Genomic DNA, 57,671 nt, shown 5'->3' with positions numbered 1-57,671 from the left:
ATTGAGCACAGTTCTTAAATTAGTCCTTTAATCGCACCATCTTGGAATTGAAATTTCGTCACCTGCTATAAGCGGTTGACATTCGGCTACCTTTAATCGCACCATCTTGGAATTGAAATATGGTAAGACAAATTTACTTTTCAGTTTGAATTCAGCCTTTAATCGCACCATCTTGGAATTGAAATAGGTATCCCGTAATGGCTTGAATATTGATCTATACCTTTAATCGCACCATCTTGGAATTGAAATAAAGAATCATACGAGAAAATCAAAGAATTAATTAAACCCTTTAATCGCACCATCTTGGAATTGAAATTTCTAAATATGACAATCCTTTATATCTCTTCAACCCCCCTTTAATCGCACCATCTTGGAATTGAAATATAACTTTTTTAGTGTAATCATTGTAACCAACTGCACCTTTAATCGCACCATCTTGGAATTGAAATTCGAAATAGGAATTTCATTGACAGCCCCTTGATATCCCTTTAATCGCACCATCTTGGAATTGAAATATGGTACCGTGGTCAATGGCACTGCCTGACTTGGGCCTTTAATCGCACCATCTTGGAATTGAAATAAAGTTGCTAATATCGAAGTATATAATGAATCTGTAGCCTTTAATCGCACCATCTTGGAATTGAAATTGAAAAAATAAATGGTAAATCTCATTTAGGGTATTGCCTTTAATCGCACCATCTTGGAATTGAAATCTGACTTCTTAAAAGACGCATTGGGTGAGGTAGGACCTTTAATCGCACCATCTTGGAATTGAAATCTCTTCTGTTAGTGGGATTGGTTCTTTAATTATTTCCCTTTAATCGCACCATCTTGGAATTGAAATTTAAAATGAATATAACTATATTCGCGATCACCCTTCTCCTTTAATCGCACCATCTTGGAATTGAAATATGCTGACTGACACATGTAAATAGCATAATCGATACCTTTAATCGCACCATCTTGGAATTGAAATCCGCATATATAAATCTCGCATACTTCAAAGTTTTTTCCTTTAATCGCACCATCTTGGAATTGAAATTGAGCTTCTATTTTCCTTTGCCCTTCCAAATAACATCCTTTAATCGCACCATCTTGGAATTGAAATGATTTTCTTATGAGACATTTTATAAGAGGTTATTTTGCCTTTAATCGCACCATCTTGGAATTGAAATGAAGGTAAGGTTAGATTCTGGAGGGCTGAGTAATGCCTTTAATCGCACCATCTTGGAATTGAAATTGAAATACAGATGGAATTTGAGCGTCAACTATGGAACCTTTAATCGCACCATCTTGGAATTGAAATTGAAAAATCTATACAAGATAAAAAGCAAGCTGTAGAACCTTTAATCGCACCATCTTGGAATTGAAATTGCTTCTTGTAAAACTCCTGCGTTAACTCAGCTGCCTTTAATCGCACCATCTTGGAATTGAAATATAGATTTGGTAGTATTGCTTAGAAAAACGACATCACCTTTAATCGCACCATCTTGGAATTGAAATTTGATTGAAAAAGCGTGCCTTCATCAAGCTTGCTTTCCTTTAATCGCACCATCTTGGAATTGAAATCGTATCCATCAACGCGGCTTATTAGGTTCTCTTTGACCTTTAATCGCACCATCTTGGAATTGAAATCGATATATTTGCATGTTAATATTATTGTTTGCACCTTCCTTTAATCGCACCATCTTGGAATTGAAATTTAGTAAATCAATTTCTTCCTCAGTGTTGATAGCACCCTTTAATCGCACCATCTTGGAATTGAAATAGTGTACTTGAATTGCTTCGTAGGGACTATAAGGACCTTTAATCGCACCATCTTGGAATTGAAATATCGGAAGGTATTTCGATTGTTTTATTGGCGTCTGCCTTTAATCGCACCATCTTGGAATTGAAATTGATTTATACCAATTCATGATTTCATTGTCTTCAATACCTTTAATCGCACCATCTTGGAATTGAAATAGTTTATAAGGGGTGCGGGGATGTGTTGTAATACGACCTTTAATCGCACCATCTTGGAATTGAAATACGGCCTTCGGAAGCTCGAACACGCCTGTAAGGTTCCTTTAATCGCACCATCTTGGAATTGAAATGAAATGGCTACCGTTACAAAAAAGAAAACAAAAAACCTTTAATCGCACCATCTTGGAATTGAAATTTACAAGCTGATGAAGCAATGATTTAGCGATATCCTTCCTTTAATCGCACCATCTTGGAATTGAAATATAGGCGCTACAATAGCAGCACTATCTGCTGTATTACCTTTAATCGCACCATCTTGGAATTGAAATTCTGAAAGTACGATCTTTATCACCTCCAAATTGAACCCTTTAATCGCACCATCTTGGAATTGAAAATAGAAGCGCAGCGGCTACCGGATGTTTTCGGACCTTGCCTTTAATCGCACCATCTTGGAATTGAAATAGCTTTTCAGCAAATACAATTATAAATAAGCTAATACCTTTAATCGCACCATCTTGGAATTGAAATATATTTAAACGATTCACGATAACTAAAGCGGCTGATTCCTTTAATCGCACCATCTTGGAATTGAAATGGCGAAGACATAAAATTCAATAGCCCGCCTACGGTACCTTTAATCGCACCATCTTGGAATTGAAATCGCATATTCGCGTTATTGAACATCTGATTCGATTCTACCTTTAATCGCACCATCTTGGAATTGAAATTCCGCTTCCCGTAATTTTTGTCGCGTTCTCAGGAATCCTTTAATCGCACCATCTTGGAATTGAAATCGCATATTCGCGTTATTGAACATCTGATTCGATTCTACCTTTAATCGCACCATCTTGGAATTGAAATTACGTGCTTTGATCTCCAGACCGTCAACGTCAAAACCTTTAATCGCACCATCTTGGAATTGAAATTATTAACACTTGGTGTTGTTATATCGAACAACGGATCCTTTAATCGCACCATCTTGGAATTGAAATTTCGGTTAGCATCATTAAAGGTCGAAGGCATGAACCTTTAATCGCACCATCTTGGAATTGAAATTTTGAAAAACACCCGTAACGAACGCGCTTCCGGTTTCCTTTAATCGCACCATCTTGGAATTGAAATAATATATAACGCAGGGTGCAAGTTCGACGAGATGCTGCCTTTAATCGCACCATCTTGGAATTGAAATCTAGCTTAGTAGTATGGTACACGCGCAAAAAGTACCTTTAATCGCACCATCTTGGAATTGAAATATGAATACAGTTAAAAAACTAGTTAACGCAAATTTCCTTTAATCGCACCATCTTGGAATTGAAATTTTTAAGGCGTTAGAATTAAGTATTTAACATATTGACCTTTAATCGCACCATCTTGGAATTGAAATGTGTGTAGCCTATAAATAGGAATCCGACTACGAATCCTTTAATCGCACCATCTTGGAATTGAAATACTACAATCTACAAAGTTACGCTGTGTGATTGGTGCTTCCTTTAATCGCACCATCTTGGAATTGAAATGAAAATGACATCGTTCTTTAACATACTCAATTATAACCCTTTAATCGCACCATCTTGGAATTGAAATTTACAATAATGCTTACTAGCATGAATAATTCTAACACCTTTAATCGCACCATCTTGGAATTGAAATATCACAAAGAGGTCGAATTGTTTCGCCAGTCCCATACCTTTAATCGCACCATCTTGGAATTGAAATCTATAGGCAAGACCTTCCAACAATACATGGACGGGACCTTTAATCGCACCATCTTGGAATTGAAATGTGTCTTTATTTTCAAAGACTTTTTCTACACCCAGTCCTTTAATCGCACCATCTTGGAATTGAAATTGCAAAACCGACCGTCAATACGTCACCAACTAACTCCTTTAATCGCACCATCTTGGAATTGAAATGTTGTCAAAATCACAGGCATTTTTGCCGTATTGGAACCTTTAATCGCACCATCTTGGAATTGAAATTAACAATGGGCACGGATTACAATCTTTTTGAACTTCCCTTTAATCGCACCATCTTGGAATTGAAATATTTGGAATACCGCATTAGAGATGTCTTCAGCAGCCCTTTAATCGCACCATCTTGGAATTGAAATCGTGCTGTCGGTGGAGGATTCTATCCTGCCTTTAATGCCTTTAATCGCACCATCTTGGAATTGAAATAACTTTTGCATATAATTTTTCTCCTGGTGTAATGCCTTTAATCGCACCATCTTGGAATTGAAATGGGGGAACAGGCTTTATTTCTGTAGTTGCATCATACCTTTAATCGCACCATCTTGGAATTGAAATCTGTGTGCGATTGTAAGGAGAGTAATAGAAATCTCCTCCTTTAATCGCACCATCTTGGAATTGAAATGAAGGTTCTTTAGTAGGTCGAGATCCTGCGACTGGCCTTTAATCGCACCATCTTGGAATTGAAATTAGAATTCAATTGCGTACCTAACCTGCTGTTGCAAACCTTTAATCGCACCATCTTGGAATTGAAATTGATCGACCTGAAAAGAATCGCTTAAAGGTAATGACTCCTTTAATCGCACCATCTTGGAATTGAAATGAATATAAGATCGCTATAGAACAAGATGGTGGTACCTTTAATCGCACCATCTTGGAATTGAAATTCATTGCGGGTTCTTCGCGTGTTAAAGCCATCGCCGCCCTTTAATCGCACCATCTTGGAATTGAAATCCAAGGCGGCTTGGGCTTTTATATCCACACCTCTAGGCCTTTAATCGCACCATCTTGGAATTGAAATTTATCTTTTACTAAAGAGGGTCGAGATGAGCTAAAAACCTTTAATCGCACCATCTTGGAATTGAAATAAAGTTTTAACTTGGTAACATATGGCTGTAACTACCTTTAATCGCACCATCTTGGAATTGAAATTGATAAAGGCGGCGTATTTAGGGCTGCCGCTAAAGCCCTTTAATCGCACCATCTTGGAATTGAAATTAAGATAATCCCGTAGGTGTCATGATCGGGCCGCCAACCTTTAATCGCACCATCTTGGAATTGAAATAACAGAATATAATTCTGCGACTGACCGCTGAGGTCTCCTTTAATCGCACCATCTTGGAATTGAAATATGCCGTAAGTATTCCTGATCTTCGCTAATTGTTCCTTTAATCGCACCATCTTGGAATTGAAATAATTAGGCTTGTTAACACTTGTTATTGTACCTTGCTCCCTTTAATCGCACCATCTTGGAATTGAAATCTATTGGCTAGCAGGGTTTACCTTCTTTCCTTAAGCCTCCCTTTAATCGCACCATCTTGGAATTGAAATAGAGGTGTCAAAATTATTTTCTATAAATGATTTAATCCTTTAATCGCACCATCTTGGAATTGAAATACCTCTAAGTATTCAACCTTAGTTTTCAGTTTTACTACCTTTAATCGCACCATCTTGGAATTGAAATTTGGTTAGCTTATAATCAACTTCGGCTTGAAGATTCCCTTTAATCGCACCATCTTGGAATTGAAATTCCACTTGTTGAAAGATAGGAGCGTAATTACCTAACCTTTAATCGCACCATCTTGGAATTGAAATATGTTATTACGACAAACAAAATGAATAAAAGAGCGGACCTTTAATCGCACCATCTTGGAATTGAAATAGTCGAGTTGCAGGTGACTTTAAAGGATCCCTTGCTTCCTTTAATCGCACCATCTTGGAATTGAAATATCTATAACCGATCATATTGGTGGATGGTGGCTTACCTTTAATCGCACCATCTTGGAATTGAAATAGTATCTCTGCAGTCTTGTACTTAGGTATTCCTAAGCCTTTAATCGCACCATCTTGGAATTGAAATTACTGCGGACATGAGCAAGATATCTGTCATGACGATCCTTTAATCGCACCATCTTGGAATTGAAATCTTTAATCTTTAAAAATGTGGCTAAATGGCGCAAAACCTTTAATCGCACCATCTTGGAATTGAAATCCTCTAGGGCTGCCGCACACGCGCCAACTGCGCGGCCTTTAATCGCACCATCTTGGAATTGAAATAAACAGACTGAAACCTTGTTGCTTCGGGCTGTTGCCCTTTAATCGCACCATACTGGAATTGAAATTAAGAACATGAAGCGACCACACCTCGGTCGCCGTTAACTTTAATCGCACCATCTTGGAATTGAAATCTTACAACTGGCTCATTTTCATTTTCGTTACCACCACCTCTAATCGCACCATACTGGAAGTAAAATATTGGTTTTGTCTCTCTATATAAATAGGTTAACATAAAAAAATCCTTACAGTACGATGTAAGGATTTTTGTTAAAAATTAAAATTTCAATTCGACTATTTAATATTTTTAATAACCGAATGATAATCCTTGCTAGCCATTTTTATGGAAGCCTTATTCTTTGAAGTATTAGGCATATAAAGAGCGACTAATCCTAAGTTAGCATCTACAGTAACTCCTACCATGATTTTCGCATCTTTACTTGTGAAAAAGCCAATTTTATCCTCATAACCGTCAAATTTATATCTTTCACCATAAAATTTTACCACATTTTCAGCACTTGATGAGACAAACATTAATGCTGAGCTTTTCAGAACACCACCTTCTAAACTATAAAGAGAGTTTGTAACATATTTATTTGCATCACTATAATAAATAAATGTTGATGTTTCCGATATGAGTTTTCTTTTCTCATACGATTTTACGCTAGAAGCTCCTTTTGTAAAATCAAAAAATGGCTCCACAACGCCTGTAATGTATGGCTCAACGACAACTTTGGCTGAAACTGAGCTACCACCTACTTTTCCCGTAATAGTCACTTCTCCGATATGTTTCGCCTCAAATTTACCATCTGAACCAATTGTACCCACAAATTCATCAGATGATGTCCAAGAAACATTGGAAGCATTCTCCACCTTAAAGTTGAAACTACCATCATAATTTAGTTTAACTTCTTTTTGGTTAATTTTAAATTCAGGATTGGAGTCTTCACTTTTACTGCAACTCACTAATGTACCTACCGCTAAAAACAATAGTAATAATTTTTTCATATTCATTCTATAAGTTAAAAATTTCGTTAAGATACAGTTAAATATTATAACAAATTATACGGAAAACCAGAATATAAATAAATATCTGCTATGAGGAATTTGATTTTATCTTCTTAACAAAGCCCTAATGCTACTGTGTAGTCAAGTAACACCCAAGTTCAGTCGATATTTAAACCCTATAACTTACTGGTTATTTGACCGAATAAACTTAAATTTGATTTTAAAGCCATCAATCCGATAACGGAGAAAAAATGTTGCGAAGATGGTGAGTTGAAATAGGCATTCTTACAGAAAATTGAAATGATTGTAAACAACAAAATAGGAATTACACTATCTGGTGGTGGTTTCAGAGGAATCGCGCATTTGGGCATACTGCAATACCTGAAGGAATTGGATATACAACTTCATGCGATATCGGGCGCAAGCGCTGGCGCTTTGGTTGGTGCTTTTATAGCCGAAGGATACGCTCCGCTAGAGATATTGGAACTGGTAAAAGTAGAAAAATTCTTCACCTATTCTGACTTTTCTATTAGAACGGATGGACTGTTTAGTGCAGATATTTTTGAAAAAATCATTAAAAAGTATATTCCTCACGACAGTTTCGAAGGCTTAAAAATGCCGCTTTATGTTGCCGTTACGGATTTAACCAATGCGGAGTCACTGATATTCAATCAAGGTTCACTATCTTTTGCGGTTAAATCTTCTTGCTGTTTTCCTTTGGTATTTCAACCTGTAGCTTATAAAAACAACCGTTTTCTGTGTGATGGAGGAATAGTGAATAACTTTCCGGTGGAGCAGATCAAAGCGACCTGCAACAAAAGTATCGGCATCAATGTCAATCCGGTCAACCGTTCCGAAGGTAGACTCAACTACAAACAGATTGTGGAGCGCATCATCCGGATCACGACTTCCAATATTAGGGCTGAAGCTCCTGGTGATTGCGATATATTCTTACAGCCGGAGGAGATCAATCAGTTTAAAACATTTGACACCAGTAAAGTGGATCAGATATATCAGTTTGGATATAACTATGCTAAAGAATTTGAAAAGGAATTTATCACCTTGAAGAATGAGGTTGGTTAATACCTCCGCTCGCTCATTCCGACGGGAAAGATTTCTTCACTTTTAACCTGCTGGTGCAGGATAGAAAACGGTTTATTTCAATTCCTTTATAAGAGCGTGGTCTATTAATTCTCTTTTCTCCTGATCTATTTCACATCTCGTGGCATAATCTTTCCAATTACGTACAATTTGCAGACAGTCATTGATTGCATTTTCCGGATATCGAATGGAATTTTGCTCGGCTATCGTCAATAGATCTGCTCTCAAAAAATCCTTGCGCTTGCCGTTGACACTTAAATTATGCTGGCTCACCCAAACACTGTCAGGACGGTATGCGAAACAGATGTCGTATGCAGGTGCTAATGTCCACTTTCCTCTGCGATCCATTAAAAAGGCAAAGTTCTTGGTATGATCGTCACAATTTCGTGCGATGATATTAAAGACCATGCGCTTGTACATTTGCTCTGCTTCTGCATAGCTCAACCGCAACTGACGCATGGTTTGAAAGACTTGCTCATAGCTATAGGAGGAAATATTTGCAAAATCATAATGCTGCAAGGCACACAATGTCTGGCTGTGAATTTTTTGATTGCCGGCTATACGATCAAAACGTTTGGTCATGAAGTGCACCCGATTATTTTCTTCAATCAATCGCGATTCCATCATGTCAATACCAAAGTCTATGGCCATCTGATAATAAGCCATCTCGACTCTTCCGTATCCTTTTGACACACCAAATTGCACGTCGCTCACCTCGTCAAACTTGATTAACCAATGCTCAAAACCTTCGTCAACTAACGTTTGTCCAGATCTCACCTGTCCTGTCTGTTCATTATAGGCGATGATGGCTTTGGGACGTGCACCTCCTGCCGAAGTTCCCATCTTCAACACATCCAACATCACATCTTCCATGCTTTTATTGGTTTTTAGGTTGATGGTCTCCTTGTTCTCCAATAAAGCTTTTGTGGTTTCGATCAAATCACTTAATTCTACCTCATAAGAAGCTGACTCCTTGCTCAACACGGGTTCGAATTCTAAGGCTCCCATTCCACGTTTACCAATAAAGCAGAGCAACTCTACGGGATTCAGACTATTATCAGGACGCCCCTGTCGGGCAAGCCAGGCATTTATTAAATCTCTCCCGTAACGATCTGGTAAAGCATCTGCTAAAAGCCCGGGCAAACCTTTGAAAGTTTCACTATCCCTGAATTCCGGAAAATTATATACTCTATTTTTTGCCGGCATTTTAATGGGGGCAATAGGAAAGCGGTCTATTGGAAATTTGGGGTCGTACTCAAAACTAGCAAGACCTCGGTCTGCATCCCAGGCGACTGCGCCTACGCGCCGCCCGTAGATATTGATAAATGCTGTCGTTACCATCCCAAATCGTTTATATCTGGATGCTCAGATTGTGATCTAGAGGCTCGTTTACGTTGCTGCTTTTCGCCCTTTGCCAGTTGTAAAGGGCTTAATTCTTCTCTTACTTCAAAATCATTTAACACATACAGCGCATTTAAGGTGCGTAATATTTTAATCAGATTGATGAGCGATATATTGTCTCCGCGCTCGACCAAACTTAAGGTAGAGCGGCTAATAGCGGCTTGTGCTGCCAACTCGCTTTGGGTTAGGTTTTGCTTGATCCGGGTCTGTTGAATAAACCAACCAACTTTTTGAAGAATGGCTTTATCCGACAGCAAGCTAATGTCCACTATATCATTCATAAGCATAATTTTTCAGTATTAATGCGTATTATTTCATTCATTAAAGTAATATAAAATAATCACAATCTAATGTACGAAATAAAATGCATAAAGAGCAAAATAACTACTGTATGCCTCAAATATCACTCATTAAGTAAAATGAAAAATTACCTTAGTTCTTATCCATGCTTCTGAGCGGCTGCCTCTCGAAAGGAAATAAAATCTGCTAATGTATATTCTGGACAAGCGCCTTCCTGAGCAGTAACAAATGCGCCTAAGGAAACGGCTTGATGCATCATTGCGGTTGCGGAAGTTCCCTGCTCCAATCTTTTGGATAAAAAACCGGCCAAAAAGGAGTCACCACTACCAACAGTATCTTTTACTTGAATAGGAATGGTCGGTATGGAATAAAAATCATGATGATCGGCATATAGCGCTCCTTTACTCCCCTTGGATACGATCACCTCTCCAATACCAAAGGTATCTCGCAGAAAATTCACACTATCCTCTTCTGTGGTATACGACTTACCCATAAAATCAATCAGCATACGCAGTTCGGCTTTATTAAATTTGGCCAAGTGCGTTTTATACAACAGATCTTTTATAACATGTACATCATAATGTGGCGCACGCAGATTGATATCGAAAACAGGGTATGAACTCGCTTCTAACAATTGGAATAGGGTGTTTCTTGTTCGTTCGTTGCGGGTAGCCAATGATCCAAAAACCAGTGCATCGGATGTGGCTACCATAGCCTGGTTGACAGGATTGAACTCCATATAATCCCACGCTACGTCGCTAACAATATCATAGTGCGCATCATGATGTTCATCGATCGTAGCGACAACGGTGCTTGTTGGATAGGTATTGTTGATCTGTATTCCTGCTGTCGAGATTTTCCAGTCCTGTATTTTTTGCAATAGTTCACGGCCTAATTCATCATTTCCAACACTGCTGATCATATTGACTTCAACGCCCATTTTAGAGAGATGGTAAGCGACATTGAAAGGTGCTCCTCCAGCTCTTCGATCTCCTCCCGGGAATATATCCCATAGTACTTCGCCAAAACAGGCTATTTTAATATCAGGTGTTGCCATATGAGTTTTTAATAAAAATATATTGAACAGAAAAATGACAGGAGCGCTCTTTAATACGCAATCCTACTCTTTCTATGTGCTAATTTACTCATAATTGAAGAAATGATTGGCGATTAATCTGATCCTGTTGTAAAATTATTAAAAATAGGCCTGTATCATCCTCTATTTTAAAGTATATTTTGAAAGTTGCACTTAACTTCTTAATTTAAAGACAATATTATAACCCTATTTTTAATAAAATAATAAGTCTTGAATAAAAATAAAGATCAAATTATTGCGAATGCCTTTTCCGAGATCAGAGATTTTTATGATCAACATGGTCGGATTCCGATAAGGCGTGAACGTGAAGCTATCAATACGATCGCGCGTCGGTACTTTGGAACCTGGAATAATTTTATAGCTGCTGCAGGCTATCAACCTAACGTAAAAAAAACAACAGCACAGATTACCGAGGAATTGTTTAAAATGGTACATGATTTTTATCAATTACATGGACGCATCCCGATGCGTCGAGAATTTACCAGGAAAAATGGTACTATATCTAAATATTTTGGATCGTGGAATAAATTTATAGCTGCTGCCGGCTATGAACCTAATTCGCGAAGGGTACCGTCCAAGATGAAACTTAAAAACTCCTTACTGCAATACTATCTGAAACATCAAAAGGTCCCAACTATTGGAGATTGCCGAGCCAAGAATGGTCTTTACAATCATTTGTCGTATTTTACACATTTTGGACTTAATTCATGGCCAGATGTGCTCGAATACGTCGGTCTCCGTCCCTATTTTAGAATCACAACGATGACTGATGCCGAAGCGAAAGAAGAGGTCATCAACCTCATCAAAAAACATAAAATTAAATACGGCAAAACATATGAAAAACTGAAACCTGAAAATTTTCCTTCGCTATGGTACCTGAAAGAAAAGTTTGGGTGGAATAATCTGTGCTATATGGCAGGAACAAAGATACCGGTGACTAAATTTAGCGTTAAAGACCACTACTTGAATCTGAAGAAAAATACAAGTAAGCCAACCGCAAAAGAACTGGCTAAAAAGATGAAAATATCACCTAGTGGTATCGTTTGGAATCTCAACCAACCTTTGAATGATTTTATTCTATCGATAGGACATGAACCTGCACATAAAACACCGACTAGATGTAAGCTCACGAAAAAACAACTTGCCGAACTTTATAAAGCAAAAAGCTTAGCACATGGATATCCAAATGGTATGCCCCGGGATAAATTACAGGAACTGACCGGATATTCAAGAGATATTTACGAAAAGAGGTTTTTTTCTATGAATGATCTTCGGCTCGTGTGTCATTTTAAGTTAGCATTTAGGGGAGGTAAAAAATATTCGGAAGAAGAGCTGCGCGATATCTTAAATAAACCTCCCTATCGAAACCACAGATAACATCAATATAAAACCCTCAATGTACTCATTGAGGGTTTTATTACGCTATATTTCCATAGGGTTTACGCTTTTTCTTTACGATAAGCGAGATAGAAAACAACGGGTAAAATGGTGAACGAAAGCACCAAACAGATCAACAGTCCACCTACAATCATGATGGCCAGTGGTTTCTGGATTTCAGAACCCATCCCTGTTGAGAGGGCTGCAGGCAGTAGACCCATCGATCCCATTAAGGCGATCATGACTACAGGTCTGATCCGGCTTCGGACTCCTTGTATAATGGAATCTTTCAATTTCATTTTATGCTTGAGGTTGTCGCGGATAACGCCAATGAGTACGATCCCATCAATCGTGGCGACGCCAAATAGGATAATGAAACCAATACCTGCCGATATCCCAAAGATGGTACCTGTGGCCCAAAGTGAAATAAATCCTCCGATAAAGGCAAAAGGCAACGTGAGCGAGGCAATAGCGGTATCTTTTACATTGCCAAAATTGGCATATAGCAACAATAAAATCAGAACTAAAGAAATCGGAACTACTAAAGCCAGTTGCTTGGCAGCACGTTCTTTACTCTCAAACTCTCCTGCCCACTCCATATGATTTTCTTTTGGCAGACTGACTTCTGCGGCTACTACTTCTTTGGCTTCTGCGATGGTACTGCCCAAATCACGGCCGTCGATGCTAAATCCAACACCGATATAACGGCTATTGCCTTCACGATAGATAAATGCAGGTCCTGTCTGGTAATTGATACTTGCTATTTCCTGTAAAGGGATATTCTGCCCATTACTGGTGGGGATCAAAATATTGCCAATTTTAGTGGGCGTATCGCGATAGGCTTCTTGAAAACGAAGGATGACATCAAACTGTCGATCGCCCTCATAAAAGGTCGTCGCTGCCTGTCCGCCGATCGTCATTTCAATAACAGCCTGTACATCGCGTGTCTGAATCCCATATTTTGCCATCTTTGAATCGTGCAACTGAATCTTCAATTCCGGTAATCCAATATTCTTATACACATTGAGGTCGGTAATACCCTGAACCTTTGAAATGGATTTGGCCACTTGATTTGCATATTTCTCCAGATCGTAGAGATCGTCGCCAAAGATTTTGATGACTAATGAACTCTTGACACCGGCGACGTATTCTTCCACATTGTCTTGGATGGGCTGACTGAATCCAAATGTAATACCGGGATAGTGATCTAATTTGGCTCGCATTTCTTGAATAATATCTTCTTTGGATACGTTTCTCTTCCAGTCGCTCGCATCTTTCAACTGAACATTGAACTCGATATTAAAAAATCCGGTAGGATCTGTTCCATCATTTGGTCGACCAGTTTGTGTTAAAATAAAATCAATCTCTTCACAATCTTTCTGCATCAGTTTTTTCATTTCTGTCGTCAAACGGGTCGATTCTTTCAAATTGACGCTATTGGGCAAAGTCGCACGGATGTAAATGGCTCCCTCGTTGAGCTTGGGTAAAAATTCAGATCCATAGTGCATAAATTTGAAAAGACATAAGGCTAAAATGCCTAAAAATAGACCAATAGTAGCTTTTTTATATCGGAATGCGGTGGCATACATACCAAAAATTGTTTTCTGGAAAAATCGTGTGATCATATTTTCCTTCTCCTCCATATTTTTGGTAAACAACAATTTACACATCGCCGGAACATAGGTCAAACTTAAGATCAGCGATCCTAATAACGCGTAACCCAATGTAAATGCCAATGGTGTAAACATCTTTCCCTCTACTTTTTGAAAGGAGAAGATAGGCAATAGTGCAACGATCAAAATCAGCAATGCAAAGAAGATGTAGGAGGCTACACTACCTGCACTTTTCTTGATCACCCCCAGCTTGCTCATTTTGGCAAAACGCTCGGGTCCTACCCGATGCGATAAGGTAGCCATGGCAACGAAAACAGTTTCGACAATAACAAGGGTTCCCTCCAGCAACAGTCCAAAATCTAAAGATCCCATAGAGATCAGGTTGGCCGGCAATCCTTGTATTTTGAGCATAATAATCGCAAATAGGAATGCGAGCGGTATGACCGAGGCGACGATAAAGGTGGACTTCCAGTTGTAAAGAAAAATAAAAACAATCAGTGATACCAACAGGATCCCTTCGACCAAGTTTTTAGATACCGTCTTGACGGTATTGTCTACCAATTTGGTTCTGTCGATAACAGTTTCGATCTTCACATTGTCGGGCAATGTGCGTTCGTTCAGTTCGGTAATTTTTGCTTTCAGATTTTCAATTACAGCTGATGGATTTTCTCCACGCAGCATGACCACAATCCCTTCGACCATATCGTTGTGTTCATTGTAGCCGACCTGCCCTAAACGGGGCTTATGGGAGATGACCACTTCGGCCACATTCTTAATTAAAATGGGGGTAGAACCATTTAATTTAATCGTAATATTGCCAATATCCTCGATCTTATCTAACAGACCTACTCCACGCACGACATACGCTTGACTTCCCTGTTCGATGACATCTCCACCCACATTGACATTGGACTTGGATACGGCTTCATAAACATCTAATGGAGAAAGGTCAAAATTTTTCAATTCTGTTGGATTGATTTTGATTTCATAGGTTTTCTCTTCTCCACCAAAGCTTACCACATCGGCAACTCCAGAGACAGAAAGCAATTCGCGCTCAATCACCCAGTCCTGTATGGCTGTAATTTCCTTCAATGGAAGATCACTTTTGATCACATAGCGAAAGATTTCTCCTGTCGCTCCCGAGGGAGGTTCAATTTCAGCACTGGCACCTTCGGGCAGCTGGACGCCGCTCAGTTTATTGGAGATATACTGCTGTGCATAAAAATCATCGACTCCATCTTCAAACTGTACGGTCACCACGGAGAGACCAAATAAGGATATGGACCGAATATTGGACTTGTGCGGTATACTATTCATCACCTTTGATATCGGTAAGGTGACCAGTTTTTCCATCTCCTCTGCACTTCTACCGGGCCACTGCGTGATGATACGGCCGCGCGTACTGGTTACATCGGGAAATGCTTCGATAGCGGTATGGCGTAGGGCATATATACCCCCAAATAGCAATGCTATCGTTGCAAAAAGAATAACGGTGGTATTTCGCAACGAAAAGGTCACGATATTTTGTACTAACTTCTGCATGCCTTAGGGATTTAGCTGTTCAAATAATAACAAGGCATTTTTACTGATGACCTGCTCACCTTGTTCGAATTTTTCCTGAACAAATGTATATTGCTCATTGGATGCGAGCGTCGTAATGCGTTTGGTCGAAATAGCACAGTCATTTTTATAAATAACGACATATTCTTTATTGTTGTGAAAGACAATGGCGGCATTGGGCACTGCATAGGCTTCAGCTCCTGCATTGGACTTGTCGATAATGATATCGGCTGCTAAACCGGGCATCAACTGTAAATTTTGATTTTCCAAAACCACACGCGCTTTTAATACGTGTTCATTGTCATCAAATACATGGTATATTTTATCAATTTTACCGGCATAAAAAATATCAGGCTGTGCGATCGTTTTTACCTTTACCGCATCGCCTTCCTTGATGTATTTCAAATTATTGGCGTAGATATTGACCATCACCCACACTTGCTTGAGATTGGATATCGAAAAAAGCGGATCTTGATCTGCCGAAATACTCTGACCGACACTGACTGCTTTTTGAATGATGTAGCCGTTTTTGGGTGCTACAATTTCAAAGGATCCCTGCCCTTTGGCGCGATACATTTTTAAGACTTGTTGTACGCGGTCTAATTCTATTTTTAAGCTTGCTAACTCATGTTCTGTGGTCAATACTTCGGTACCTGCAACCATCCCGTCCTGTAGCAATTCTTTTTTGGTCTGCAATTGTTTGGTCGCCATCGCGATTTGATTCTGGAAATTGCGCTGTTCTTGAAATAGCTCTTGTACATGTGTTGATTTGATGGTGGCCAATATTTGTCCTGCCTTGACATAATCACCCAGTTCAAATCCGACACGTTCTACTGTACCTTCCAATAAACTTCTAAAAGCCACCAGATCATTCTCATTGTAATCGATCTTTCCGGATAAAGACAGTTGTTCGGTGATCGGTAAACGATCAATTGGACTGATAACAGTCGTTTTTTTCATCTGCTCACTCAGGCAAAATTTGGTAGTATCAGCAACATGCCCGGTTGTAGTTGTGGTGCTATCAGCTGCACATCCTGATAGCAATTTTATCAAAACAACCATCGATACATATGTTAATTTGGTTTTCATTATGATCTTATTAAAATTTTTGTCCTGTTAAATATTGCAGCTGAGCAAACGCCAATTGATAAGATAGGGTCATATCGACAATACCCGTTTCGGTTTCTTGATAGGCTTCGATAAAGTCTATAAACTCCAATAAGGTGATTTGCTTCTTTTGTAGATGTTTTTGGTAGTTGGCAATCATGGCTTTTCGTTCTTCGGATGCGATCTGTTGTGATTTCAACAGGGTAGCTTCATAAAGTTGCACTTGATATTTCAGATCTTGGAGCTGCCCTTTAAGTTGATGGAGCAAGACCTGTTGTTCGGATTCGGCATGCTTGGTCCTACTTTCTGCCGCTTTGATATTTCCCTTATTGCGATTCCATATGGGTAGATCCATGCTCAGCCCTACTCCTACAAAATCACGCATGATATTTCCTCCACGATCATAGCTCAACTGAAAGGTTAGATTTGGGGTCTTTTCAGCTTTTTCAATCCGTAATTGTTGCTGTGCTTTATCCCGTTCGTTGATCTGCTTTTGATAGCCAATATTTTGATCCCATAACTGATCTTCGATATCAAGCGGGATTTTTTGAGTTAAATCCAAGCGTATATCGGCTTGTTCAATTTGTAGATTTTCAATCGCTTCTTGTTGGGTCAAAATTTTAATTTTGGTCAACCAATTATTCTTGTCGGCATAGAGTTCTACCCGATCTTTCTCAAAATTCATCAAGGCCGATTGAATACGCAGATAGTCAGATTTAGGAATATTATTAAGATCCGACTGACGTTTATATTGCTGTTCTAAATTTTGATATAGATTGACTATGGTATCTAAAAGCGCTTCTTTTCGCGAAACTCCCGTATAGTTCCAATAGGCTTCATCGAGCTCAAACTGCAATTGGCGTAGCAGTTCTTCGTATTCGAGCAAGGCGTCCTTCTTTTTCTAACGATTGGAGATGGACTCTTTTTTGACGTTTTCCAGCCGTTTCAATCAGTTGCTCCAGTTCTACCGCAACTTGTTGCTGTTGTCCATATTTTCCGAACAGATAAGGCAATGTCTCCGATGTACCATTCTTCCAGAGATTGACTTCACTGATACTTAAGGTGGGATTGGACCATAATTTTTCTTGCACAATCAGTGCATCGGAGGCTGCTATCTGATATTTTTGAGCGATCAATTGCCCATTATGCTGCAAGAGCATATCTTTCAATTCCTGTAACGTGTACGTTTGTGCTCGCGATTGACCAACTGTCAACAGCAAAACACCGATAAACCAATATATCTTCACTCTTTACTATTTTTAGCAAAGCTAGTGTTGGTAGATTAACAGGAATTTCGAAGTAGATTAGAATTTGATTAGAAATACAAGGAAACTGTTGTTCCCTGTTTATTGGAGCTGATGTCCATACGGATATGGTGCAATTTAAAAATTACATTGGCTAAGGATAGACCGATTCCTTTTCCATTGAAATCTTGGGCATTCTCTCCTCGGTAAAAGTTTTCGGTGACCCGAATAAGTTCTTCTGGCGCGATACCAATACCTTGATCTATAATTTCAACTAATAATCTACCTGTATGCGATTTGAGATGCACCACGATGGGTTGATTATTGGAATATTTCACCCCATTCAAAATGATATTTTGAATGGCAAGTTGCAAGAGCTTATCATTGGCATCGACTTTTAGGATGTCCGTGTCCACCACTTGGATATCAACATTGATTTGAGCGCCATGCACCAAAGTCAATTGTTCTATAATCTCCCATAGCACCTCATCAATACGGATGATCTTGGTTTCGAAATTGGTCTTTGCTCCCGAAAGGATCATCATATGATCGATCGTATCGCGAAGGTCTTCGGTGTACCGTTTGAGCTGCAAATTGACCTGCTCATGTTCCTCGACGGTACGAGGTTTCTGTTTACTGACTTCCAGCGTACCTAAGAGGGCTGCAAGTGGAGTCCGCAGTTCATGGGACACATAGTCAATGAAATTTTTCTGAATGGAAAAGGTTTCGCTTAGTTTTTCAACAAAATGATTGTAAGTATCCACCAGCTCCTGGACTTCTTGATAGGATTTGTTTAAAACGATCGGTTCATTAAAATTTTGATCGTCTCTCTTTTTAATCTGGTTGATCATCTTCAGGATAGGATCATAAGCAATATTGCCTAAAAATTGGGAAAAGATGAGGATCAAGATGAGCCCGATAAAAGAAACTGCCAATAAGATATGGAGCAGTAATTGCATTTGATCTTGAAATTCAGCGGTTGAAGCTCGCGTGACGATTACAAAATCGCCTTCATTATCATGATAATAAAGTCCATTATAAAAAAATGCATCTGTTTTGAGTTGTGCAACGTCTTGTTTACGCACTAAATCAAAAAATTCAGCCGAAATGGGGATATCTTCTTCCATCTGTCCGTCATAACGTCGATTGAGCGAATCGACGACCAGGATATTACGTTTGGAAATATTCTTTTGAAGCTGATTTTTAATGGTTTCATGTTCAATAAAGGACACCTCATCTTTCTCCAGATAAAAAAGTGCCGACAGCAGGGTTTTACTTTCCAGATTTCGAAACTCCTGCCCTTCCATTCTGGTGTAGAAGGAAACATAGATGATCGTCGAAGCGATCAAAATAATCACTCCAAAAATAAAAGCAGCATATACAGAAAGACGATTCTTTAAATTCATTGCTCCAATTTAAATAGATACCCGACCCCCTTTACTGTAAATATATACTTTTGTTTCTTTTCGATCTTATTGCGAACATAGGAGATATACACATCAACCACGTTGGTCTGATTATCAAAATTAATTCCCCAAACAGCATTGAGGATCTGAATTCTACTGACTGCTTTATTTTGATTTTCAACGAGGTACATCAGCAGTTTAAATTCTCGGGGAGACAGTTCCAATTCCTGATCGCCGTCAAAGACTTTGTACTGATCCTTATCAATGGTTAGTGCACCGACTTGAATACATTGGCTTTTTTTAATTTCGAAACCAATCTGACTGCGGCGGGTCAATGCTTTGATCCTGGATAATAATTCATCAAAATGAAAGGGTTTGGTGAGGTAGTCATCCGCTCCTAGGTCTAAGGAATCGACCTTGTCTTGTACCGTATTCAATGCGCTCAGCATCAACACTGGCGCATGACAGTTCTTGTAACGCAGCGTACTCACCAATTGCCTGCCATCCATACCCGGAAGCATGATATCAACAATCAATAAGTCCCATGCGATATTCAGAAAATCTGCGATCACTTCTTCAGCAGATCGGCATAAGGTAACCATATAACCATTTTCTTCTAATCCTTTAATTAGAAAATCACTGATCCGTTTATCGTCTTCTACAACTAAAATCTGCATGGTATTGTACTTTAATTCACAAATTTAAAGAAAGCTAGGGGTAAAATGGGTAAAAATATAGCTATCTAATGAAATTCTAATCTAGCTTAGCTCTGCTGACGCGCATAAAGTGTGAGGGGATGTAAAAAGAAAAGGATCTGAAGAATTAACTTCAGATCCTTTTTCGGTACCCGGAGCCGGGATCGAACCGGCACGGTTTCCCACTAGTGTTTGAGACTAGCGCGTCTACCAATTCCGCCATCCGGGCGGTCCGTTCAAACAAGTATTTCGTTGTTTGGAGTGATGCAAAGGTAGATATTCTTTTGATATATGCAAAATAAAAATACACCTTAGCAAGGAAATATCTGATTATGAATGATTTTATTTTTACATCAAATAAAATCATTCCTCAGAAAATATGCATCTGGTCTTCCAAGATCGCGCAGTGCGTACGATAACGTGAATCAAAATATCCCCAATGCTCATAAAAAGAAAGCTGATGCTTCCTTTTTATGTACGATTTTATAGACTCGCGATTTTCATCTCGGGATGTTTCTGTCCGTTATGGCAAGTTTTGCAGGAGATGGCTTTGATCTCCCCTTCTTTATCGTTTTTATGAAAGTATTTCTTATTGATTTTAGCAGTCATTTTCATCATATCGCGCGCGACATTTTTATGTTTATTTTCATCGCTGGCGAAATCCATTTTCTTAGGATCATCTTTTGAAGGGGCATGGCAAAATCCGCACTTTACGCCTAGGGATGCATTGAATTCATGCATAACTGCTTTCAATTGATCTGGAGTCGTATTTTTGGGCAATACTTTGAGGTTGGAAAACTTTTCTTCCTTTGGTTTTTCTTGATTTGGAATAAATGCACTCAAAGAAAGCGTCGCAGCAATGACTGCCGTGACCAAGCATAATTTCCGGTATTTAAAATTAATTTTCTTCATTTTTTTCTTCTTCTTTTAATAACTAAATGTAAGAAATGATGCGATCATAACCTACAATAAAATGAAATTAATATGACAATACAGGAGATTGTTACAAAATGTTCAAAAACAAGAAAAGCGACTCCAGACGGAATCGCTTTTCTTTGTTTATTTAATAGTGAGATTAGCTAATGAATAATAATTCGCGCAATTTTGGTAATGGCCATTTTTGGTCATCAACAATTTTCTCCAATTTGTTGACATGGTAACGGATATCATCAAAATAAGGCTTCACGATCTCATCATAAGCGATTGATTTCTCACGCATATCTTCGATCTGATTTGCTTTTTTACGCTCTTTACGCATCGCTTCCGCTTTTTCAAGAACCGTGTTTACATGTAAAGAGATACGCTCTAAGAAATTCCATTGTGAGCTATATGCTTCTTTACCTAGACCTAGGTCTTTCAAGCCTTGAACATTTTTGATCAATTCATTTTGGTAAATCAAACATGCAGGTGCGATTTGATTGTTAACGATTTCTTCAATAACACGTGCTTCGATCTGCAGTTTTTTATAGAAGTTTTCCAACAAAATTTCGTGACGTGCTTCACTCTCGCGTTTGGTATAGATACCTAGTCTTTCAAATAATTGAATCGTCTCTTCTTTAACGTAAACGTCTAATGCTTTAGGAGTAGATTTGATATTAGACAGACCTCTTGCTTCTGCTTCTTTCTCCCACTCTTCGCTATAGCCATTACCTTCGAAACGGATTGATTTTGAATCTTTGATGTATTTGCGAACAACATTAAGTAAAGCTAAATCTTTCTTGATTCCTTTTTTAATTTGTTTGTCAACTTCGGTTTTGAATTCAATCAATTGATTGGCTACAATAACATTTAAAACGGTCATTGGCAATGCTGAGTTTGCTGAAGAACCTACTGCTCTAAACTCAAATTTGTTACCTGTGAATGCGAATGGTGATGTACGGTTACGATCTGTATTGTCCAATCTCAATTCAGGAACTTTAGGAATACCGTGCCATAAGTTAGCTTCAGATTTTACTTTCTTAGCCACACGAGCTGATTCTACCTCTTCTAAAAGATCATCCAACTGTGATCCTAAGAAGATCGAGATAATAGCTGGAGGAGCCTCATTGGCACCTAAACGGTGATCATTACTTGCACTTGCAATAGAAGCACGTAGTAAGTCAGCATGCTCATATACGGCTTTGATGATATTGACAAAGAAGGTCAAAAACATCAAGTTGGTCTTAGGAGTTTTACCTGGGGATAATAAATTAACACCTGTGTTGGTAATTAATGACCAGTTGTTGTGTTTACCTGATCCATTGACACCGCTATAAGGCTTCTCATGCAATAATACTTTAAAGTGATGACGCAATGCAACTTGGTCCATCAGATTTTGTAATAATTGGTTATGATCGATGGCAAGATTCATCTCTTCGTACATCGGTGCACACTCAAACTGAGATGGCGCTACCTCATTGTGACGCGTTTTTAATGGAATCCCTAATTTTAAGGCTTCATTTTCCAAATCTACCATAAACGCTAAGACACGTTCTGGAATCGCTCCGAAATAATGATCATCTAATTGTTGTCCTTTGGCAGACATGTGACCAAATAAGGTACGGCCTGTCAATTGTAAATCTGGACGTGCATTATATAAAGAAAGATCTACTAAAAAATACTCTTGCTCAATACCTAAAGAAGCATTTACTTTCGTAATTTGTTTATCAAAGTATTGTGCAACATCTGTAGAAGCTTTGTCAATAGCACTTACAGCTTTTAACAATGGTGCTTTGTAATCCAGTGCTTCTCCTGTATAGGATACAAAAACTGTGGGAATACATAATGTCTTACCTGAACCTGTCTCATAAAGAAAAGCGGGTGATGAACTGTCCCAAGCCGTGTAACCGCGTGCTTCGAATGTGTTACGGATACCTCCATTTGGAAAACTTGACGCATCAGGCTCTTGTTGTACCAGAGCATCGGCCGTGAATTTCTCAATAGCCTCACCATTATCATCCGGCTCGAAGAAAGCATCGTGCTTCTCAGCTGTAGATCCTGTCAACGGTTGGAACCAGTGGGTATAATGTGTAGCACCATTAGATAGTGACCAGCTTTTCATGGCTTGTGAAATATGCTCTGCCAAATCACGAGAAATTGCAGATCCTTCCTCTATAGCTTGTGCTAACTCTTTGTAGGAGTTTTTAGGAAGATATTCTTTCATCTTCGCTATTGAAAAAACATTCTTGCCGTAAATTTCGGTTGCTTTTTTTGTTTCTACTTTTAGAGAAGCGTTTTTGCGTGATGCAGCTGCTTCAACAGATTGAAATCTTAAGTTAGACATTATATGATTCAGATTTTAAGTTTTTAATACCCTTGTTTTGATTTTTCATCAAATTACTTTGTAAAAATATGTTGTTTTCAATAAAAATTGAAATTTTTTTTGATTTTTTTATTAAAAACCTTCAACAAATAAAATAAGCGATAAAAAAAAGAGCTTATTTGTAACAAATAAGCTCTTTTTTAATATTAATCTACGGAAAATCCCCAATCTATTCCTTTTTCTTTGGCAGGAATTCCTGACTTCAACCATTTTGGTGCAGGAGCACCTTTCAAATAATGATCAAAAAACTGTTGCTCTCGTATTTGGATATCTTTTCGATTCTGTCTTAACAACAAATTATGTTCATCACCGTTGTAATTTAACATCCAAACCGGTTTCTGTAAACGACGCAAAGCCGTAAACATTTCTATACCTTGGTACCATGGCACTGCTCCATCATTATCATTTGCCATAATAACGACTGGCGTTTTGACTTTATCTAGATGGAAAAGCGGTGAATTGGCCAAGTAAGCATCTTGGGCTTCCCACAACGTTTTACCTATTCTACTTTGCGTATTTTCATACTGAAATTGTCTTGACATACCGGTTTGCCAACGGATACCGCCATAAGCTGAGGTCATATTTACAACTGGTGCACCTGCCCATGCTGCAGCATACATATCTGTTGCCGTGATGAGATGCGCCACCTGATAGCCTCCCCAACTTTGTCCTTGAATACCCAATTTGGAAGAATCAACCCAGCTATTCTGTGCCAGATGCTTCATACCCGAATTGATATATTCTTCAGCTGATTTCCCCGGTTGTCCTGTTACATAAGAAATATCTGGTGCAAAAACCAAATACCCATTGCTCACGAAATATGGGATATTCAAACGAGATGGTGTCGGTGCAGGGGCTTGATAATTGTACAAGCCGTCTGTTAACTTTTCGTAGAAATAAGCAATAACAGGGTATTTCTTGTTGGGATCAAAATCTTCGGGTTTATACAGAATTCCTTCTGCTTGATGACCTGCTGGTGTCGACCATTGTACCAACTCTGCTGTTCCCCAATTGTAATTGGCCTGTTGCGGATTTAACGCTGTCAATTGCTCTTCCTTTTTAAAGGTATTGTTATTCACATATAAATCAGGACTATGAACATAATCTTCTTTTGTATAGATGAATTGCTTTTGGTCGTCAGATGCTTGAAGGTTTCTAAAAACGTGAGGTGCCATCATGATCACTTTCGGATCTTTACGTTTTCCACGCATTTCATAAAATCCGTTTTCCTTCGTTTTTTCGTTAAAAGCAGTCAGAATCACACGTTGACGCTCATCGAGTGTGTTTGATTTCCATTTACTAGTTTGCGTATGGTCCAAATTCTTATAACGCAATACTGTACTTGATGCACGACCGTATCCGTTTGTCGCCAGATATTTATCAGATCCATCTAAGGCAAAATACCAGATATCAAATTTATCGTAGAGATATACCCCTTTGCCGTTAGCTCCCCACGCAGCCATACCATAACCGCTAGGTTTGGCCGGCATATCGTTATCTTCATCGACAAAAGATACTGGAAGACCATCATTTAATACGATGACTTTCTTTGAAGCAATCTGATAGGAGTACCAATTGCCATTGTCTTGGTTGAAGTAAAGTACATACTGTGCATCAGGAGATAAAACCGCCTGTCCAGATAAGTTTTCAGCGACCAATTGACGAGCTCCTGAAACAGTTGACACGACATATACATCTTGCTTGCTGCGATAATCCCACTGTGTTTGGACTCTTCTACCAAAATCCGTGGTTGCCAACACATACTCTTGATCTGCTTCAACGGTTGTCCGTACTGGATTGAATTTGTCATCTACTAAAGGGATAACTCGGTTTCCCTGCTGCGGATAAAATACACTTAAATAACTTTGTGCAAGATCTTTTTTTAAGTTTACCAATTGCTGCGGCTGCAGGTAGTCGTCCTGCCAATGCCAGACATCTACTTTCGCATGCTCAAAATCAACTAATGTGGTGTCTCTGACACGTGGTATAGGAGCCAAACCTAAAAATAGCTTTTGACCATTTTTACTGAATTTTAAATCTCCGTCGCCACTTACAGCCCAATTCGCAGGTACTCCTGTGGTATTTTTTTGAACAGCAATACGTGCTGTATCCAATTGGGCGGTATAATAATAGAGATTAAAATCCTTGACCAACGATTTTTCTGCACTTCTATCGCCTAAATAGGCCAATTGATTTCCGAAGTCATCAAAAGTAAAGTTCTTATACGTACCACGACCATTTGTGATCTTTTTAAGGGTTTTATTCGTCAGATCATATAAATAAACGCCCGCGATATTGGAAGTTGAGTCTTTTGCTTCTGCTTTTTTGGTAAAAACAAGTTTATCTCCTGCCTTATTAAAATCGTACTGATCGACCTGCTGAAAATTAAGGGTATCACCCGTCGCTAAATCAAAAAGATGTAAAGTACTGATCTTAGTTGTTTTTTTAGTCTTTGACGCGGTTGTATCTGCAGGTGCAGTTGTTTTTCCGTCAGTCAAAAAACTGAAATATCCACTAGCCTCTTCTGCCAGTTTGTATGATTTAACATCCGCGTACTTGGTCAGTTTTCCTGTTGCTATCGCATACACAGCAAGAGAATCTTTCGGCATATCTTCTGCCTTCTTTTTCTTGATCTTTGCCTGGCGTGTATCGACAAACTTAGGCTTTATTAATGAAATGATATGTTTTTCATCGCGCGTTAGACGGGCATTATAGCCTCGCGGTAAGGAAAATACGGCTTTATTTAAATTATCTTTTACATAGAAATTGCCATCCCCTTCTTGAGGGATAACCTGAAATGATATGTATTGACCACTTACACTTATTTCACTGGCACTCAAACTTTGCCAACTATCATAGACGGTATGATCCAGTGGTTTCTTTTGGGCTAATAATGCTGTCCCATGCATTGCAAACAATCCTATAAGAATGATTTTTTTATTCATTATTTATCACTTATATTAATACTCTAATTCAAAAACTGCAAATTATCTATTTAAATTCAAATTTAGCAGTTTTTTTGGTATCATGATTGCTACATATGTAATCTGTATAAGTACAAATAACCTTATTAGAATAGCTGATTATGAAATACAATCCAATCATCATTGCCCTCATTGCAGGTATTGTCATTATTGTTGCGGCATGTCTTTTTAGCAACGCCTATCGCTATAAATTTAAGTCATCGCAAACGATCACCGTAAACGGAAACGCAAAGAAAGATTTTGAGTCTGATTTAGTAAAATGGAACGCAAGTTATAGTCGCAAAAATTTTGATCTAAAAATCGCCTCTGATCAGCTTGCTGAAGATCGGGAATTAGTACGTAAATTTTTGATCGCTCAAGGACTGAAATCCGAAGAGATTAGATTTGAAGCGGTTAATATCATTAAGGACTTTGAATACCATACGGATGGTAAGGGAACGAGTTATAATACGTTTTCAGGTTATACCTTGTCGCAGACCGTTGGTGTTGAGTCACGTGATCTTAATAAGGTTGACAATGCATCTCGTGAAATCTCTACCTTGATCTCGCAGGGATTGGAATTAAGCTCCAGCACTCCCAATTACTATTATTCTAAGTTAGAAGATTTAAAACTGGAACTTATTTCTCAAGCTTCTAAAAATGCCCATCAGCGTGCTGCAAATATTGCAGCAGAATCGGCTTCTTCTTTGGGACAATTAGTGAAGGCTGATCTTGGCGTATTTCAGATCACCGGTCAAAACGATAATGAGGAATTTTCATATGGAGGAGCCTTCAATACCACCTCTAGAAAGAAGACAGCAAATATTACGGTCAAAGCGAGCTATCTGCCCCAGTAACCATTGTCAAATCAAAAGGTACACCTGACGGTGTGCACTGATCTAAAAAAAATTATTTCATCATAAAAACCAAGCAACAACTTATTTACCAAGCGAATAACGTTACAATCAAGAGATAAATAGTCTTTCAAGATAAAAATAAGCGGGTATTGATTAAACCTATAGCTTAATTATCATTCCAATCCTCTATAATAAACAGGATAAAAAACGAGAGATATGAAAAAGTTAATGTTAAAAACAGGAATGGTCGTTGCTACTTTATTGATATCTATATCTGCTATGGCGCAAACATTACTTAAACAGGACACTCATGTGTTTCCTGCTCCAGAAAAAGGCATGGTCAAATATGTTATCGAAGTGCCTCATGCTGGAATAGCTGCTGATAACAATAAAAAAATTGAGTTTTTTGCGGGTAAATATGTGGAGACGGATGCGTGCAATAGTTATTTTCTCGCAGGAGAATTTGAGAAGAAAGATTTGGAGGGTTGGGGATATCATTACTATGTATTCAAAACAGATGGGAATGTTGGGATGACTAAAATGCTATGTCAAGGTGAAAAAAAGAATACTTTTGTGCAAGCTCCATCGGTGATGACGGAATATAATGGTAGAATGCCAATCGTCATTTATGCTCCGGAAGGTTATGAAGTAAAGTTTAAAATTTATAAGGCAGAACCTGAAACCTATCAAGCGGCGGAGGTTACTGTTAAAAGTACAAAATAGTTTGATGGGATATAAGAATCGCTCTTCAATTTAAATTGAAGAGCGATTCTAGTTTAATAAGAGCCTTGTTTAAATGGTTATTTTAAAAATTTGCGCAAGGTAGAAAGTGTAAAATCTGTTTTCGTTTCATCTGAAAGTTTTCCGGTTAAAGCCCCAATTTGATAATCACTGAAACCAATCGTATTGGTCCCAAAAGTCTCTAAATTCATATTTTTCAAATACCTTCCCTCATTTTCACCAGTAAAATAAACCTGTGAATCTTTAGCTTTAATTTGGACACTTTCATAATTTTGTTTTGCAAAATTAACATTGGAACTATCTAAATCAACATATAAGTGTTTTAAACTTGATGAAACTTGTTGATTTTGCTGTCCATTATTGATTGCAAATTCGGAATGTTTTAGTATAAAATTAAAATTATTGATTTCTGTTCCATCATTGATGATAAATCCTGAAACATGGTTTCCTACGATCGTTAATTCATCCTGCTTGGTCGAAAACTCATTAACCATCAAATCTTTTATATCTATCTCTTGTAGATTTGGTGTGAAAATATAGATGGGAACATTAATTAAATTATCAGAATTATGAAATTTTATATTTAACTCGGCATGATCATTAGATGATATTGTTAACCGTTCGGCATCGGATTTTGCAATTTTAACAGCATACTTATCACTTTTAACAATAAATAATTTTATAGATATAACATAGTTTAAACTATCATTTCCCGTAATGCTGATCTTTTTAAAATCATTTCCTTTAACTGTTTTGAGATACGTATCTTTTGTATTGGGATCGGTTCCCTCTTGACGAAGAATATCCTCGTACACTTTTGTGTCCACTCGATTATGGCCAACAATATAAGAAGTGGTGACTATAGGAATAATAAATAATGCTATCCCCAAGCCTATCAATATTTTACTACTCAGTTTCATAATTCGTTATTTTTAAAATTTTGTTCGATAAAAGATTGATACCGTTGCTTGAGTTCATCTAAACTAATTTCCAATAAATAGATATTTCTAAAAAACGGATTGAGATCTTCTTCTAAAAAAACGGCTTTGCGATATGCCTTTACATTTTCTACCGATGTACCGGTCACAAAAAATCCAACTCCTCGTTTATTGACAACAATTTCTTTTTGTTGCAGCAGATCATAAGTGCGCATCACGGTATTTGGATTTACTTCCAATTGTACGGCAAGTTCACGTACCGAAGGCAGCTTATCCTCCACTTTCCAAGTCCCCAGCAGAATATGATCACATACATACGCTGCTATCTGGAGATAAATGGCTTTATTAGCATTAAAATCCATCTTAAACCTCCTTTTCCTTTAATTTCAAAAATGCTAAACTTAAAAATATCAATGATAAAATAATTCCTATTCCGAAGAAGAGCTGAAATACATGAACTTCATCTTGAAAATAATTACCGTTCTCGAGTCCAATTGTATTATTCGTGGTTAGTTTCATCACATAAACAAATGTGATCATCCAAATGGCGACATACACGATCATAGTAATGGCTGTTTTAATGTATTGATAATTTTGATAAGCGATAGATCCCAGTAAGAATATTCCGTTTAACAAAATAGGTAAAAAGTAAAAATAATGCAGGAAGTCCCATTTTTTCAATTCAAAGAAATAGGTTAGGTTTTCACGTGTCACTTTCTCCCCCGATAGTAAAGTTTCAGTTATGGTATAGGTTCCAAAACTTTTCAAATAAGATACAAATGCTAGATCGACTAAAAAGAAGAGTAAGATATAAGCCGAAATACTGACAACAATAGTATAAAATAATGCGGAAAGAAATTTTTCTACCTGCGAAGCCGGAATCATCAATTCAAAAATAGCCTTAGTCTTCTGTCCCAAATCAGAAAAATAACTGCTCGATATGATCGTAACAAAAAACAATCCTAAAAGATAAAATAAAGGTTGTCTAAAAGTCAAAACGCTAGCCATCAGCTGTGGATTAGTTTTCAAATCTTCATAACTCATACTGATACTAAATCCATAAAAAGCAATAAAGATTCCAGCAATGATCACTATCGACATCATATAGATTTTACCCACAGCAATCCATTGCCGGCGGATCAATGCACATAAGCGATTAAAATTAAATACGTTCGACATCTTCTGTAACGTTTAAAAGGTTTGTAATCAATTCTTTTTTCTGTAAAACGGCATTAAACAAGAGTTCGAGATCTAATTTAGAATCGTCGCCCAATGTATTCAGCTCTATCGTATTATAGCCCCCTATTGCGGGTTCTGAATAGAGCACATCGTCACTTAACTCCCGCACTTTTTTGAAACTGATCCGATCTGTAATGATATTCACATCTGCATTCAAGACCACACGATGTTCATCCAGTAGGATAACCGCATCGATCAGGTTGTCAAGATCACGTACCTGGTGGGTTGAAATAATAACACAGCGTTCGTCCGATATCGCTGAAGCCATAATCTTACGAAATTGTACTTTTGAAGGAATATCCAGTCCATTGGTCGGTTCATCCATAATCATGATTTTGGTATTGGAAGCCAAACCAAATGATATAATGTATTTTTTCTTCTGCCCATAGCTCATGTTGGCCAACTTTTGTTCGATCGGAATCTCAAACTCGTGGATCAGCTGCTGAAAATACTGATGATCAAATTTGGGGTAAAAGACGGCATTCGCCTTTACAAAAGTGGCGGATTTCACTGCAGGTAAATGAAATTCCTCAGGAATAAAACTGATTTCCTGAAGCAGAGCAGGTTCGCGATGGCAGGGATTATAATGTAACACTTCAATCGTACCACTGACAGGATAGACCAAACCGGCCATATTCTTAAGTAAGGTTGACTTGCCTGCTCCATTTTTCCCCAACAAACCATAAATATGTCCTTCTTTCAATGTTAAGTCCATATTTTTAAATAATGGTCGCGTTTTGCTGTAGCTGAAATTTAGGTTTTTAATAGTTATCATACTACTGTATTATTTAATTAATACACTAATATAGAAAGGAAAATTTAAAAAGCAATTTTTTTATTATTTTATTTTTTCATCACCCATGAATTGCACGCCATTAAAGTTCATTTTTGATCCATAAACCATATCAAACAAAAAGACCGATTATCCATTATACATAGATAATCGGTCATTAAAAACCCACTTCCGCAAGACTACTCACATGTTTTAAGAATCATGGCAGATGCTCCTCCGCCACCATTACATATCGCTGCTAATCCATATTGTCCACCTTCTTGTTGCAGCACACTTGTTAAGGTTACTAGAATTCGTGCACCTGAACAGCCTAAGGGATGTCCTAATGAAACTGCTCCACCGTAAACGTTTATTTTTTCCAAGGAAATATCCAGTATCCGTGCATTTGCCAATGCCACAACGGAGAATGCTTCATTGAATTCAAAGAAATCGATATCGTCCAAAGTCAGATTGGCTTTCTGTAGTACTTTTTTCACTGCCAGACTTGGTGTTGTGGTAAACCATTCGGGTTCTTGCTCTGCATCCGCATAGGCTATAATTTCAGCTAAAGGCTTTAAACCGAGTTCTTCCATTTTTTCGCCTGACATCAACAATAATGCTGCGGCACCATCACTTAATGTGGAGGCATTGGCAGCCGTGATGGTTCCTTCTTTCTGAAAAGCTGGTTTTAAGGTATATATTTTATCAAAATTAACTTGTGTGAATTCTTCATCCTGTTTTACAATCTGCTCACCTTTGCGCGTGGATATAGTAACGGGGGTCACTTCTTTATCAAACTTTCCTTGCTGCCATGCATCACGGCTTCGGATATAAGAAGAGACGGCATATGCATCTTGTTCTTCTCGATTAACGCCATATTTAGCGGCACACAATTCGCCAAAAACACCCATGGCATCTTGAGAATAAGCATCACTGAGTCCATCTCGCTGTACACCATCGACCAAAGTTTGATTTCCATACTTCGCTCCCCAACGTGCAGCAGGTACATAATAAGGAACCCGGCTCATGCTTTCCATACCTCCTGCCAATACCGTTTCGGCATCGCCTAATAAAATAGCTTGCGCACCCAATGCCACCGCCTTCATGCCACTTGCACAAACCTTATTAATGGTAGTTGCGGGAATATGATCAGGTAGACTGGCATATTTCGCCACCTGCCGTGCTGGGGCCTGTCCCAGATCAGCCTGCAAAACACAGCCCATTAACACTTCATCGACTTCTGTTCCATCAACAGTGGCCTGTTGCAAAACAGCAGTCACAGCATAAGCGCCCAGCTCTGTTGAGCTCAAGGTGGATAGTCCTCCCCCAAAGCTTCCGATTGCTGTACGCTGTGCAGCGACAATAAATACTTTTTTAGTCATCGTTTATTATTTTGGTTATCTATGCTACTACCTTGTCCTGTGTAAGCCTGAAATCTGCATCGCGTGAATACAGATCGGTGTACACTTAAACATAAACTTTTAGGAGTAGCTCTATCATAAAGTTATGTTTAAAGGTACAAAAATAGTAAACAGTAAATCAACAGCTTAAGGAGATATTTTAATTTTACCTGAAAAATTGCTAAAAAAAGGCTAAAAACAAGCTAAAAACAGGGAACTACCTGTTTTAAAAACAGTTTCACAAAATTTTAACCTTCAAATAAATGAAAAGATCATCTTTTTAATTTAATTTAGCTTCAAACTTATTTGGAACACTAAGTCCAAATTAAAGTATAACCAATATAACTTAATAGCATATGCAAGCAACACAATTAACCGTTGAGCATCACGTATTCCGCGAAAGTTTAAAAGCATTCATCCGCAAAGAAATCCTGCCCCATATCGATCAATGGGAAGAGGAAGGAAAAATCGATCGTTCTATTTGGAAAAAAATGGGCGATATGGGCTTCACAGGACTCAATTATCCGGAAGCTTATGGCGGACTTGATTTGGATTTCTATTATTCGATGATTTTGTGCGAGGAGCTTTCTCATTGTTTTTCTGGAGGATTTACCATTACGGCATTGGTGATCCAGTATATGTCGGCTCCTTACTTATTGAAGTACGCGTCTGAAGAATTAAAAGAAAAATATTTAAAAGGGGTTATTGCTGGAGATCTGATCAGCGCTGTAGCCATCACTGAACCAGGGGCGGGATCCGATGTGCAAAAAATAAAAACAACTGCGATCCGTGAGGGAGATCATTACATTATCAATGGTTCTAAGACTTTTATTACGAACGGTTTTTATGGTGATTTTTTTATCACCGCGGTAAAGACTGATCCGAGCAAGGGAAGTAAGGGTATCAGTTTAATTTTGATCGATCGCCATGCAGCTGGTGTGAGCGCTACCAAAATCAACAAAATGGGATGGCACGCTTCGGATACTGCTGAATTGGGTTTTGATCAAGTCAAAGTGCCGGTATCGCACTTGATTGGGGAAGAAGGTGCTGGTTTTAGTTACTTAATGGATGGATTGCAACTGGAACGTCTTACGGCTGCAATTCATAGTATCTCCACTGCTGACTCGGCTCTTGCCTACACGATGGAGTATATCAATAAAAGAGAAGCTTTCAAACAAAAGATTCAGGATTTTCAAGTGGTCAGACATCGTGTAGCACAAATGGTCGCCGATATAGCGGTCACAAAAGCTTTTATCTATTCATGCTGTGACTTACAACAGTCGGGAATGTATGCGGTTAAAGAATGTTCAATCGCTAAACTACAAGCTAGTGAACTCGCGGTTCGTGTCGTGAACCAATGTTTTCAATTTTTTGGCGGATATGCTTTTACAGAAGATTATAAAATAGCTCGCTTGTACCGTGATGTTCGCGTAGGTACGATTATCGGTGGTACTTCTGAGATCATGCTGGAAATCATTGCTAAAATGACCATTGATAAGGTCAACTATCAACAACAAGCTAGCACGCCTATTGCTTCAAATTAATTTCGAGATCGATCGTTTAGATCGATTTTTTACATAAATGATTATTATGGACATTGTGAAAAATATCAGCTTCATGCATTTCCAGAGCGAAAAAGATGACAAAGGAATGGTATTCATCAGCCCGATTCATACGGCCGATACCAATCAAGGGGAATGCCTTGATCTTTTGGAAGAATTTGTTGCTGTTATGACAAAAAATATCGAAGATGCAGAGGTGACAGGAATAGTCTTCAACAACCCCCTTGGTCAACAAGCCATCGACTACGAAGCATTGCTGAACCAAGCAAAAGAAGGATCTCTCGTCAAAAAGCGCTTGACCAAGCTGGTTATGAGCTGGAACCAGCTACAAGAACAGGGTAAGCCTATCGTGGGGATCATCTTGGATGATAGTCAAAGCTTTCAACTTTCGGCGATGCTCTGGGCACATTATCGCATTGCTTTAGGACAGGTAAAATTGGGGTTTCCAGAAATTAAACTGGGGCTATTTCCAGGATTGGGAGCTACCGTACTGGCTACGCATCTACTCCCGTTAGATGCTGCATTGTCTTTATTGACACAAGGGAATAACATAACAGCTGAACAAGCAAAATCGATAGGACTTATTGACGAAATCGCACCCGATAAAGACGCTGCACTACAGCTTGCGCGAGCATGGATCCTCGATCCTGTAAACCGTGCGAAGTCAAGTACAAAAAGTATCTGGGACGAAGAGCTTTGGCATCAACTAGCTGACCCTATTAGAAAACGGTATGCTCTCAGCCCAAACATCGCATGTTGTCTACAAGTAATGGATAAGAGTACAGCAATTTCAAAAAGGGAGGCGCTAGAACTTGAAATTGAAAACTATATCAAGGTCCTCCAAGATCCAATAACATGGAGTATCATCCGCACACAACATGTTGCTGTTCAAGAAGCGATCAGTTCCTCCGGACCTGTAGACAACAGTGCCTACACCATAAAAAAAATAGCGGTGCTGGGTGCCGGGATGATGGGATCTGGAATTGCTTTTGAAGCCGCTCGGGCAGGTATTGATGTCATCTTGAAAGACGTGACCATTCATCAGGCGGAACAAGGAAAAGCATATGCTGAGAAAGTATCGTCTAAATGGGTAGAATTGGGAAGAATGGATGAGGAAAAAAGACAGGTACTCCTTTCCCGTATCCATCCTACAGATCAGCTCGACAATTTTGGTGAAGTGGATCTCATTGTCGAAGCTGTATTTGAAGATAAGAAACTCAAAGCTGCAGTGAGCATTGAAACACTTCCTTTCCTGAGCAAGGAAGGATTTTTTGCATCCAACACGACCTCTCTACCCATCAGTGAATTGGCATTGGTCAGTCCTAAGCCAGAAAACTTTATTGGTCTGCATTTCTTTTCACCGGTAGATCGTATGGCTTTAGTGGAGGTCATTAAAGGAAAAAAAACGAGTGAAGAGACCTTGGCTAAAGCGTTAAAAGTCGTGCGCAAACTGGATAAGATTCCGATTATTGTCCATGATGGTCCCGCATTTTTTACTTCCCGTATTTTTTTTAATTATTTATTGGAAGCTGTCACAATGTTGCTAGAGGGTATTCCAGCGGCATTGATTGATGAACAAGCAAAACATGCAGGATTTGCGGTAGGGCCGCTTGCAGTACTTGATGAAATTTCCTTAGCGCTGATGCTACATGTGTATGATCAGTTGCCACAACTGCACCCTAGCCAAAAACGGTGTTACCATTATTTGGAGACACTGGTAGAGGCTGGACGAAATGGTCGAAAATCGGGTAAGGGTTTTTACGATTACGATATGGGATCTGGAAAAAAAACAATCTGGCAGGATGCTACCCTACCCAAATTGGACACCTTACCAAAACTGGAAACTATACAAAATAGGTTGTTGCACGTGATGTCACTCGATAGTTACCGATGCTTAATAGAGGGTGTACTGGATCGTCCCATAGATGCCGATGTTGGTGCGACCCTGGGTATAGGATATCCTGTACAGACGGGTGGTGTATTTGGTCATATGGATCAGGTAGGCCTTCAGCAATTTGTGAAGGACTGTCAAACTTTTGCACATTTAGGTGAGCAATGGATCATTCCAGAATCTCTGGAGGAGCTAGCAAAAGAAAATTATAAATTTTACTCAGGACTACAGTCAAATTGGCCTGTTGAAAACAAAAACTGATGTATTCAAAAAAAGCCTGCTTGTTCATTTGATAAGCAGGCCTTTTTTATGGACGATAGTGATCTAATAACGCAGTGACTAGTGACGCAGTAACAAAGTGATTAGTAACGCAGTGACTATAGTGACCAGTAACGCAGTAACAAAGCGAATTCCTAACTTTCTAACACTATAACCTCCTAACCTGTTAACCTTCTCACCTTATTTCATCATCAAATCAACGACATGATTGACATCCATATCAATAAAGGTATCGTAGTCCAATGTTGCCTTTAAGATCTGTTTTTGTTGCTTATCTGCAAAGATACGGGCTAAATTAATTTTATATTTTTCAATTAGTTTAGGAATTCCTTCATCGCGACGACGGGGATGGCCTATTGGATATTCAACCAGAACCTCCGCGAGCACGGTACCATCGTTGAGCGTGACCGTAAGTCCATTGGCAATGGCTCTCTTTTCAGGATTATGGTAATCTTCCGTAAATTGAATATCTTCTACACAGCTCATTTTATCGCGCAATATATCGATACGCTGATCTGCTGCTACCTGATTTTCATAATCTTCAGCAGTCAGTCGGCCAAATAACAAAGGTACTGCGACCATATATTGTATGCAATGATCCCGATCTGCAGGATTGTGCAGCGGTCCCTTCTTATCAATAATACGTATGGCTGCCTCATGGGTACGAATTTGAATATGGGCAATATCTGCTGCTGTTTTTCCGATAGCTTTTAACTGATCGTATAATTGCATCGCTGCTTCAACTGCTGTCTGTGAGTGAAATTCGGCTGGAAAAGAAATCTTAAATAGGATATTTTCCATGACATAAGAGCCATAAGGCCGCTGAAATTTGAAAGCTTGTCCTTTGAAGGACACATCGTAAAATCCCCATACAGGTGCTGAAAGTACCGAAGGGTATCCCATCTCTCCCGTTTGAGCCATTAATGCCAACTTCACTGCACGAGATGTCGCATCACCGGCAGCCCATGATTTTCGGCTCCCTGTATTAGGAGCATGACGATAGGTACGCAATGCCTGCCCATCGACAAAGGCCAAAGAAATGGCATTGATCAACTCCTCGCGACTCAAACCCAACAATTTACCAACAACAGCGGTAGATGCCACTTTCACTAATATAACATGGTCTAAACCGACTTTATTAAAAGAATTTTCCAAAGCCAGCACACCTTGGATCTCATGTGCCATGATCATCGCTTCCAGCACCGCCTTTGTTTTCAATGGTTTTTCCCCATTAGCGATCCGTGTTCGGCTCAACCAATCTGCCGTAGCCAAGATCCCGCCCAAGTTATCCGAAGGGTGTCCCCACTCGGCAGCTAACCAGGTATCATTAAAGTCTAACCAGCGAATAATAGCACCGATATTAAAGGCCGCTTGAATCGGATCCAATTGATAGGAAGTGCCTGGTACTTTAGCCCCATGAGGGACTATGGTGCCCGGTACAACAGGTCCTAATAATTTGGTACAAGCGGGATAGGTCAACGCTTCAAAGCCACATCCCAGTGTATCTAAAAAACAGTAAAATGCGGTGTTCCATGCCACTTTACTTTCGACTTTATAATGCAGGACATAATCCGCAATATCAGCTAATACCTGATCAGCTTGCGGTCTGTCATTCGAAATTTGTGATGCCATTTTATTAAAAAAAACTATTAAGTGTATATATAAATTACCATACTAATCCTCAGATGCTATCGCCTATTTTACCGCTCGGAAAGAGGAACAAAAGGTCGATTTTCGGGACCTATGTAGTGCGCACTCGGTCGAATGATCTTACCATCTTGTCGCTGTTCAAATACATGTGCAGACCAGCCCGTAATCCGTGACAAGACGAATAAAGGGGTAAACATTTCAGTCGGAATGCCCATCAAATGGTAGGAAACCGCCGAATACCAATCCAGATTTGGAAACATTTTCTTTTCCTCCCACATCACTGATTCCAAACGTTCGGCAATAGCATAAAGTGTCATATCACCAGCTTCTTCGGAAAGCTCTTTAGCAATCTGCTTGATCACTTGATTGCGTGGATCAGAGATCGTATAAACAGGATGTCCGAAACCAATGATTACTTCTTTATTGGCTAACCGTTTTCGAATATCAGCTTCTGCTTCGTCAGCATCGGCATACCGGCTCTGTATTTCAAAAGCAACTTCATTGGCTCCGCCATGTTTTGGACCACGCAGTGCTCCGATAGCTCCAGCAATACTCGAATAAAGATCTGACCCAGTACCTGCTATCACACGTGCGGTAAAGGTTGAAGCATTAAACTCATGTTCGGCATAGAGATTAAGAGATACCTGCATCGCCCTGACCCATGATGCTGGCGGGGGAGTTCCATGTAAAAGATGTAAAAAATGTGCACCTAATGTTCCATCCGTGGTCTCCACATCGATCTCACGTCCATGCTGGCTAAAGTGGTACCAATATAGCAAAGCAGAAGCCATGGAGGCCATCAAACGATTGGCAATATCACGTGCTCCAGCAATGGGATGACTCTCTTTTTCGGGTTGAATACTCCCAAATACGGAAACATAGGTACGAAGCACATCCATGGCGTGCGCTGTAGTTGGCAATTGTTTTAATACTTTTTGTATCGCAATCGGCAACCCACGCTGGCTAATTAACTGCGCTTGATAAGTGGTGAGCTGAGCCTTGGTCGGTAAACTCCCATAAATCAACAAATACGCTACTTCTTCAAAACTAGCTTGTTCGGCAAGTTCCAAAATATCATAACCGCGGTAGTGCAAATCGTTACCACTTTTGCCAACTGTGCTTAACGCTGTATTGCCAGCTTCCACACCGGATAATGCCACGCTTTTCTTGGGTTTAAAACCCTTTTCATTTGTTTCTATCATCATGCTTACTATTGAACAATTGATCTAATCTATTTTCATATGCGTAATAATTAATGCTACGGTACAGTTCTTCCCGCGTCTGCATATGGGGTATTACAGCAGCTTGCGTACCATCTTGCCGTATATGTTGGTATACATTTTCAGCTGCCTTATTTGCAGCTCTAAAAGCAGAAAGTGGGTATAGAATAATGGAAACACCCACTTGGGATAATTCTTCTCGGGTGAACAGCGGCGTTTGACCAAATTCGGTGATGTTGGCCAAAATCGGAAGCTGGGTAGCATCGCTAAAGCTTTGATATTGCTGCAATTCATGGACAGCCTCTGCAAAAATAAAATCTGCACCTGCTTCTTTGTAGGCCACTGCCCTTTCCAGTGCGGCCTCCAGTCCTTCTGAGGCTAAGGCATCCGTGCGGGCACCAATGACAAAGGTTTGATCCGTTCTAGCGTCTACTGCAGCCTTGATACGATCGACCATTTCTGTTTTTGACACCAATTCTTTTCCCGGTCGATGGCCACAACGTTTTGCTCCAACCTGGTCTTCCATATGTACGGCCGCGGCACCAGCTTTTATCAAGGATTGAATAGTCCGCGCTATATTAAATGCCGATGGACCAAATCCAGTATCAATATCAACCAATAATGGCAGCGGGCATACATTGGTAATCCGTTGAACATCGACCAAGACATCTTCCAGTGTTGTGATCCCAAGGTCGGGAATTCCTAATGAACCAGCTGCTACACCCCCTCCTGATAAATAAATGGCTTGAAAGCCGGCCTGTTGAGCCAATAGCGCATGATTAGCATGGATAGCGCCAACTACTTGTAATGGTTTTTCATTCTTGATCGCTTCTCTAAAAAGAAGACCTGCGGTTTTTATCATATAATTGGATATTATAAAATTAGCGCGAAAGCCGAGCTGTGATGCATGACACCTATTTTATTATTTTTAGAGACTATTTTTCAGCAATTATAAGGTGCTCAATAACCTCCGTTTCTGCTAAAGATAAGAAAAATAAAACTTGAAAATGCAAATAACGAGGAGGAAATATCTTGAAATTGTATGCAATACACAGTGTAATCAAAAATACACAACAAGCTGATTCACAAAGCTTTTAAATGATTAAAATACGTAAAAAAAATAGATGGTAGTGAGGCTATAATTGGGGTTTATCAAAGCAAATTCAATTGAAGATCATAGAGAAGCGAACCCGATCATTGCTTCAACATCCAATCATTTTTCAATGGATCATTATCCATCTTAAAACCATTCGTTGAGCGCTCACCTTGTTGCGCTTATGCACAAACAGCACTGCAAAAACAATAAGTTGATCCCAGATTTTAAATCCGGTAACACATGAACGGTCAATAGACCAAATTTCTATTTTTAATGCGTGTATATTAGTTTTTTAGCTATTAAAAATTTTACAGTTAAAAATTAGAATGAAATTGCTGTAGCGGTAATTTGTAAGTTAAAACTAAAAGAAATTAAAACTTTTATTTTCTTTTACTGTTATATAATAAACAAGAATCGTTAATTATATAGAAAAACTTAAGACTCATGAAAAAATTAGCACTACTACTTACAATAATGGGGGGAATAGCTTTTGGTGCAAATGCTCAAAGAATCGAAACTATTCCACAAAGTTCAGCAGATGTTGGCACTGCTCCAATCAAAAAGGGTAACTGGATGGTCGGTGGTTCCTTGGCAAATCTCGGTTATAGTTTTGAAGGAAAAGCCTTTAATGTCAATGTACAACCAAGAGCTGGTTATTTTGTCTCGGATGGTATCGCTATTGGAGCTCAAGCTAACTTAGGTTTTATAGCTGTAAAAGATCATGATAATGAGTGGAATTATGGTATTGCACCGTTTGTACGCTATTACTTCCCAGAGGGATCATCTTCGTCAGGTCGCTTTTTCGGACAGGGAGATATCGGTATCGCGGGTAGCTCAGTCGGAAAAGGGGCATCGTTGGCCTTGGGTGCAAATCTCGGTTATGCGCACTTCATCACAAGAACAGTAGCACTTGAGGCGACTGTGGGCTATAATTACACAAAATCAAATGTAAACTTAGGCGAAAAAGCCTCAGGTCTGGGCGTAGGACTTGGTTTCCAAATCTACTTACCTGGACAGCGGTAGGTGACAGATTGCAGAAAGAAAATAGAAAAGGCCTATACAAATTCGTACAGGCCTTTCTAGCGGATTACGCTTTCATATAATAATTGGTAAAAATATGATCTCATCTCCATCATGCAGCACGCCTTGTGGAATTGCAAACTGTTTTGGAAAAAAGTAAGCCCCAGCTCGGTCTCATCACTGCGCCTATCACGACATCATGACCATAGGTTTAATGGTCATAACCGTCTGTTCGTGCCAGCTGGTCGCAGCTGGACAGCCCATCATTTCATTAAAATAAATATCAGAGACGACCTGTTCTTTTTCTAATCGCACCTCCAGATGAAATCTAGTATTCAGATCGTTCAGGATTCTCTGTTGATATTCTTCCCTCTCTGTTGCTGCCGGCAATGTAAGTTCATAACAATAAAGATGGTTTTTTTTCCAGACTCTTAGATCTCCACATTCCTGATCATGGACATAGTGACATCGGTCGCAATTGTATACAAAAATACGGGAGACAGGAAAAGCACCAGATAGGCCAAAAGCAAACAGATAAAATTCATAGATTGCCATATTAACTAAGGAGATTCGGAGCACATCCGCATGCTCATCGCGGACTACACAACTGTATGAATCCAAATCTTCTAATAATGGGATGAACTGCGAATAATAGCGTTCTCTAGGCTTTATCTTTAAAATACTCTTGAGCGGCTGTTCCCGATTATGGGATTGAAATTCTCTTGTCTGACGAGTCTTAAAGCGTTCTAGCAGTAATGTTTTCATTGTAATTAGTTATAATTTGGTTATCCTACCTATTAAGCATTTTATCACGAAGTTTGTCCAATACCAACTTCCCCGAATCTTCCCATAGACACCATCCATGATTATTATTAAAAACCGACCCACCTTCATTACGTAAAAACAAGAGGTCTAAATACATAAAGCTATCGTTGACTTACCAAAGAAAAAATACTATATTTATCGTGTCAAGAATAAAATAGCAGATTTCTTTTCATCGTATCATTCAATAGAAAAGCGGGTCGGTAAAAATTATAAGGTAGGCCACCATCCATAATCAATTTCATACAGCATGAAGGCGAAAACATGCTGCAAAGGAAGACCAATAACCTATTAATTTTTAAAGATTTATCCATTTATTCTCGATAACATTTGATGTTCTTTGTCAATACTACTTGGAAAACGCAATGAACCTGAATTTGAGATTGACATTGCCAACAGTGTCTAGTTTGCATTTTCATAATTTATAATTGGTTATTGAATCTTGTTCAACTTATTTTGTTTTCATTGCTGTTATATCCATTTGAATCGTGAATATCAACAGCAATTGGTAGAAAACTTAGTAAAAACTAAGTGAAACAAATATAATTACTTAGCTAATACTAAGCAAATATTTTTTAAATTATTATGCCTAAATCACTTATAGAATTTGAAATTGTCAGCCTGGTCCGCAAAAAAAGGAAAGATTTGAATATGAGTCAAGCTAAGATTGCCGCACTCATACAGGTCTCTGCGGGTTATATTGGTCAAATAGAAATGCAAAGTTCGGACAGTATGTATTCTTATGATCAATTGAATAGACTCGCGCTATTGTTTCATTGTAGCCCTAAGGAATTTCTCCCGGAAGAACCTATTGAATCACGTATTTCGGAAACAGCACCGCCTGAGTAGGCAATCTGGATTAGATCTGAAGAAAGGCGCTAAACCAGTGTCTAATAAAAAATCTTAGGGAAATAAAAACGGCATCCAGTGGATGCCGTTTTTTAATGGTATATATATCGACCCTGTTGTCCGCATCTATATACGAGATTTGTTACCAATAAATAGAATATAAAGCGACCACAATCATCACGACCAGCAATGATCCGATTACGAAACCGTTGTGTGCTTTAAACATTTTGGTATCGATTTCCAGTCCTTTAGGAACAATTCCGCGTTTGTTGTCAATTAAACTAATGATCACCATAAAGATGACACAGATGATAAATACAAAACTCATCCGGTCAATGAATGGAATTTCATAAATACCTGTAGCTGGATTTAATACCGAGAAACCTGTACTTGATAAAAATGAAAGATCCATAAGATCGGGTAATTTTTTGAAAAGTACGGATAAAATAAATCCACCAATTGTTGCAAACATAGCTGCATTTGAAGTCGTTTTCTTCCAGAAAAAACCTAGAATAAACATGGCAAAAATGCCTGGAGAAACAAATCCTGTATATTCTTGGATATATTGGAATCCTTGTTTTCCTTCTCCCATCAGTGACTCGCCCAAGATAAGTGCTAAACCTGTACCTAAGACCATGGAAACGATGACTGCTAGTTTACCCACATTGACCAAGTTCTTTTCAGAAGCATCTTTATGGATTGCTTTTTGATAGATATCTAAGGTAAAGATGGTCGCAATACTATTTGCTTTTCCTGCTAATGATGCGACTATAGCAGCGGTTAAAGCAGCAAAAGACAGACCTTTCAAGCCTGCGGGAAGTAGCGTCAGCAATGCTGGATATGCCTTATTTGGATCTTGCGCACCTGTTGAGGTCAATAAACTGGAAGAATCGATAGCTCCTAGATTTTTATTGACAATATAGTACACAGCAATACCGGGTATCACTACGATCACAGGCATCAGTAATTTTAAAAAGGCGGCAAATAAGAGGCCATTTCTTGCCGTAGGCAAAGAAGCTCCTAATGCACGCTGTGTGATATACTGATTACAGCCCCAATAACTTAAATTTGCAATCCACATCCCCCCGATCAATACACTGATACCTGGTAGATCCATATAATTAGGATTATCTGTTTTAAATATCATATGAAAATGCTCTGGAGCATCATTGTGTAGTGTCGTAAAACCTGCTAATACCCCGTTGCCATCTGATATGATGTTTAATGCCAAGTACGTAGCAACTAAACCTCCTAATACTAAGAAAAATACCTGAATAACATCTGTATAGCCAATTACTTTCATTCCTCCCAGAGTAATAATAATGGCGAAAACAGCTAATAACATAATACAGAGGGTCAAGTCTAAACCAGAAATACCGCTGATGGCAACAGCTCCAAGATAAAGGATAGACATTAAATTGACCACGATATATAGCATGAGCCAAAACACAGCCATGATCATCGCTACAGTTCCGTTATAACGCTGGTTGAGGAATTGAGGCATGGTGAATATCTTATTTTTAAGATAGACAGGCATAAAGAATATAGCCACAACAATCAATGTGATGGAAGCCATCCATTCATACGCAGCAATAGCAAGTCCCATCTTAAAGCCGGAACCGCTCATCCCAATAAATTGTTCTGCAGAAATGTTTGACGCAATTAATGAAGCACCAATGGCCCACCAGGTCAATGATCCCTCTGCTAGGAAATAATCCTTTGCACCCTCTGAAGCTGACTTCTTTTTGTAGTAGATCCACAAACCATAAGAAGCAACGATTATAAAGTATACAAAAAATACAATATAATCCTTCGTACTTAAAATAGTATTCATTATGTAAGATTAATTAGATTTAGTTATGAAATTGAGGCTAAATATAGAAATATTTATTTCAGATTTTCATATTTATTGAAGTAAAATCCTGAGGCTATCGATTTTAAGTATTTAACAATTGTGTGATTTTACTGTTTCTTTATCAATTTTCTTTGTATTTTTGCCCAATAATGTCAAAAATATCCTCAAATAGAGTTATTCGCTATAGCTCTCTGGTGATGCTTTTCATCATACAACTATTGTTTTTATTAGCGATTTTCAAAGAAAACAATTCTACTATTGCACTATCGTTCTTCATCGTTCTGATTTCTTTTCTATTACTCTTTTCATTTTTTAAGTCACCTGTCCATCACAATAAATTAGCTTACGAAAAAGTTTATATTGCGGTCTGGGTACCTATTGGAGCTGTGAGCTGTTATTTTTTAAATCATCAATTTGGCTTAGGTTCTGTTTTTTCTGCAAGTTTGGTTGGACTGGCCGGTGCACTAATCCCGTACCTCAATAAAAAGTCAGACTACCTATCGCACCTGCCCCCTGCTATTTATTGCGGTTCATTTGTCGGTATGTCCAACACGAGAGTAGCACATGATATTTATTTTATATTAGCTGCTAGTATCTGTACAGCAGTTCTGTTAATCATATCAAAAAGTTTACTAAATGGAGTTGGAGGCAAGCTGGGAACACTTGCTTTTGCTGGAGTAGCCATTACCTATCTGATATTATTTCTTTTTTCAAGAGCATGATCTATACAGCCATCCTCATCTTTACAGGAATATTTGGGAGTTTACTGACCTACTATTTTAACAACAAACTCAAACTCGGAGGTGTCCTATCCTCTTCGTTACTAAGTAGCATAGTTGCTGGATTTGTTCATTTTTTTCCTTCGTATATACCCCAAGAACTGGTCAGTCATATCCCGCTTATTTTCATTGGTTCATCGTTCGTTGGTATGGTCTCGAGCAATCAATTGTCGACCTTCATCGGTGTTTCTTTATCTGGTCTTGTCTATAGTTTGATCTATATCAATACCAGCAAATTTTTTGATGGCTTTGGGGGTGCCTTGGGTACTTCTGCCTGTATCTCGCTACTCGTCATCATGAGCATACCTTATCTACGATCCAATCATAAAATGACTCTGGGTATCTTTCAGCTACGCAGGATGATGTTTAAGGAAAAAAGAAAAAGACGCCATCCTAAGAAATTAAATGATTGATCTGGAGATCTGCATCTTCGTTTTATCATACTTAATTAACGAAGACGCTTAACGTCCTACATAAATTAATAACGGTCTGAGTACTGTTATCTTTATTTTCAACAAAAATAATATACCCAAACCGTTATTAATAAGATCACGAATGAGAAGCGATAAAAGGAGACTTACAGCCTTACCCGATTATCGTCGCCTGTGTAATCCATAAAAATATCATTATCCAAAACAACTTCTTTTACCTGACCCTTTGTTTTCAGTTTTAATACGATTGAACTTTGATTCTTTTCCCATACTTGTGGTGTAAAATGAACTTTTTCTTTTTGACCATCTGTATAATTCAGAATAACATCAAATGGTATTGCAAACCCGCCTGCATTTTCAATGGTCAACGTCATTCCCTTTTTCTTTTGATCGACCTTTGCCAACTTCAGATCGATATAATGATTACTGAAATACCAATTGTTCCAAAACCAATTTAGATTTTTTCCGGATCCCGTATTAAAAGAGTAAAAATAATCCCAAGGAGTCGGATGTTTACCATTCCAGTTGTCCATATAATGGTGCAAAGCTTTTTTGAAGAGTTCGTCCCCGAGGTAGTCTTTCAATGCCAGATAGGACAATGCTGATTTGATATAGGCATTATTACCATAACCTTTGCCACTTAACTGCGAGGATAAAGATATCAGTGGTTGATCTTGTTCCGTAGCAGGATCTTGAATCCAACCCTGCACACGAAATTCTTTAAATAACTGCTTTGCCGCCTCTTCCCCATTTTCTTCTATTCCGATCAATAACTCCAACGCTGTCGCCCAACCTTCATCCATAAATGCATATCGGGTTTCGTTAGTCCCCATATAAAATGGGAAGTAAGTGTGTGCTATTTCATGATCTACTGTTTGCCTCGCATCCATAAAATTGTCGGGCACACTGCTATCATTGACCATCATGGGATATTCCATATCGGCAAATCCCTGCACAGCAGTCATCGTTGTAAATGGGTACTCTACTCCTGGCCAATGTTTAGAAAACCAATCGATACAATATCGTTCCCAACCGACGTATTGCTCAAAATCTTTAGTACCGTTGAGATAAGCTGCCTGTACGCTGACTCTTTTGGTCTTCAATTGCACACTGGAAGCATCCCAAACATAGTGATTGCTCAAAGCAAAGCAAAAATCAGAAATATGGTCAGCCTTGAACTTCCAGCTATTCCAAGTTTGCTGTTTTGTAACCTGCTGATCTTGCATTTCTTTTAAACTCGCCACTTGAATCACTTGGTCCGTGCCCAATGATTTCTTAAAGCGCTGCAAGATGTCTTGCTGCAAAACTTCTTCAGGATTTAAAAAACTTCCAGTGGCCCAGACTACATAATTTTTAGGTACGCGGATTTCAACTTGATAATCGTTGAAATCATGATAAAATTCTTGACGTCCATTATGTTCCAACATATCCCAACCATTGTAATCATCATATACGGCAATACGCGGATATGCGTACGCACAATAATATGTTCCTGGATCTATCTGTCCCTCACGATCACTGGATAATGATAAAGGATACTCCCATTCCATGTCCACAGTTACAGTCGATCTAGCACCAATAGCCTGTTTTAATTTAACCCGATTAGCAGTTGTCCACTCCTTGCTGTCTATACCATACACCTGACCATTTAATTTGAATGACTTTAGCTTCAGTCCCGAAGTAAGGAAATCGGTATTGACGTCAGATGCTCTCGCGGCAGTGGGTTTATGCACATTATTAGCAAAGTGGATCACGAGATCATGTAGGGCATCGGGACTATTATTCTCATAAACAATATGTTGTTGACCCGACACTATTTTTGTTTTTGGATCAACGGTTATTTGGATCGTATATTGCCCTCTATTTTGCCAATAATTTGCACCAGGTGCTCCTGTTAAACTCCTTGTTTCCTTTTGATATGCCTGCTTGATATGACGTGGCGTGTAAAGCTCCTGCCCATGTGCTAAAAGACTACAAGTGAAAACGTATACTAAACTGAAGAGAATCTTTATTTTCATGTCATGATTTTTTTGTTAAAGATAGGGAGTTAGATAACGCCGTACAACTCAGGTCGCCTGCCTGTATGAAAAATGAGGGGCAAGAAATATCAGAAGTGTTTCTTTTAACTATATTTGTACACAATCTCTGCACATAATATCCGATAAAATTTATAAAAAACAGGAAAAATAAACTTGATAAATGAAAAAACAGCTCCTTAAATTAGACATATTTGACATCGTAACAGCCTATTTAGCGCTTTTTTTCATCACTTTTATTAGTCCTACCCAAGCTCAAGTTACACTTGTATCGGATTCGTCACGTGTTGAATCCCAATCCAACTATGTACAGCATAAGATTGACTCTAACTCCACCTATCAATACGATATTTCGGATTTATTTCGTAATATTTTTCATCCCAAGAAGGAGCGAAATCCATATAAAAAACGTTCAGGAATTACCCTTATGCCAGGGATCGCACTAAATCCCACTATTGGAGCACAAATTGGTATCAAAGGCGTCGCAGGCATTGTATTGGGGGATAAAGCAAACACCATGATGTCAACTGCAGCATCGACAGCGTCTATTACCACAAAAGGGATCATGGTCTTTTATGTCAGTCACAATATCTACACAAAAGAGAATAAATGGAATATCCAAGGAGGATGGGCGATTGTTAAAATGGTCAATCCAGATGCAGGCTTAGGGATGACAAAAACATTTTCGGGGCAAAGTGACGATGATATCCTGACCAATCCGGACAAGAACTTGTTTGTATACAAGTACACTTCCTTTAGCATCAATGAAAAGTTATATAAACGCGTTTCTGATAATCTTTTTCTAGGTGCCGGATTTGCATTTGATATCCGCAAAAATATCACAGCATCGACTGAAAATAACGACAACCCTAATTATGTCTATAGCCAGCGTTATGGATTTAATCCAGAAAAATACAATTCAAATGGTCTCCTATTCAATGTGCAATACATGACCCGTGATAACCCAAATCGTGCTTACAAAGGGATATATTCGGATATCGGAATACGGATGAACCAAGAATGGATGGGGAGTAGTAAAAACGCGATACAGCTTACGACCGATTTTAGAAAATATTTTAGCCTCTCGGAGGAAAATCCAGAGCATGTCCTTGCTTTTTGGAACTATGGATCGTACCGTATATCGGGACGACTCCCCTACTTGGACCTGCCGGGAACTGCAAAAGATAATTCGCTGAGATCAGGGAGAGGCTATACCCTCGGTTTTTTCAAAGGACTGTCTTACTTCTATAATGAAGCTGAATATCGTTTCCCGATCCTTCGAAACAAATTTATCAGTGGTGCCACATTTTTCAATATTCAATCTACCAACAATGATATGGACAGCAAACTGTTTAAATCATGGCGGGCTGCAGGTGGTGCGGGATTACGCATTTTATTTAATAAAGCGACCCGCACGAATCTATGTATTGATTATGCTATAGGAGGATATCAGCAAAGAGGTGTGTTCTTGGGACTCAATGAAACTTTTTAAAAAAGTCTTAATAAAAGTTTTTCACTATTTTAGAGCAAATATTTTGAGACCCGATACCCTATGCCTGTGATTAAATCTGCTTTATCCTATTTATTATTTATTCCGACGTGCCTCTACGCCCAAGATGCAAAAAAAGACACCATCGCTTCTTATCAATTAGAAACGGCGAAGGTTTCTGGGTATTTGACAGAACAAGCCCTACTGACCACGCCAAGCTCGGTATCGATCGTTGGGCAAAAAGCAATCCTTGGTCAAAATAGTGCGACCTTATTGCCTGGCTTAAATACGGTACCGGGTCTACGTATGGAGGAACGATCGCCCGGTAGCTATCGTCTGGCACTCCGCGGAAGTCTGATCCGTTCGCCTTTTGGTATCCGGAATGTAAAAATATACAGCGATGAGTTTCCTATAACTGATGCTGGAGGAAATACATACCTGAATCTGATTGATCCTGCTTCCATAGCACAGATCGAAGTGCTCAAAGGACCTGATGGTTCTATTTTTGGACCAAATTCGGGAGGGGTGATGATCATAAAACCCAATGGATTTCAAAAAGAGGGCGCATCTAAAACATCACTTAATATGGCGGGTGGATCTTTTGGATTTGCACAACAGCAATTTTCTACGCTCCAACATATCAATAAAAAATATCGCTTTGCAGTAGATCAAAGCTTTACACGATCTGATGGTTATAGAGAGCATACAGCATTAAATAAAAAAACATTTCAGACAGCGCATTACTGGGATTATAGTGCACAGGCAAGTTTAAAAGTATTGGCGTTTTACAGTGATTTAAACTATCAGACACCGGGAGGACTCACGCTGGAACAATATCAAGAAAATCCTCGTGCTGCAAGACCTGCCACGGCAAGTGTCCCATCTGCAAAACAACAAAAAGCAGCAATCGATAATAAAACCTGGTACGGAGGAGTATCTCATAAAATTAAAATCAGTGATAGACTGAGCAATACAACTACAATTTTTGGTTCTTCATCCAAGGTTGAAAATCCATTTATCACCAATTACGAATTTAGGGACGAGCGCAATCTAGGTTACCGAAGTTATTTTTCTTACGAATCGCAAGATCAATGGAACTGGCAATTGCAAGTCGGTACGGAAGGTCAAAAGGGTTGGTACGATATCGCTAACTATAATAACAAAGGTGGTATTCCAACCGATCTTCAGGCTGAGGATAAATTGGAGAACTGGCAAAACTTCTATTATGCGAGAGCTAAAATGATTATCGCCAACAAATGGACAGTAGAAGGTGCTATTGGATTAAATCAAAATCAGATCGCTTATAGACAATTGCACCCGACGGCTTCAGCACAAAAGGAACACCTTTCTTTGGGTACAACTTGGATGCCCAAGATGGCAACATCTTATTTGCTGAAGCCAAATCTAGCTATACGCGGTTCGATATCCTCTGGATTTTCAGCACCAACCATTGCTGAAATCCGGTCTTCAGACAATCTCATCAATACAACATTAAAACCGGAGTCTGGTTATAACCAAGAAATTGGATTAAGATGGGAAGGAATGAATCGCCGCCTGATCGCTGATATTTCGTATTATCAGTACAAAATGAATAATGCCATCATTCGTCAATTGAATGAGAATGCTGTCGAATATTATCAGAATGCGGGTAAGATCAAACAAAAAGGAGTGGAAAGTTCGATCACAGCTTATCTCATGACACCGTCTACAGCACATGATATCGTACAATCACTGTACATCAATTCGAATGTTACCTATAATAATTATCGATTTGCCACCTATCAAGTAGGAAAAGACCGTTACGACAACAACAAGCTTACGGCTGTGCCCGACTGGATTGTTGTACATACGCTGCAGCTGGATCTTGCTCATCAGATCGGTCTTAATCTGCAACATAATTATACCTCAAAAATGCCATTAAATGATGCTAATACGGCTTATGCTGAATCTTTTCATCTGATTCAAGCAAAAATGCAGTGGGGCTTTAAATTTTTAACAGACCTACAGGCTAACCTTTATCTTGGTGTTGACAATTTGTTGAATGAAAAATATAGTTTAGGTAATGATATCAATGCTTTTGGGGGTCGATATTATAACGCAGCTCCTACTCGAAACTTTTTTGCAGGACTAAAATTGAGTTATTAAATGAAAGAGAACTACGCTATTCAAAAACTTGCTGATGGTACTCCTATTCCTTATGAGCTATTGTTGCTCGCGGACGAAACCAAAGAAGCTATTAACAAGTATATTTTTGATTGTACCATCTTTACCTTAATCAATGAAAAGTCTAATGATCTAGTTGGGGTGATGGCGATCTTACAACTGGATCAAGATACTCTTGAACTTAAAAATATGGCAATCGCAGCCCATGAGCAGTCCCAAGGTTTTGGAAGTGATATGCTCTCTTTCTTAAAATCTTACGCACGAGATCAACAATGTCAACAGATATGGGTGGGTACTGCAGATATCGGATATCTACAGCATCGTTTCTACATGCGCAATGGATTTGAAATGGATCATATCCGCAAGAATTTCTTTTTGGACCATTATGATGTTCCTATTATTGAGCATGGCATACAAATGAAGCACATGCTTGTTTTTTCATATCGTTTAAAAACGTAAACAAATTAAAAAACAACATATCATAATATAGTCATTTATATATATCTTTAAAAATACTAGCTTTATATAAAAGCGTATCTAAAACCATGAGCAATTTCAATTATCCATTAAGCTTTCTATTTAAGATTTCTACTTTTCATAATGATTTTACAATCAAGGATAGTGAGGATCGTACGCTATTTTACGTTCGTCAAAAACTATTCAAATTAAAAGAGGAAATCATGATTTTTTCCGATGAAAGTCGATCAGAACAACAATACAGTATAAAGGCAGACCGTTGGCTAGATTTCAATGCCAACTATACGTTTACGGATCATAAAACGACTGAAATCATTGGAAAGGTAGGGCGTAAAGGCATGCGGTCCATTTGGAAAGCAAATTATAATGCATTTGACCGAGATGGTGTAGAAGATTACAAGATCCAAGAAGATAATGGATGGGTAAAAGTTGGTGATAGCTTTTTAGGAGAGATCCCGATCCTCAATATCCTCACGGGATATCTTTTCAACCCTTCTTATACCATGTATGATAAAGAGGGAAACAAGGTCTTACAACTCCAGAAAAAACCTTCTTTTTTCGGTCGTAAATTCACATTGGACAAGCTCGCAGAAGTCGATCCCAAAGATGAAACTAGATTAATTCTTTGTTTTATGATGATGATCTTACTCGAACGTGAACGGGGCTAATATAGAAAAGGAGCATATTGGTTTGCTCCTTTTTTCTTTATATTTTTTTTATTAAACGGTTCAATTGATATAATTTGACAAGTCTGTCAATAAAAAACAGAATCAATAAGGCATAAATGATTTGGGAAACCAATAGTGCATTTTCCTGTTGTGGCAAATTGATGTTAAGATCTCTCCAAGATCTGCTTAGTAAATAATTCAATACTAAGCCCAATAGCATACCGGCCAGGAAAAAGTACATTCCTTTTTTTCTATCTTGCAAAACGGCAATAGACTTTTTCTCATCCTGCTCGATAGTCAGCATAACCCGACTTTCAAAATCTGAAAAAGGCATTTTAATTTTGCTGCTCTGCATCAACGATTTCATTAGTTCATCTTTATTCTCCATGCTACACATTTGCTTTATTCATTAATTTCTTCAATATGCCATACATGCGTTTACGACCGCGGTGCAAGATCACACGTGTATTGGCATCAGTCCATCCGGTTATGAGGGCAACCTCTTTAATGCTTTCTTCTTCCAGATAAAATAGGCGTAATGCTAAACTTTCATTGGCAGGTAGTAAGCAAAGTGCTTCATTAATAAATTGACTTCGCTCCTCTTCTTCCAGTAACGTAAGTTCATGCTCATCGATCACCTCCTGATTATAATCAGGCTGAAAATCTAATACTTCAATTTTGATCTTGCGCAATCGCATAAAGGCTGTATTGACTACGATTCGGTACAACCAGCTGCTAAATTTAGACTGCTGTTGAAACGTATCCAATTTATGGTAACATTTGACAAAAGCATCCTGAGCGACTTCTTCGGCAAGCGATTCGTTCTTCACAATACTCATTGCAACAGAAAAGACCATATCCTGATACTTCTGTAAAAAATACCGAAAGGAATGCCGATCTCCCGCTAACACTTTATCAATATACTGTTGATCCATCAATCCCTGTCTTGCTTGGGTTTATCTACATAGCTTGCAACAACCATCGCAATACCACCACAAAGTACAATAAGCGAAACTTTTAAAACTGCAGTAACGGGCTGCACCTGATACTGCGTCATTAGACCAACAATCAACAGTCCTACTCCGATTCCTACAGCTAAAATACCTAAACGTAGCCATTGTGAGATCTGCACCTTCTTTTTATAAAACTGAGATAAATCAAGCCCCGCTTCTATCAATGCCATACGCTCTTTGTTGCGAGCTTGAAAATAGTAATAAAGCGTAAAAAAAATTGTGCTAAATAAGGATACAACCATAATAGCAATCACTGTTTCTTCATTCATAATTTATATTTTTCTGATTAGATGCATGCAGATTATCAAATGTTACAGCTCAGCGCTAAAAATTGAAAAAAATATTCTTCTCTACTCTTTTCTAGTTGCTTTATGATTATCATTCTACCCTGCAGAAGTGATATCAACACTTACAAAACAAAGGTAAGTATACGATAAACAAACATTAACGAATAAATTGGTTTTAAATGACGGAATTAAAATGGTAAATAAAACAAATTTATCTAAGTTTGAATAGCATGTATACAAAAGACGTTTCGCCACAGGGTTCAGATGATTTTCACCAGTTTCGGTTTTCAGATATTCATTTTGACAATGAACATCGATACAGCTTTTATTCCTGGATGTCGAACTTATCCGATAACCAAGCTCCTATCCAATTTTTTTCACTTAAGAAAAATGAAGGTCATTTTTTGATTCTTTCTTTAGGCACTAGATACGATGTCATTGTGGTCTATGACAGCCCCGTGCTTACCTTATTTTGTAATTGTTCTGACCGCGAAGAATTCTGTATCCATCAAAAACTGATTTTAAATGAAATCTATAAGAATGATCACGTGTATTTATTTTTTTCAGCTTATGCTTATCAGGATTATCTGAAAAAAATAGCAGTCAAATACGGGCTTGAGGATGAACAGGGACTGGAAGACTATTTTGAAATCCAATGGGTGGACGGAGCTGTAAAAATTCACAAAAAACAAGATAATTTGCTGGATCTATCTGCGGATATCTTCAACACCGCAACAGGTACTGATCTAAAACGTAACGACAAAGAAGTCGAACAACAGACCAATATCTTGGTCTTAAAGGAGCATAAATACTATAAACATCCACAGGTCTTGCTCTATCGTGCTACACGTGCTAAAAATGGATCTCTAAAAAATCCATTACAACTGATTTCTTGTGAGGAAATGATCTGGACAAGTAAAGATATCACGGAAGGACAATTCTTTACGGCACTTCATTTTTTAGGACAGAATACCGTAGAAGAAGGGAATCAACAGATAACAGCATTTAAAAAGTTGATTAAAAATCCACTGGGGCTAGAGATTTATCAGCATGATAAATCTCTAGCCCAAAGTATTTCGGCAAATAGTCTAACACAGATCACATTAAGAGAACTTCCAAAAACAATTCGTATCGATATCGATCAAATTGGTAATTTTTTCACCATCCGGAGTACGGTCCAAATTGCGGGGCAAGATCATTCTTTACAGCAACTTCCTTTAGTATTTGACTATTTCACCCAAGTCCAGCAGCATTTTTATTTTATTGAAAATCGACAGATCCTGACCCTTTTCAAATTGTTTCATACTACAGCTGATCACCTTAAAGTACATCAGTCCAAATTTGAGGATTTTAAGAGGGATTTCTTAATGATCATGGAAGAAGTGGTAGATGTCAATTACCTACACATCCCAAAGGCAAGTAGTAAACAAATTAAAGAACAGCAATTCTATAGCGATACCGAAGCAATTATCTATCTTGAAGAATCTGGTGATTACATCAATCTGATTCCAACGATGCGGTACGCTGATGTAGAGGTGCCGGTACGGAGTAGACGGTCCATTTTTGGATTTGATAAAAAAGGAAAGAAATTTTTAGTGAAACGGGATCTCGAAGCCGAACTCCAGATTGTCAGTTTAATCATCAAACAGCACCCATATTTTGAGGAGCAGCTGGATGAAGATTTTCAGCACTTCTATCTGCATCGTAAACATTTCCTTGAATTGGACTGGTTTCTAAATGTCTTTGAGGAGTGGCGTAAGCACCACATCTCTATCATCGGATTTAACGAAATAAAAGCAAATACATACAATTCCTTTAAGGGTAAAATAGCTATTCATGTGCTCAGTGGGCAGAATTGGTTTAATGTCCATGTCGATATGCAATTTGGAAAAAGTAAAGGGTCTCTTAAAAACCTTCAAAAAGCCATTCGTAACAAATCAAAATTCATCACCCTAGATGATGGTACGCAAGGTATGCTGCCCGAGGAATGGCTTCATAAATTTGAGCAGTTTTTTTTAGCTGGTGAAATAATCGATGACAGCCTCTTACAGATCGCAGAAACTAATTATTCGGCTATCGATCAATATTTTGAAGAAGAGTGGTTATCCCAAAAAGCAAAAGAACGACTTGAGGAAATCAAAAATAAAATCAAAAATATCGATCAGGTCAAGCCAGTAGTACTATCCAAAGATTTTATAGGCAGCCTACGAAGTTACCAACATGATGGACTGAACTGGTTGAATTTTTTAGATGAGTTTAATTTTGGAGGTTGCCTAGCAGATGATATGGGACTCGGGAAAACGATCCAGATCATTGCCTTTATTTTAAACCAGCGTATCAAAGTTAAATACAATTGCAATCTGCTGGTACTGCCAACGACACTTATTTTCAACTGGAAAAATGAATTGGAGAAATTTGCACCATCGATTAAAACACTTGTACTTCAAGGTGCAGATCGGCAAAAAAACACCCAAGGATTTGAGCAATATGAACTGATATTAATTTCTTATCATAACCTGTTGACCGATATCAATCATTTAAAAAAACAGGCTTTCAACTATATCTTTTTAGACGAGTCGCAACAGATAAAAAACCCCAATTCGCAACGATACCAAGCGGTCACCAAACTCACTGCGCGCAATCGTATCGTCATCACTGGAACACCAATCGAAAACAGCACCATGGATCTTTTTGCTCAGCTATCCTTTGCTAATCCCGGATTATTAGGTTCAAAAAAATATTTTAAAGATGTGTACACGACGCCTATCGATGGATTTAGTAATAAAAAAAGACTGGAGGAACTGCAACGCAAAGTAAAACCTTTTATTCTTAGACGCACGAAAACTGAGGTCGCCAAAGAGTTGCCCGCAAAAAATGAAATCGTACTTTACTGCGAGATGAAACCTGCGCAAAGGCATATCTATGATACGTATGAAAAAGAATTTCGAGAATTTATCTCTGTAAAAGATGGAGATGAAATCCGTAAAAGTCCGATGCATGTGTTAAAAGGACTGACTAAACTGCGACAGATCTGTAACTCAACAAAATTGCTAAAAACAGAAGATCTAAGTGTGGAGCAAGATGCATGTAAAATTGAAATGCTGGTCGAACAGGTGCTGGATAAAAGTCCTTATCAAAAAATTATCATCTTTTCACAGTTCGTGAGTATGTTAAATCTAATCGAAACAGCATTATCCAAACACGATATCACGGCACTAAAATTGACAGGACAAACAAGAGATAGGCAATATATTGTATCGCAATTTCAGGAAAATGATGCCCAAAGGGTTATCTTGATCAGTTTAAAAGCTGGTGGAACAGGTCTAAATCTAACGGCTGCGAGTTTAGTTTATCTGGTAGATCCGTGGTGGAATCCAGCCGTTGAAGCGCAAGCTATCGACCGTGCTTTCCGGATCGGTCAAGCCAAAGATGTGACCGCTATACGTTTGATCTGCCCAGATACTGTAGAGGACAAAATCATGAAACTGCAGGCAAATAAAACAGCCATAGCGGATAATATCATTTCCAGCAAATACAATCCAATCGCGGATTTTATGAATAAAGAGCGTTTACTTGCCCTATTTGAATAGACAGGAAATTTAGAAAGAACTACTGCACCGATGAAAAAATTAAAGCAAACCATGGAATATTTGAAATCTCTAGAAAAGATTTCTGTTGCAGAAAACATACATGATATTTGGTCTTATATCTGCTATTCTCCTAAAATGCCCGTGAGACATCATCAGGAACAGTTGATTGAATTAGCCTCAAAAAATAAATTGACGGTAAAAGATGAGTTTTTCAGTGGCCATCTATTATCCTTTCCTGTCTTTCGTTGGGGAGCGGGTAAAGACATCGTTTTGTTAACACATGGGTGGGGATCAAAAGCTGCGGATTTTTCTATGCTTATTGAGCAGCTATTGGAAAATCCAGACTTAACGATAATTGCATTTGATGCCCCTGGAAATGGAGAGGCTG

General features: G+C 38.6%; 43 protein-coding genes, 1 tRNA gene and 1 CRISPR repeat array (2 of these 45 cut by a window edge). Of the genes, 16 read left to right on the top strand and 28 right to left on the bottom strand.

What is annotated here, in order from left to right:
* Positions 1-6,187: a CRISPR direct-repeat array (repeat unit 30 nt; unit sequence CCTTTAATCGCACCATCTTGGAATTGAAAT) (it extends 2,820 nt beyond the left edge of the window).
* A 94-nt stretch (positions 6,188-6,281) separates the two neighbouring features.
* Positions 6,282-6,995: a hypothetical protein gene (locus AC06G9_RS05910; RefSeq protein ID WP_346606557.1), complete on the bottom strand. Its 714-nt coding sequence runs from the start codon at positions 6,993-6,995 to the stop codon at positions 6,282-6,284.
* A 300-nt stretch (positions 6,996-7,295) separates the two neighbouring features.
* Here AC06G9_RS05910 and AC06G9_RS05905 point away from each other — a divergent pair, with 300 nt between their 5' ends.
* Complete coding sequence (locus AC06G9_RS05905; RefSeq protein ID WP_045753735.1) at positions 7,296-8,078, top strand: patatin-like phospholipase family protein; 783 nt, start codon at positions 7,296-7,298, stop codon at positions 8,076-8,078.
* A 72-nt stretch (positions 8,079-8,150) separates the two neighbouring features.
* Here the strand turns inward: AC06G9_RS05905 and AC06G9_RS05900 are convergent, their stop codons facing one another.
* The 3 genes from AC06G9_RS05900 to AC06G9_RS05890 form a co-directional block, all read right to left on the bottom strand.
* Positions 8,151-9,437, bottom strand: coding sequence for a type II toxin-antitoxin system HipA family toxin (locus AC06G9_RS05900; protein WP_480957676.1), 1,287 nt, complete (start codon positions 9,435-9,437; stop codon positions 8,151-8,153).
* A complete protein-coding gene (locus tag AC06G9_RS05895; protein ID WP_293927903.1) occupies positions 9,431-9,778 on the bottom strand; it encodes a helix-turn-helix domain-containing protein in 348 nt (115 codons plus the stop codon). The genes AC06G9_RS05900 and AC06G9_RS05895 overlap by 7 nt, the downstream gene beginning before the upstream one ends.
* 158 nt (positions 9,779-9,936) lie before the next feature.
* Complete coding sequence (locus AC06G9_RS05890) at positions 9,937-10,854, bottom strand: carbohydrate kinase family protein (protein WP_480957675.1); 918 nt, start codon at positions 10,852-10,854, stop codon at positions 9,937-9,939.
* Positions 10,855-11,103: 249 nt separating this feature from the next.
* Between AC06G9_RS05890 and AC06G9_RS05885 the strand changes: the two genes are divergently transcribed.
* Positions 11,104-12,270 (top strand): homing endonuclease associated repeat-containing protein, encoded by a 1,167-nt coding sequence (locus AC06G9_RS05885; RefSeq protein ID WP_480957674.1) that lies wholly within the window; start codon positions 11,104-11,106, stop codon positions 12,268-12,270.
* Between the two features lie 62 nt (positions 12,271-12,332).
* Here AC06G9_RS05885 and AC06G9_RS05880 read toward each other — a convergent pair whose 3' ends face one another.
* From AC06G9_RS05880 to AC06G9_RS05835, 10 genes are all read right to left on the bottom strand, one after another.
* Positions 12,333-15,425 (bottom strand): efflux RND transporter permease subunit, encoded by a 3,093-nt coding sequence (locus AC06G9_RS05880; protein WP_480957673.1) that lies wholly within the window; start codon positions 15,423-15,425, stop codon positions 12,333-12,335.
* Positions 15,426-15,428: 3 nt separating this feature from the next.
* Positions 15,429-16,532, bottom strand: coding sequence for an efflux RND transporter periplasmic adaptor subunit (locus AC06G9_RS05875; RefSeq protein ID WP_045753740.1), 1,104 nt, complete (start codon positions 16,530-16,532; stop codon positions 15,429-15,431).
* A gap of 10 nt (positions 16,533-16,542) precedes the next feature.
* Entirely contained in the window at positions 16,543-17,436 is an 894-nt protein-coding gene (locus tag AC06G9_RS05870) for a TolC family protein (RefSeq protein WP_480957672.1), read from the bottom strand.
* Positions 17,396-17,797: a hypothetical protein gene (locus AC06G9_RS05865; RefSeq protein WP_480957671.1), complete on the bottom strand. Its 402-nt coding sequence runs from the start codon at positions 17,795-17,797 to the stop codon at positions 17,396-17,398. Before AC06G9_RS05865 ends, AC06G9_RS05870 begins: the two co-directional genes overlap by 41 nt.
* Before the next feature lie 68 nt (positions 17,798-17,865).
* The gene (locus AC06G9_RS05860) at positions 17,866-19,200 is read right to left on the bottom strand and encodes a sensor histidine kinase (protein WP_293927918.1); all 1,335 of its coding nucleotides are present in this window, start codon (positions 19,198-19,200) and stop codon (positions 17,866-17,868) included.
* Complete coding sequence (locus tag AC06G9_RS05855) at positions 19,197-19,877, bottom strand: response regulator transcription factor (protein WP_045753743.1); 681 nt, start codon at positions 19,875-19,877, stop codon at positions 19,197-19,199. Before AC06G9_RS05855 ends, AC06G9_RS05860 begins: the two co-directional genes overlap by 4 nt.
* A gap of 167 nt (positions 19,878-20,044) precedes the next feature.
* Positions 20,045-20,124 (bottom strand) — tRNA-Leu (locus tag AC06G9_RS05850).
* Positions 20,125-20,378: 254 nt separating this feature from the next.
* Positions 20,379-20,807 (bottom strand): c-type cytochrome, encoded by a 429-nt coding sequence (locus AC06G9_RS05845; protein ID WP_052627568.1) that lies wholly within the window; start codon positions 20,805-20,807, stop codon positions 20,379-20,381.
* 163 nt (positions 20,808-20,970) lie between these two features.
* Positions 20,971-23,157: a glutamine synthetase III family protein gene (locus AC06G9_RS05840; protein WP_094772772.1), complete on the bottom strand. Its 2,187-nt coding sequence runs from the start codon at positions 23,155-23,157 to the stop codon at positions 20,971-20,973.
* 185 nt (positions 23,158-23,342) lie between these two features.
* The gene (locus AC06G9_RS05835; RefSeq protein ID WP_293927925.1) at positions 23,343-26,141 is read right to left on the bottom strand and encodes an alpha/beta hydrolase family protein; all 2,799 of its coding nucleotides are present in this window, start codon (positions 26,139-26,141) and stop codon (positions 23,343-23,345) included.
* Positions 26,142-26,281: 140 nt separating this feature from the next.
* Between AC06G9_RS05835 and AC06G9_RS05830 the strand changes: the two genes are divergently transcribed.
* Complete coding sequence (locus tag AC06G9_RS05830) at positions 26,282-27,016, top strand: SIMPL domain-containing protein (RefSeq protein ID WP_045755737.1); 735 nt, start codon at positions 26,282-26,284, stop codon at positions 27,014-27,016.
* A gap of 216 nt (positions 27,017-27,232) precedes the next feature.
* A complete protein-coding gene (locus tag AC06G9_RS05825) occupies positions 27,233-27,739 on the top strand; it encodes an ecotin family protein (protein ID WP_248754419.1) in 507 nt (168 codons plus the stop codon).
* A gap of 77 nt (positions 27,740-27,816) precedes the next feature.
* Here AC06G9_RS05825 and AC06G9_RS05820 read toward each other — a convergent pair whose 3' ends face one another.
* The 5 genes from AC06G9_RS05820 to AC06G9_RS05800 all read right to left on the bottom strand — a co-directional run bounded on the left by AC06G9_RS05820 (position 27,817) and on the right by AC06G9_RS05800 (position 32,088).
* The gene (locus AC06G9_RS05820) at positions 27,817-28,677 is read right to left on the bottom strand and encodes a hypothetical protein (RefSeq protein WP_045755739.1); all 861 of its coding nucleotides are present in this window, start codon (positions 28,675-28,677) and stop codon (positions 27,817-27,819) included.
* On the bottom strand, positions 28,674-29,057 hold the full coding sequence (locus tag AC06G9_RS05815) for a GntR family transcriptional regulator (protein ID WP_045755740.1): 384 nt from the start codon (positions 29,055-29,057) through the stop codon (positions 28,674-28,676). Before AC06G9_RS05815 ends, AC06G9_RS05820 begins: the two co-directional genes overlap by 4 nt.
* Position 29,058: 1 nt before the next feature.
* Positions 29,059-29,874, bottom strand: a complete 816-nt coding sequence (locus AC06G9_RS05810; RefSeq protein WP_045755741.1) for a hypothetical protein — start codon at positions 29,872-29,874, stop codon at positions 29,059-29,061.
* Positions 29,858-30,649 (bottom strand): ABC transporter ATP-binding protein, encoded by a 792-nt coding sequence (locus AC06G9_RS05805; protein ID WP_260946385.1) that lies wholly within the window; start codon positions 30,647-30,649, stop codon positions 29,858-29,860. The genes AC06G9_RS05810 and AC06G9_RS05805 overlap by 17 nt, the downstream gene beginning before the upstream one ends.
* A 257-nt stretch (positions 30,650-30,906) precedes the next feature.
* The gene (locus AC06G9_RS05800) at positions 30,907-32,088 is read right to left on the bottom strand and encodes a thiolase family protein (protein WP_480957670.1); all 1,182 of its coding nucleotides are present in this window, start codon (positions 32,086-32,088) and stop codon (positions 30,907-30,909) included.
* 374 nt (positions 32,089-32,462) lie between these two features.
* On the opposite strand from AC06G9_RS05800, the gene AC06G9_RS05795 reads away from it, so the two are divergent.
* Both AC06G9_RS05795 and AC06G9_RS05790 read left to right on the top strand, forming a co-directional pair.
* The gene (locus AC06G9_RS05795) at positions 32,463-33,650 is read left to right on the top strand and encodes an acyl-CoA dehydrogenase family protein (RefSeq protein ID WP_346570413.1); all 1,188 of its coding nucleotides are present in this window, start codon (positions 32,463-32,465) and stop codon (positions 33,648-33,650) included.
* A gap of 46 nt (positions 33,651-33,696) precedes the next feature.
* On the top strand, positions 33,697-35,820 hold the full coding sequence (locus AC06G9_RS05790) for a 3-hydroxyacyl-CoA dehydrogenase NAD-binding domain-containing protein (protein ID WP_480957669.1): 2,124 nt from the start codon (positions 33,697-33,699) through the stop codon (positions 35,818-35,820).
* 198 nt (positions 35,821-36,018) lie between these two features.
* Here AC06G9_RS05790 and AC06G9_RS05785 read toward each other — a convergent pair whose 3' ends face one another.
* From AC06G9_RS05785 to prpB, 3 genes are all read right to left on the bottom strand, one after another.
* Complete coding sequence (locus AC06G9_RS05785) at positions 36,019-37,470, bottom strand: bifunctional 2-methylcitrate dehydratase/aconitate hydratase (RefSeq protein ID WP_480957668.1); 1,452 nt, start codon at positions 37,468-37,470, stop codon at positions 36,019-36,021.
* A gap of 68 nt (positions 37,471-37,538) precedes the next feature.
* Entirely contained in the window at positions 37,539-38,693 is a 1,155-nt protein-coding gene (prpC, locus tag AC06G9_RS05780) for a bifunctional 2-methylcitrate synthase/citrate synthase (protein ID WP_293927947.1), read from the bottom strand.
* A complete protein-coding gene (gene prpB, locus AC06G9_RS05775; RefSeq protein WP_293927950.1) occupies positions 38,674-39,570 on the bottom strand; it encodes a methylisocitrate lyase in 897 nt (298 codons plus the stop codon). Before prpB ends, prpC begins: the two co-directional genes overlap by 20 nt.
* Positions 39,571-40,248: 678 nt before the next feature.
* Between prpB and AC06G9_RS05770 the strand changes: the two genes are divergently transcribed.
* Positions 40,249-40,827, top strand: coding sequence for a hypothetical protein (locus tag AC06G9_RS05770; protein WP_248754430.1), 579 nt, complete (start codon positions 40,249-40,251; stop codon positions 40,825-40,827).
* Positions 40,828-41,013: 186 nt separating this feature from the next.
* Here AC06G9_RS05770 and AC06G9_RS05765 read toward each other — a convergent pair whose 3' ends face one another.
* Positions 41,014-41,589 (bottom strand): hypothetical protein, encoded by a 576-nt coding sequence (locus tag AC06G9_RS05765; protein WP_293927953.1) that lies wholly within the window; start codon positions 41,587-41,589, stop codon positions 41,014-41,016.
* Positions 41,590-42,231: 642 nt separating this feature from the next.
* Between AC06G9_RS05765 and AC06G9_RS05760 the strand changes: the two genes are divergently transcribed.
* Complete coding sequence (locus AC06G9_RS05760; protein ID WP_293927956.1) at positions 42,232-42,495, top strand: helix-turn-helix domain-containing protein; 264 nt, start codon at positions 42,232-42,234, stop codon at positions 42,493-42,495.
* A 142-nt stretch (positions 42,496-42,637) separates the two neighbouring features.
* Here AC06G9_RS05760 and AC06G9_RS05755 read toward each other — a convergent pair whose 3' ends face one another.
* A complete protein-coding gene (locus AC06G9_RS05755; RefSeq protein ID WP_434441274.1) occupies positions 42,638-44,329 on the bottom strand; it encodes a sodium/sugar symporter in 1,692 nt (563 codons plus the stop codon).
* Positions 44,330-44,499: 170 nt separating this feature from the next.
* On the opposite strand from AC06G9_RS05755, the gene AC06G9_RS05750 reads away from it, so the two are divergent.
* Together AC06G9_RS05750 and AC06G9_RS05745 are read left to right on the top strand one after the other, a co-directional pair.
* Complete coding sequence (locus tag AC06G9_RS05750; protein WP_045752477.1) at positions 44,500-45,072, top strand: hypothetical protein; 573 nt, start codon at positions 44,500-44,502, stop codon at positions 45,070-45,072.
* Positions 45,069-45,542: a hypothetical protein gene (locus AC06G9_RS05745; protein ID WP_045752478.1), complete on the top strand. Its 474-nt coding sequence runs from the start codon at positions 45,069-45,071 to the stop codon at positions 45,540-45,542. The genes AC06G9_RS05750 and AC06G9_RS05745 overlap by 4 nt, the downstream gene beginning before the upstream one ends.
* A 164-nt stretch (positions 45,543-45,706) precedes the next feature.
* Here AC06G9_RS05745 and AC06G9_RS05740 read toward each other — a convergent pair whose 3' ends face one another.
* A complete protein-coding gene (locus AC06G9_RS05740; protein WP_480957667.1) occupies positions 45,707-47,578 on the bottom strand; it encodes a M1 family metallopeptidase in 1,872 nt (623 codons plus the stop codon).
* Positions 47,579-47,759: 181 nt separating this feature from the next.
* Between AC06G9_RS05740 and AC06G9_RS05735 the strand changes: the two genes are divergently transcribed.
* From AC06G9_RS05735 to AC06G9_RS05720, 4 genes are all read left to right on the top strand, one after another.
* Entirely contained in the window at positions 47,760-49,088 is a 1,329-nt protein-coding gene (locus tag AC06G9_RS05735) for a BamA/TamA family outer membrane protein (protein ID WP_480957666.1), read from the top strand.
* Positions 49,089-49,148: 60 nt separating this feature from the next.
* The gene (locus tag AC06G9_RS05730) at positions 49,149-51,230 is read left to right on the top strand and encodes a TonB-dependent receptor (RefSeq protein WP_480957665.1); all 2,082 of its coding nucleotides are present in this window, start codon (positions 49,149-49,151) and stop codon (positions 51,228-51,230) included.
* Positions 51,231-51,707, top strand: a complete 477-nt coding sequence (locus tag AC06G9_RS05725) for a GNAT family N-acetyltransferase (protein WP_045755862.1) — start codon at positions 51,231-51,233, stop codon at positions 51,705-51,707. It begins immediately after the preceding gene.
* A gap of 86 nt (positions 51,708-51,793) precedes the next feature.
* Complete coding sequence (locus AC06G9_RS05720) at positions 51,794-52,393, top strand: LURP-one-related/scramblase family protein (protein ID WP_045755861.1); 600 nt, start codon at positions 51,794-51,796, stop codon at positions 52,391-52,393.
* Between the two features lie 37 nt (positions 52,394-52,430).
* Here AC06G9_RS05720 and AC06G9_RS05715 read toward each other — a convergent pair whose 3' ends face one another.
* From AC06G9_RS05715 to AC06G9_RS05705, 3 genes are read right to left on the bottom strand one after another with little or no spacing between them, the layout of a single operon-like run.
* Complete coding sequence (locus AC06G9_RS05715; protein ID WP_480957664.1) at positions 52,431-52,781, bottom strand: hypothetical protein; 351 nt, start codon at positions 52,779-52,781, stop codon at positions 52,431-52,433.
* A gap of 1 nt (position 52,782) precedes the next feature.
* A complete protein-coding gene (locus AC06G9_RS05710; RefSeq protein ID WP_480957663.1) occupies positions 52,783-53,328 on the bottom strand; it encodes an RNA polymerase sigma factor in 546 nt (181 codons plus the stop codon).
* A complete protein-coding gene (locus tag AC06G9_RS05705; protein WP_094772780.1) occupies positions 53,328-53,675 on the bottom strand; it encodes a DUF6249 domain-containing protein in 348 nt (115 codons plus the stop codon). The genes AC06G9_RS05710 and AC06G9_RS05705 overlap by 1 nt, the downstream gene beginning before the upstream one ends.
* A 248-nt stretch (positions 53,676-53,923) precedes the next feature.
* On the opposite strand from AC06G9_RS05705, the gene AC06G9_RS05700 reads away from it, so the two are divergent.
* Both AC06G9_RS05700 and AC06G9_RS05695 read left to right on the top strand, forming a co-directional pair.
* Positions 53,924-57,283: a DEAD/DEAH box helicase gene (locus AC06G9_RS05700; RefSeq protein WP_480957662.1), complete on the top strand. Its 3,360-nt coding sequence runs from the start codon at positions 53,924-53,926 to the stop codon at positions 57,281-57,283.
* A 30-nt stretch (positions 57,284-57,313) separates the two neighbouring features.
* On the top strand, positions 57,314-57,671 hold the 5' portion of the coding sequence (locus AC06G9_RS05695) for an alpha/beta fold hydrolase (RefSeq protein WP_480957661.1). It continues 512 nt past the right edge of the window; 358 of the gene's 870 nt are visible here — the first part of the coding sequence; it begins with the start codon at positions 57,314-57,316; its stop codon lies off the right edge, out of view.

Source organism: Sphingobacterium sp. MAE (genome assembly GCF_056711605.1).
The sequence above is the reverse complement of the archived record's forward strand: the minus strand, read 5'-3'. Positions and strand labels throughout refer to the sequence as shown.

What these genes read in the sequence shown, in the direction of transcription:
- AC06G9_RS05910 (WP_346606557.1), bottom strand. Translation starts at nt 6,995, where the DNA reads ATGAAAAAATTATTACTATTGTTTTTAGCGGTAGGTACATTAGTGAGT.
- AC06G9_RS05905 (WP_045753735.1), top strand. Translation starts at nt 7,296, where the DNA reads ATGATTGTAAACAACAAAATAGGAATTACACTATCTGGTGGTGGTTTC.
- AC06G9_RS05900 (WP_480957676.1), bottom strand. Translation starts at nt 9,437, where the DNA reads ATGGTAACGACAGCATTTATCAATATCTACGGGCGGCGCGTAGGCGCA.
- AC06G9_RS05895 (WP_293927903.1), bottom strand. Translation starts at nt 9,778, where the DNA reads ATGAATGATATAGTGGACATTAGCTTGCTGTCGGATAAAGCCATTCTT.
- AC06G9_RS05890 (WP_480957675.1), bottom strand. Translation starts at nt 10,854, where the DNA reads ATGGCAACACCTGATATTAAAATAGCCTGTTTTGGCGAAGTACTATGG.
- AC06G9_RS05880 (WP_480957673.1), bottom strand. Translation starts at nt 15,425, where the DNA reads ATGCAGAAGTTAGTACAAAATATCGTGACCTTTTCGTTGCGAAATACC.
- AC06G9_RS05875 (WP_045753740.1), bottom strand. Translation starts at nt 16,532, where the DNA reads ATGAAAACCAAATTAACATATGTATCGATGGTTGTTTTGATAAAATTG.
- AC06G9_RS05860 (WP_293927918.1), bottom strand. Translation starts at nt 19,200, where the DNA reads ATGAATTTAAAGAATCGTCTTTCTGTATATGCTGCTTTTATTTTTGGA.
- AC06G9_RS05855 (WP_045753743.1), bottom strand. Translation starts at nt 19,877, where the DNA reads ATGCAGATTTTAGTTGTAGAAGACGATAAACGGATCAGTGATTTTCTA.
- AC06G9_RS05845 (WP_052627568.1), bottom strand. Translation starts at nt 20,807, where the DNA reads ATGAAGAAAATTAATTTTAAATACCGGAAATTATGCTTGGTCACGGCA.
- AC06G9_RS05840 (WP_094772772.1), bottom strand. Translation starts at nt 23,157, where the DNA reads ATGTCTAACTTAAGATTTCAATCTGTTGAAGCAGCTGCATCACGCAAA.
- AC06G9_RS05835 (WP_293927925.1), bottom strand. Translation starts at nt 26,141, where the DNA reads ATGAATAAAAAAATCATTCTTATAGGATTGTTTGCAATGCATGGGACA.
- AC06G9_RS05830 (WP_045755737.1), top strand. Translation starts at nt 26,282, where the DNA reads ATGAAATACAATCCAATCATCATTGCCCTCATTGCAGGTATTGTCATT.
- AC06G9_RS05825 (WP_248754419.1), top strand. Translation starts at nt 27,233, where the DNA reads ATGAAAAAGTTAATGTTAAAAACAGGAATGGTCGTTGCTACTTTATTG.
- AC06G9_RS05820 (WP_045755739.1), bottom strand. Translation starts at nt 28,677, where the DNA reads ATGAAACTGAGTAGTAAAATATTGATAGGCTTGGGGATAGCATTATTT.
- AC06G9_RS05815 (WP_045755740.1), bottom strand. Translation starts at nt 29,057, where the DNA reads ATGGATTTTAATGCTAATAAAGCCATTTATCTCCAGATAGCAGCGTAT.
- AC06G9_RS05810 (WP_045755741.1), bottom strand. Translation starts at nt 29,874, where the DNA reads ATGTCGAACGTATTTAATTTTAATCGCTTATGTGCATTGATCCGCCGG.
- AC06G9_RS05805 (WP_260946385.1), bottom strand. Translation starts at nt 30,649, where the DNA reads ATGGACTTAACATTGAAAGAAGGACATATTTATGGTTTGTTGGGGAAA.
- AC06G9_RS05800 (WP_480957670.1), bottom strand. Translation starts at nt 32,088, where the DNA reads ATGACTAAAAAAGTATTTATTGTCGCTGCACAGCGTACAGCAATCGGA.
- AC06G9_RS05795 (WP_346570413.1), top strand. Translation starts at nt 32,463, where the DNA reads ATGCAAGCAACACAATTAACCGTTGAGCATCACGTATTCCGCGAAAGT.
- AC06G9_RS05790 (WP_480957669.1), top strand. Translation starts at nt 33,697, where the DNA reads ATGGACATTGTGAAAAATATCAGCTTCATGCATTTCCAGAGCGAAAAA.
- AC06G9_RS05785 (WP_480957668.1), bottom strand. Translation starts at nt 37,470, where the DNA reads ATGGCATCACAAATTTCGAATGACAGACCGCAAGCTGATCAGGTATTA.
- prpC (WP_293927947.1), bottom strand. Translation starts at nt 38,693, where the DNA reads ATGATGATAGAAACAAATGAAAAGGGTTTTAAACCCAAGAAAAGCGTG.
- prpB (WP_293927950.1), bottom strand. Translation starts at nt 39,570, where the DNA reads ATGATAAAAACCGCAGGTCTTCTTTTTAGAGAAGCGATCAAGAATGAA.
- AC06G9_RS05770 (WP_248754430.1), top strand. Translation starts at nt 40,249, where the DNA reads ATGAAAAAATTAGCACTACTACTTACAATAATGGGGGGAATAGCTTTT.
- AC06G9_RS05765 (WP_293927953.1), bottom strand. Translation starts at nt 41,589, where the DNA reads ATGAAAACATTACTGCTAGAACGCTTTAAGACTCGTCAGACAAGAGAA.
- AC06G9_RS05760 (WP_293927956.1), top strand. Translation starts at nt 42,232, where the DNA reads ATGCCTAAATCACTTATAGAATTTGAAATTGTCAGCCTGGTCCGCAAA.
- AC06G9_RS05755 (WP_434441274.1), bottom strand. Translation starts at nt 44,329, where the DNA reads ATGAATACTATTTTAAGTACGAAGGATTATATTGTATTTTTTGTATAC.
- AC06G9_RS05750 (WP_045752477.1), top strand. Translation starts at nt 44,500, where the DNA reads ATGTCAAAAATATCCTCAAATAGAGTTATTCGCTATAGCTCTCTGGTG.
- AC06G9_RS05745 (WP_045752478.1), top strand. Translation starts at nt 45,069, where the DNA reads ATGATCTATACAGCCATCCTCATCTTTACAGGAATATTTGGGAGTTTA.
- AC06G9_RS05740 (WP_480957667.1), bottom strand. Translation starts at nt 47,578, where the DNA reads ATGAAAATAAAGATTCTCTTCAGTTTAGTATACGTTTTCACTTGTAGT.
- AC06G9_RS05735 (WP_480957666.1), top strand. Translation starts at nt 47,760, where the DNA reads ATGAAAAAACAGCTCCTTAAATTAGACATATTTGACATCGTAACAGCC.
- AC06G9_RS05730 (WP_480957665.1), top strand. Translation starts at nt 49,149, where the DNA reads ATGCCTGTGATTAAATCTGCTTTATCCTATTTATTATTTATTCCGACG.
- AC06G9_RS05725 (WP_045755862.1), top strand. Translation starts at nt 51,231, where the DNA reads ATGAAAGAGAACTACGCTATTCAAAAACTTGCTGATGGTACTCCTATT.
- AC06G9_RS05720 (WP_045755861.1), top strand. Translation starts at nt 51,794, where the DNA reads ATGAGCAATTTCAATTATCCATTAAGCTTTCTATTTAAGATTTCTACT.
- AC06G9_RS05715 (WP_480957664.1), bottom strand. Translation starts at nt 52,781, where the DNA reads ATGGAGAATAAAGATGAACTAATGAAATCGTTGATGCAGAGCAGCAAA.
- AC06G9_RS05710 (WP_480957663.1), bottom strand. Translation starts at nt 53,328, where the DNA reads ATGGATCAACAGTATATTGATAAAGTGTTAGCGGGAGATCGGCATTCC.
- AC06G9_RS05705 (WP_094772780.1), bottom strand. Translation starts at nt 53,675, where the DNA reads ATGAATGAAGAAACAGTGATTGCTATTATGGTTGTATCCTTATTTAGC.
- AC06G9_RS05700 (WP_480957662.1), top strand. Translation starts at nt 53,924, where the DNA reads ATGTATACAAAAGACGTTTCGCCACAGGGTTCAGATGATTTTCACCAG.